This is a genomic window from Cryobacterium sp. TMT3-29-2, assembly GCF_004564305.1.
GTDB lineage: Bacteria > Actinomycetota > Actinomycetes > Actinomycetales > Microbacteriaceae > Cryobacterium > Cryobacterium sinapicolor.
Genome location: NZ_SOGK01000014.1, coordinates 1 through 42254, shown reverse-complemented (window position 1 = coordinate 42254; position 42254 = coordinate 1). Strand labels below are relative to the sequence as shown.

At 69.3% G+C, this 42254-nt stretch carries 35 protein-coding genes and 2 tRNA genes; 10 read left to right on the top strand and 27 right to left on the bottom strand.

From position 1 onward, the window contains the following. Positions 1–281: 281 nt before the first annotated feature. The 3 genes from E3O67_RS02180 to E3O67_RS02170 are packed head-to-tail and all read left to right on the top strand — an operon-like array spanning position 282 to position 3919. Positions 282–1622 (top strand): MFS transporter, encoded by a 1341-nt coding sequence (locus E3O67_RS02180; RefSeq protein ID WP_135101708.1) that lies wholly within the window; start codon positions 282–284, stop codon positions 1620–1622. Positions 1623–1637: 15 nt separating this feature from the next. After that, entirely contained in the window at positions 1638–3167 is a 1530-nt protein-coding gene (locus E3O67_RS02175) for a fumarylacetoacetate hydrolase family protein (protein ID WP_135101706.1), read from the top strand. Further along, positions 3164–3919, top strand: a complete 756-nt coding sequence (locus E3O67_RS02170; protein WP_134429498.1) for a GntR family transcriptional regulator — start codon at positions 3164–3166, stop codon at positions 3917–3919. The genes E3O67_RS02175 and E3O67_RS02170 overlap by 4 nt, the downstream gene beginning before the upstream one ends. 125 nt (positions 3920–4044) lie before the next feature. Here the strand turns inward: E3O67_RS02170 and E3O67_RS02165 are convergent, their stop codons facing one another. The 18 genes from E3O67_RS02165 to topA all read right to left on the bottom strand — a co-directional run bounded on the left by E3O67_RS02165 (position 4045) and on the right by topA (position 26262). Then, positions 4045–4914, bottom strand: coding sequence for an anti-sigma factor domain-containing protein (locus E3O67_RS02165; RefSeq protein WP_135101704.1), 870 nt, complete (start codon positions 4912–4914; stop codon positions 4045–4047). Further along, a complete protein-coding gene (locus E3O67_RS02160; protein ID WP_241981937.1) occupies positions 4901–5557 on the bottom strand; it encodes an RNA polymerase sigma factor in 657 nt (218 codons plus the stop codon). Before E3O67_RS02160 ends, E3O67_RS02165 begins: the two co-directional genes overlap by 14 nt. A gap of 29 nt (positions 5558–5586) precedes the next feature. Then, the gene (locus E3O67_RS02155; RefSeq protein WP_135101702.1) at positions 5587–6246 is read right to left on the bottom strand and encodes a class F sortase; all 660 of its coding nucleotides are present in this window, start codon (positions 6244–6246) and stop codon (positions 5587–5589) included. A gap of 18 nt (positions 6247–6264) precedes the next feature. After that, positions 6265–7101 carry a DUF4397 domain-containing protein gene (locus E3O67_RS02150; protein WP_134429502.1) on the bottom strand — a complete coding sequence of 279 codons (837 nt, stop codon included), beginning with the start codon at positions 7099–7101 and terminating at the stop codon, positions 6265–6267. 155 nt (positions 7102–7256) lie between these two features. Further along, positions 7257–8624: an MFS transporter gene (locus E3O67_RS02145; RefSeq protein ID WP_135101700.1), complete on the bottom strand. Its 1368-nt coding sequence runs from the start codon at positions 8622–8624 to the stop codon at positions 7257–7259. 226 nt (positions 8625–8850) lie between these two features. Continuing rightward, the gene (locus E3O67_RS02140; protein WP_241981935.1) at positions 8851–9702 is read right to left on the bottom strand and encodes an alpha/beta fold hydrolase; all 852 of its coding nucleotides are present in this window, start codon (positions 9700–9702) and stop codon (positions 8851–8853) included. Positions 9703–9704: 2 nt separating this feature from the next. After that, positions 9705–10295 carry an isochorismatase family protein gene (locus E3O67_RS02135; protein ID WP_135101698.1) on the bottom strand — a complete coding sequence of 197 codons (591 nt, stop codon included), beginning with the start codon at positions 10293–10295 and terminating at the stop codon, positions 9705–9707. A gap of 28 nt (positions 10296–10323) precedes the next feature. Next, positions 10324–11742, bottom strand: a complete 1419-nt coding sequence (locus tag E3O67_RS02130; RefSeq protein ID WP_241981933.1) for a D-alanyl-D-alanine carboxypeptidase/D-alanyl-D-alanine-endopeptidase — start codon at positions 11740–11742, stop codon at positions 10324–10326. 124 nt (positions 11743–11866) lie between these two features. Then, complete coding sequence (locus E3O67_RS02125; protein WP_167726423.1) at positions 11867–14158, bottom strand: bifunctional diguanylate cyclase/phosphodiesterase; 2292 nt, start codon at positions 14156–14158, stop codon at positions 11867–11869. An 88-nt stretch (positions 14159–14246) separates the two neighbouring features. Further along, a complete protein-coding gene (locus tag E3O67_RS02120; RefSeq protein ID WP_135101694.1) occupies positions 14247–16562 on the bottom strand; it encodes a bifunctional diguanylate cyclase/phosphodiesterase in 2316 nt (771 codons plus the stop codon). A gap of 141 nt (positions 16563–16703) precedes the next feature. Then, positions 16704–17702, bottom strand: a complete 999-nt coding sequence (locus tag E3O67_RS02115; RefSeq protein WP_135101692.1) for a Gfo/Idh/MocA family protein — start codon at positions 17700–17702, stop codon at positions 16704–16706. A 51-nt stretch (positions 17703–17753) separates the two neighbouring features. Next, entirely contained in the window at positions 17754–18347 is a 594-nt protein-coding gene (locus E3O67_RS02110) for an ArsR family transcriptional regulator (RefSeq protein ID WP_134429509.1), read from the bottom strand. 347 nt (positions 18348–18694) lie between these two features. After that, positions 18695–18770, bottom strand: a tRNA-Thr gene (locus tag E3O67_RS02105). A 47-nt stretch (positions 18771–18817) separates the two neighbouring features. After that, positions 18818–19456, bottom strand: a complete 639-nt coding sequence (locus tag E3O67_RS02100; protein WP_135101690.1) for a TetR/AcrR family transcriptional regulator — start codon at positions 19454–19456, stop codon at positions 18818–18820. A gap of 90 nt (positions 19457–19546) precedes the next feature. After that, on the bottom strand, positions 19547–21100 hold the full coding sequence (locus E3O67_RS02095; RefSeq protein ID WP_134429511.1) for an alpha/beta hydrolase: 1554 nt from the start codon (positions 21098–21100) through the stop codon (positions 19547–19549). Between the two features lie 61 nt (positions 21101–21161). Then, positions 21162–22325 carry a DNA polymerase III subunit delta' gene (locus E3O67_RS02090; RefSeq protein WP_134429512.1) on the bottom strand — a complete coding sequence of 388 codons (1164 nt, stop codon included), beginning with the start codon at positions 22323–22325 and terminating at the stop codon, positions 21162–21164. A 164-nt stretch (positions 22326–22489) separates the two neighbouring features. Then, complete coding sequence (gene tmk / locus E3O67_RS02085) at positions 22490–23107, bottom strand: dTMP kinase (protein WP_241979235.1); 618 nt, start codon at positions 23105–23107, stop codon at positions 22490–22492. A 125-nt stretch (positions 23108–23232) separates the two neighbouring features. Then, on the bottom strand, positions 23233–26262 hold the full coding sequence (gene topA, locus E3O67_RS02080; protein WP_135101688.1) for a type I DNA topoisomerase: 3030 nt from the start codon (positions 26260–26262) through the stop codon (positions 23233–23235). A gap of 138 nt (positions 26263–26400) precedes the next feature. Here topA and E3O67_RS02075 point away from each other — a divergent pair, with 138 nt between their 5' ends. After that, positions 26401–26640, top strand: coding sequence for a hypothetical protein (locus E3O67_RS02075; RefSeq protein ID WP_134429517.1), 240 nt, complete (start codon positions 26401–26403; stop codon positions 26638–26640). 72 nt (positions 26641–26712) lie between these two features. Here the strand turns inward: E3O67_RS02075 and E3O67_RS02070 are convergent, their stop codons facing one another. The 5 genes from E3O67_RS02070 to E3O67_RS02050 form a co-directional block, all read right to left on the bottom strand. Continuing rightward, positions 26713–27084 carry an Rv3654c family TadE-like protein gene (locus E3O67_RS02070; protein WP_241981931.1) on the bottom strand — a complete coding sequence of 124 codons (372 nt, stop codon included), beginning with the start codon at positions 27082–27084 and terminating at the stop codon, positions 26713–26715. Beyond that, a complete protein-coding gene (locus E3O67_RS02065; protein WP_135101686.1) occupies positions 27081–27485 on the bottom strand; it encodes a TadE family type IV pilus minor pilin in 405 nt (134 codons plus the stop codon). Before E3O67_RS02065 ends, E3O67_RS02070 begins: the two co-directional genes overlap by 4 nt. Next, positions 27466–27654: a DUF4244 domain-containing protein gene (locus E3O67_RS02060; RefSeq protein WP_370259878.1), complete on the bottom strand. Its 189-nt coding sequence runs from the start codon at positions 27652–27654 to the stop codon at positions 27466–27468. The genes E3O67_RS02065 and E3O67_RS02060 overlap by 20 nt, the downstream gene beginning before the upstream one ends. Before the next feature lie 259 nt (positions 27655–27913). Next, positions 27914–28942 carry a type II secretion system F family protein gene (locus E3O67_RS02055; protein WP_135101684.1) on the bottom strand — a complete coding sequence of 343 codons (1029 nt, stop codon included), beginning with the start codon at positions 28940–28942 and terminating at the stop codon, positions 27914–27916. Between the two features lie 77 nt (positions 28943–29019). Further along, on the bottom strand, positions 29020–30249 hold the full coding sequence (locus tag E3O67_RS02050; protein ID WP_135101682.1) for a TadA family conjugal transfer-associated ATPase: 1230 nt from the start codon (positions 30247–30249) through the stop codon (positions 29020–29022). Positions 30250–30708: 459 nt separating this feature from the next. Between E3O67_RS02050 and acs the strand changes: the two genes are divergently transcribed. Next, complete coding sequence (acs, locus tag E3O67_RS02045; RefSeq protein ID WP_134429525.1) at positions 30709–32664, top strand: acetate--CoA ligase; 1956 nt, start codon at positions 30709–30711, stop codon at positions 32662–32664. A 217-nt stretch (positions 32665–32881) separates the two neighbouring features. On the opposite strand, the gene E3O67_RS02040 is transcribed toward acs, so the two are convergent. Further along, positions 32882–33352 (bottom strand): RidA family protein, encoded by a 471-nt coding sequence (locus tag E3O67_RS02040; protein ID WP_134429527.1) that lies wholly within the window; start codon positions 33350–33352, stop codon positions 32882–32884. Positions 33353–33355: 3 nt separating this feature from the next. Then, positions 33356–33520 carry a DUF4177 domain-containing protein gene (locus E3O67_RS02035; protein WP_134429529.1) on the bottom strand — a complete coding sequence of 55 codons (165 nt, stop codon included), beginning with the start codon at positions 33518–33520 and terminating at the stop codon, positions 33356–33358. A gap of 50 nt (positions 33521–33570) precedes the next feature. On the opposite strand from E3O67_RS02035, the gene E3O67_RS02030 reads away from it, so the two are divergent. The 5 genes from E3O67_RS02030 to E3O67_RS02010 all read left to right on the top strand — a co-directional run bounded on the left by E3O67_RS02030 (position 33571) and on the right by E3O67_RS02010 (position 39519). Continuing rightward, positions 33571–36165, top strand: a complete 2595-nt coding sequence (locus E3O67_RS02030) for a transglycosylase domain-containing protein (protein ID WP_135101680.1) — start codon at positions 33571–33573, stop codon at positions 36163–36165. Continuing rightward, positions 36162–37145: a metallophosphoesterase gene (locus tag E3O67_RS02025; RefSeq protein ID WP_135101678.1), complete on the top strand. Its 984-nt coding sequence runs from the start codon at positions 36162–36164 to the stop codon at positions 37143–37145. The genes E3O67_RS02030 and E3O67_RS02025 overlap by 4 nt, the downstream gene beginning before the upstream one ends. 75 nt (positions 37146–37220) lie before the next feature. Beyond that, positions 37221–37294: transfer RNA gene (locus tag E3O67_RS02020), tRNA-Pro, on the top strand. 90 nt (positions 37295–37384) lie between these two features. Then, entirely contained in the window at positions 37385–38854 is a 1470-nt protein-coding gene (locus E3O67_RS02015; RefSeq protein ID WP_134429534.1) for a DHA2 family efflux MFS transporter permease subunit, read from the top strand. 278 nt (positions 38855–39132) lie between these two features. Beyond that, positions 39133–39519: a VanZ family protein gene (locus tag E3O67_RS02010; RefSeq protein ID WP_167726421.1), complete on the top strand. Its 387-nt coding sequence runs from the start codon at positions 39133–39135 to the stop codon at positions 39517–39519. Positions 39520–39874: 355 nt separating this feature from the next. On the opposite strand, the gene E3O67_RS02005 is transcribed toward E3O67_RS02010, so the two are convergent. Both E3O67_RS02005 and E3O67_RS02000 read right to left on the bottom strand, forming a co-directional pair. Continuing rightward, positions 39875–41017 (bottom strand): LCP family protein, encoded by a 1143-nt coding sequence (locus E3O67_RS02005; RefSeq protein ID WP_135101674.1) that lies wholly within the window; start codon positions 41015–41017, stop codon positions 39875–39877. 136 nt (positions 41018–41153) lie between these two features. Then, positions 41154–41933: an HAD-IIB family hydrolase gene (locus E3O67_RS02000; protein WP_134429540.1), complete on the bottom strand. Its 780-nt coding sequence runs from the start codon at positions 41931–41933 to the stop codon at positions 41154–41156. Positions 41934–42254 lie beyond the last annotated feature (321 nt).

Sequence of the window (42254 nt, the reverse complement as noted above, 5' to 3'; positions counted from 1 at the left end):
CCGCCGGCATCCGCAGCGCCTCGGCGCGGTCGCGGGGGCAGCCCCAGGTGACCCGCCGGCATCCGCAGCGCCCGGGCCCCGGGCGCGGGGGCAGCTCCATGCCGCCGGCGGCATCCGCAGCACCCTGGCCTGGTCGCGGGGGCAGCCCTAGGTGACCCGACGGCATTCGCAGCACCCAGGCACACCTCACCTGGCCTGTTGATAATATACGATCTGTGATACTGTTTCGGAATCGCGTGACATCGCGCGGCAACTCACCGGGAAATACAAAGGGGTATTCCATGGCAATCACGACAACCCAAGCGGACGCCGCGAAGCGACACGAAGAACGCCGGGTCCTCGCCGGAACCATGGTGGGTACCACCATCGAGTGGTACGACTTCTTCATCTACGCGCAGGCCGCCGGCCTCGTGCTGGCCGGGCTGTATTTCGCCCCGCTCGCCAACGACAACGCCGGGCTGGCTCAGCTCGTCGCCTGGGCCTCTCTCGGCATCAGCTTCCTGTTCCGGCCGTTGGGCGCGATCGTGGCCGGCCACCTCGGTGACCGTCTCGGCCGCAAGGCCATGCTCGTGCTGACCCTCGTCATCATGGGCGCGGCCACCGCACTGATCGGACTCCTGCCGACTTTCGAGCAGATCGGCATCTGGGCACCCATCCTGCTCATCGTGCTGCGCATCCTGCAGGGTTTCTCGGCCGGCGGGGAATGGGGCGGGGCCGCCCTGATGTCCGTCGAACACGCCCCCGTGAACAAACGCGGATTCTTCGGTGCCTACCCGCAGATCGGCGTGCCGACCGGGCTCATCCTGGCCACCGGCGTCATGCTCCTCGTCACCAGCACGATGAGCGAGGAGGCCTTCCTCGCCTGGGGCTGGCGCGTCCCGTTCCTCTTCTCGGTGCTGCTCATCGTGGTCGGCTTCATCATTCGCCGCTCGGTCGACGAGAGCCCCGTCTTCAAGGAGATGCAGGACCGCAAGAAGGAATCGGCCGCCCCGCTCCGCCAGCTCTTCAGCGGCCACTGGCGCCAGGTCATCCTGACCGCCCTGATCTTCATCGCCAACAACGCCGCCGGCTACCTGCTGATCGCATTCTTCTCCTCCTACGCCACGAAGCCGGTCGAGGCCGGCGGCCTGGGCATGGAACGCTCCCCCGTGCTGCTCGCCAGCACCATCGCCGCCGTGTTCTGGCTCGCGTCGACGATGATCGGCGGCATCCTCTCCGACCGAATCGGGCGCATCCGCACCTTCCAGTTCGGCTATGCCTGGCTCTTTCTCTGGGCGATCCCGATGTTCCTGCTGATCGACACTGGTGAGATCCTCTGGTTCACGGTGGCGCTCGTCGTGCTGGCGAGCGGACTGGGCTTCTCGTACGGCCCGCAGGCGGCGCTCTACGCGGAGATGTTCCCGGCTCAGGTACGCTACTCGGGCGTGTCCATCGGCTACGCGATGGGCGCCATCCTCGGCGGTGCGTTCGCTCCGCTGATCGCACAACTGCTCCTGGACGAGACCGCCTGGTCCCCGTCGATCGGCATCTATATCATGGTGCTGGCCACGATCTCCTTCATCGCGGTCTCCGTGGTGAAGGAAACCCGCGGAGTCCCGCTCGGGATCTCCCAGCACGACTAGAAAGCCGTAAAAAACATGCCGACCACGACCTCTGGTGGTGCCGCCGACGCCGGCACCACCCCTGCGCTCGCAACGCCGGGCAAGATCATCGCCGTGCACCTCAACTACCCGAGCCGGGCCGCCCAGCGCGGCCGCACGCCCGAGCAGCCGTCGTACTTCCTCAAGCCGGCGTCGTCGCTGAGTTCCAGCGGAACGCCGGTCGACCGGCCCGACGGATGCGAGTTGCTGGTCTTCGAGGGAGAGATCGCCCTGGTGATCGGGCGCCGCACCCGGGGCGTCTCGCCCGCGGACGGCTGGGCGGCTGTCTCGCACGTGACCTGCGCCAACGACTTCGGTGTCTACGACCTGCGCTACGCCGACAAGGGCTCGAACCTGCGCTCGAAGGGGGCCGACGGCTTCACCCCGGTCGGGCCGACACTGCTTCCGACTGCCGGTCTCGACCCGGCGGCCCTGCGCATCCGCACCTGGGTGAACGGCACGCTGGCGCAGGAGGACACGACCGCCGACTTGCTCTTCGGCTTCGGCCGGCTCGTGGCTGACCTCTCCCAGCTGATCACGCTCGAGCCCGGCGACCTGATCCTCACCGGCACGCCGGCTGGATCGTCGGTCGTCGGGCCGGGCGACACCGTCGAGGTCGAAGTGGATGCCCCGGGCGCCCCCGGCGCGCCCCGCACCGGCCGCCTCGTCAGCCCGATTCGGCAGGGCACGGTGCCGTTCGGCGCGTTCGGGGCCGGCCCGCGGGTCGACGACCTGCAGCGCACCGAGGCCTGGGGTTCGGCGGAGGCGGCCGGACTGGCGCCGGCATCCGCCGCGACACCGGAACCCGCACCGGCAGCGGCGCCCTTCGACCTCACCTCCGAACTGAAGGCGCAGATCAACGGCGTCGGCACCGCCACCCTCAGCGCCCAGCTGCGGAAGCGCGGACTCAACGCCGTGTCGATCGACGGCCTCGGCTCGACCCGCCCCGGCGCCCGCCTCGTCGGCCGGGCGCGCACCCTGCGCTACATCCCGGCCCGGGAGGACCTGTTCGAGTCGCACGGCGGCGGCTACAACGCCCAGAAACGCGCCTTCGACTCGCTCGGGCCGGGCGACGTGCTCGTGATCGAGGCCCGCGGCGAGCGCGGCACGGGCACGGTCGGCGACATCCTCGCCCTGCGCGCCCAGGTGCGCGGCGCGGCGGGCATCGTGACGGATGGCGGTGTGCGCGACCTCGCGGCCGTCGCCGCCCTGGATATCCCTACCTACCACGCCGGCCCGCACCCTGCCGTGCTGGGACGCCGCCACGTCCCGTGGGACACGGACCTGACCGTCGCCTGCGGCGGGGCATCCGTGCAGCCCGGCGACGTGATCGTCGGGGACGCCGACGGGCTTATCGTGATCCCGTCGCACCTGGTCGAGGAGGTGGTCGCCTCCGCCATCGTGCAGGAGCGCGAGGAAACCTTCATAGCCGCCATGGTTGCGGCCGGGCACGGCGTCGACGGGCTCTACCCGATGAACGCCGAGTGGAGAGCCAGCTACCGGGTCTGGCAGGAGGAGCAGGCATGACGGTCCCGACCGGGGTGTCGACAGGAGGCTCGACCACCGGCGGCTCGATCACCGGGGGCTCGACCACCGGCGATTCGATCACCGGGGGCGCGGACGCGTCGCTGAGCAAGGCGCAGCTCGCCCACCAGTGGATCCGGGCTCGCATCTCCGACGGCAGCTTCAGCCCGGGCTACCGCCTGGTGCTCGGGCAGATCGCCCGGGAGATCGGTGTCAGCACCGTGCCGGTGCGGGAGGCCATCCGTCTGCTGGAGGCGGAGGGTCTGGTCACGTTCGAGCGCAACATCGGCGCCCAGGTGGCCATGCTCGACGCCACTGAGTACACCCACACGATGCAGACGCTGGCCCTCGTCGAGGGTTACGCCACGGCCCTGTCGGCGCCGCGGCTCGACCCGGATATTCTGCTGCGCGCGCGGGCGATCAACGCGGAGATGGCCGACTGCCTGCACCACTTCGACCCGGTGCGCTTCACCAGCCTGAACCGGGACTTCCACTCGGCCCTGTTCGAGGCCTGCACCAATGCGCACATCCTCGACCTCGTGCAGCGGGGCTGGAGCCGGCTCGGCACTCTGCGGGAGTCCACGTTCAGTTTCGTGCCCGGGCGGGCGCACGAGTCCGTCGCCGAGCACACCGCACTGCTCGACCTGATCGAGGACGGCGCCGATCCCCTTCAGATCGAACTGGCCGCGCGCGACCACCGGCTCGGCACCCTCGACGCCTTCCTCGCCCAGCAGCACGCCACCCCCTCCGCCTAACCTCCGTTCCCGTCGAGAGTGCCTGTTCCGCCGGTCACTCTCGACCGGAACGGGCGCTCTGACCGGGGCCGGTGCCCGCGGAGGCCAGAGCCCGCGGGGCCGGAGCCTGAGGGGGCCGGCCGAGATCAGACCGTGCGGAGTTCGCCGCGCAGGATCGAGTCGCCGGAGTGCTGCGGGTCGCCGTCGCCGGGTTCCGCGGACACGTCCACGAGCGGGTACTGCGACAGGTCGACGCCGTCGGGGATGACGTAACGCCCGGACTCGCCGTCGAGCAGTCCGATGCTGATCAGCCCGGATGCATCCGCCTTGATCAACCAGACCTCGCGCAGATCGGAGTCGGCGGCGACCCCGGTGACGTCGAGCACGACTTCCCGGTGGCCGTCGGCCGTCTTCGCCACGTAGGCACTGCCTTCGGCCTCCCAGCCAGGGAACGGGTCGAGCCGCGCCTGGGCGAGCAGCACCGGCGCGGGTTCCTGCTGCTGGACGGACTGCCACCAGATGCCGCCGCCCAGGCCGCCGAGCAACCCGGCGATGCCTGCGGCCACGGCAACCGGCATCCAGTTGCGGGGCCGACGGCGGGGGCGCAGGCCGGGGCCGATGTCGGTGATGGTGGCGGACGGGGTTGAGGACGAGGGCAAGGACGAGGTCGGGGTCAAAGTCGAGGACGAGTCAGGCTCGACCGCCGGGTCAGACTCGGGCACCAAAACGGGGGTCGGGGCAGGCTCGGTCGCCGCTGCCATGAAGTCATTCCGACGGGGAGTCTCCGCAACGGCGCCGGACAGGCCGAGGGCGGCGCGGACGCCGGCCCAGACCCGATCTCCGGGCTCCACGAGCTCGACGCTGCGCGCGGACCGGCCGACGGCGACGGTGTGCTGCAGGGCGATGAGCTCCAGGGAGCACTCGGGGCACTCCGACAGGTGTTGCCGTTCAGGGTCGGTGAGGTCGAACTCTGCCATGGCTATGAGAGCGAGATTTTCCCGGTCAATGTGTGTCATCGTTCGCCTCCAATCTGGTGCGCAGTCTCGAAAGACTTCGACGGATGTGACTCTTCACGGTGCCGAGCGGCAGTCCGAGGCTATCGGCGATTTGAGAGTGGGTGAGATCGTCGTAGAAGGCCAACTGCATCACCTGCTGCGCAACAGGTCCGAGCCGGCGGAGTTCGTCGCTCATCAGCACCCGATCCGCGATGTCGGCGGATTCGTCGGCCTGGCTGAGCTCGGTGTCGACGATGACGGCCTCTTCGACGCGACGCCGACGCGTGCGGGCCTCGTGGGCATCCGCCACGGTGTGCCGGGTGATCCCGACGAGCCAGGCCGGCAGTCGCGACCGCGAGGCATCGAAGCCGTCCCGTCCGCGCCAGGCGGAGATGAAGACCTTCTGCGTGACGTCTTCGGCTTCGCCCGGATCGCCGAGCGAGCGAACGGCGATCGTGTAGACGAGGGAAGACCAACGGGCGTAGGCCTCGGCCAGCGCACGTTCGTCGCCGGCCCGGAACGCGAGACCGAGTTGGGCATGGTCCTCTTCGTCGGTGAGTGCCGTCACGTCGTATCGGTGTCCCCCGGTTGGTGAGCGCATCGGGAGGTCGTACACGTCAGCGCCCGCCGGAGTGCGGGTCTCGACCACCGTGATGCCCAGCATAGTCACCCCTCTGTCTCTTCATGCCTGGGTCAGGCCATCGGAGTCGCAGAGACGATGACGTTCGACAGGTAGGTCTTGGCGTCATAGTCGAATTCGCCGCCGCAGGTCACAAGGGTGAGCCGGTTGGGACCGGACCGGTCGAAGATCGATCCCCAAGGCACGTCCTGTTTGGTCACGGTTTGAACGGATTCCACGGCGTAGCGACGCTCCTGACCGTCTGCGGTGGTCACTACGATCTCGGTGCCCACTGTGGCCGTGGCCAGCTGGGCGAACGGCCCGATGTCGTAGACCAGGGAGTCGACATGGGCGGCGATGACGGTGGCCCCTGCCGCGCTGGCCGGTGACGGTCCGAAGCGGTACCAGGCGGCGAGCGACGGGTCTTGAGGAAGTTCCATCGCCCCGTCCTCGGCCAGGCCGACGGATTCGATCGCCATGTCGATTCCGAGGGAGTCGACCCGGATGCTCTGGGGCGGCAGGGCCGCCGGGACCTGGTTCTGGTCCAGCGAAGAACTGGTGGTCGGCACCTCGACCTCGGCGGTGGGCGGCGAGGCCGCCGGCGTCGTGGTCGGCGCCGCGTTCGTCGGGGGAACGTAAGCCGTGGAAGAGGCTGTGCTCGGGGCGCTGCTGCAGCCCGTGAGCAGGGCGAGAGCCACAGCGAGCGCTGTGAAAGTGCCCGCTGTGGCTCTCATCGTGAATTCCTCTTCCTGCTAGCGGCGAGCCGCGGACAAGCGACGCATGCCGACGACGGCAGCGGCGACCAGACCCATCAGCACGGCGGCGCCACCGACCAGAAGGCCCGTGGAGTCGTTCGCCTGGTTGGTGGCGACGAGACCGGCCTCACCGGCGGGGATGCTGTCCGGGTTGGAGTGGAGCCCCTCGATGGTCTGAACGGCCAGAGCGAGGTTCTTGTCGGTCAGGCTGCCCCACGCGTAGACGATCGTGTTCGTGCCCTCTGCGACGTTCACGTCTGCCGGGCCGATGACCGGGTCAGTCGTTCCGGTCGCGGCGACGGCGGCCGAGATGGTGCCGGCCGGCAACGTGAGAACGGACTCGTTCGGGTTGGTCAGGGCGGTGATCGCGACGGCTCCGTTGGCGAGGACATCGACCGCCGGGGCGGCTGCCACGTGGCGGACCGTCAGACGGCCCTCGCCGGCGGCGAGCTGCGAGATGTCGTTGGTGAACAGCGTCGCCGTGGGCTTGCCGTCCGCGTCGAGGTTGGCGGTGGCGGTGTAGTTCTTGCCGGCCTCGAGCGGTAGGTCGACCGGACCGATGGCGGGTGCGCTGGCATCCGTTGCGTCCGACGCGGTGATGGCCACCTTGTAGGTGCCGGGTGCGAGTTCGAGCGGGCCAGCGAGGTCGCCCGGCTTGAAGTCGTCCAGGGTCAGCTTGTCGTTCACGTAGACGTCGACGGTGAGGCCCGGAACTGCGTGAAGCACAGACAGCTTCGCGACGTCTTCGGCCGCCTGCGCCGGGGCGAGGCCGCCGAGGGCGACGAGAGCGCCGAGAGCGCTGGCCGTCATTCCGATCTTGAGGGACTTGTGCATCGTTTCCTCCTGTTTAATGGCTCTGTGAGTGGGTCACTCTGAAGAGGGACTTACTGCCTCTCTTACACTTACTTCTCCCAGAAGCCGGAAAACGGATGCACCTGCATGGAAATCTTGGGGAACTTTTTTTGCGGGGTGCGCGGCCGATCACCGCGTCATCGGCTCGCGGCGGCGCGATGCAGGGAGATGTCCCGGCGGAAGACCAGCATCACCACCACCAGCGACACGGCCGAGAACGCCGCCCCGCCCGCGAACATCGCCGGGTAGCCGAGCCACGGCTCGAGCAGGGACAGCGCCAGTGGCACGAAGAACCCCAGGTAGGTGATGCCGTAGTAGATCGCGGTCAGCCGGGCAAGGTGGTCGGGCGGCGCGATCCGCTGCACCTCCTGCAGCCCCGATACCATCAGCAGGCCGTAGGCGGCGCCGAGCAGGGCGGCCGCCGGCAGGATCAGCCAGAGCACAGGCGGGCTCACGGCGACGGATGCGAGCAGCAGCGACCCGACGGTCAGCATCAGCGCGAACATGATTCCTCGAGCATTGTGCCCGGCGGTGATGCGGTGGCTGAAAAGTTGCAGCGACGCCCCGGCGACGAGTGCCACCACGCAGAGCAGGGCCGCGAACGCCACCGGCGCGGACGGGATCTCGGACGCGGCGAGCGCAGGCAGGATGGCGTAGGCGGTCGTGGCCGTGCCGAAGACCCACGGCGCCACCGGCACGATCAGGAGCAGGAACCGCGGGTACGGGGAGGTGGCGGGATGGGCGGCCGGCAGGGCCCCGGCCGCAATGTTGCGGCCCTGGGACTCCGGGGTGCGCAGCAGCAGCAGGCCGAACACCACGGCGATGACCGTGTGCGCCGCGTAGGGCAGCACGCCGGGGAAGGGTGCCCACTGAGCCAGCGCTCCGGAGCTCGCCGCACCGAGGGCGAACCCGAGGGACAGGGCGATGGTCGCCCTCCGTGCCCCCGAGGCCCGGTCTGCCCTGAAATCGAACGGCTTTGCGGAGAGTTCCTTCACCCAGCTGGTGCCTACGGCCATGGCCAGGCCGAGGGCCACGCCGGAGAGGATGCGACCGCCAAGCAGCATCGGCACATTCCCCGCGGACAGGGCCAGCAGCACGCTCCCCGCTATCGCGACCCAGGGGGCCGGCAGCATCAGTGGCCGGCGACCGAACCGGTCCGACAGCGGGCCGGCGATCAGCAGCGCCGGGATGATGCCGAGCACGTAGGCGCCGAGCAGCAGGTTCGCCAGTTGGTTCGAGAACCCGTCGGCCTGCCGGTACATCACCAGCAGCGGGGTGAATTCGTTGCCGCCCCAGGCGACGGCGAAGATCGCGCCGGCCGGCGCCAGCCAGTGCTTCCTGCCCCGGGCGCCGGTGGTCGAGACTGTCCCGGTGCTCGAGCCCGTCGAAACCGAGCCTGTCGAGACCGGACCGGTGGTCGAGCCTGTCGAGACCGAGCCGGTGGTCGAGCCTGTCGAGCCCGGACCGGTACCCGCACCAGTCGCATCCTGGATGTCGGTTGTCATGACGGTCCCCCCGGTCGACATTCGGCGGCCTCGCCAGTGAGGCTCGCTCTTGTTCAGCCTACGGGAGGCGGCACGCCTCACTCCCCCGGCCGACGGCGAACGAATTCGACGGAGATTTTGAGAGAAATGCGTCTTTCCGGAGGGGTTGAGGGCGTTACGGGCAAAATCTCCGTCGAATTCGTCAGGGGCCAGGCGACACCGGGGCGGAACGTCGGGGGCGGGGCGCTCAGGCCAGGAAGCGCAGTGCGGCGCGCTTGAACTCGCGGGAGGTAAGCGTGTTGACGTGGTCCCGGCCCGCCAGCTCGAGGTACTCGGAACCGCGGGCGCGGGCGAGGTCGGCGACCCCGGCCGGGATGGAGTCGGCGCCACCCGCGACGTAGAGCACGGGGATCTCGGCCGGCACGTCCAACGAGGAGCCGGCCACTCCGCCGACGCAGGCCACGAGGGCCTCCCGGTCGGCGCCGGCGGTGATCGCGGCGCCCAGCACCGCCATGATGGACGGGTCAGCGGAGACGGTGCCGTCGGTCACGAAGCGGCGCACGGCATCCGGATGCCAGGTCTCGAACAGTTCGTCCGGCCCGGCTCCGCCGAGAACCAGCCGCCGCACCCGCTCCGGTGCCAGCCGCGCGAACGCCGCCGCCACCCGCGATCCCATCGAATAGGCGACCACGTCGACCTGTTCCAGCCCGAGGGTGTCGAGCACGACCACGAGGTCGGCGGCGAGCTGCCGGGGCAGATAGTCGATGCTGCGGTGCGGCTTGTCGCTGCGGCCGTGACCGCGGAGGTCGACGGTGATCACGCCCCGCCCGGCGTCCTGCAGGGCTCGCACCCAGCCGGTGCCGACCCAGGTGACGTGGCCCGTCGAGGCGAACCCGTGCACGAGCAGGATCGGGCGATCCCCGGGCACGACGTCGTAGGCGATCCGCACACCGTCGAGACGCCGCGCGAAGAGCATCTCGCCCGCAGAGACCGCTGAGCCCGCCGAGACCGCCGAGCCCGCCGAGCCCGCGGCGTCGGTCGCGCGAGCGGACCCGGCCGAAGGCGGACCGGTCGGATCGGTCAGATCGGTCGCACCCACGCTCAGTCGACCACGTCGGAGGTGACGAGCAGGGCGCCGGCGTAGGCCAGTTCACCCAGGGCCGCGTCGCTCGTGTCCGGGGCGACGCCGGCGACCAGGTCGGTCAGCACCCGCACGTGCTGGCCGTGCTCGAGGGCGTCGAGCCCCGACGCGCGCACGCAGTGGTCGGTGGCGAGGCCGACCAGGTCAATGTCGGTGACGCCGTTGGCGATAAGCAGTTCGCCGGTCTTCTCCCCGCCCTCCGAGACGCCGTCGAAGATGGAGTAGCCGGCTGCGCCCTGCCCCTTGCGAATGTGGATGGCCGTGTCCGGCAGCAGAAGCGACGAGTGGTACTCGGCGCCGGGAGTGCCCGCCACGCCGTGCACGGGCCAGGAGTCCTTCGAGTCGGGTTCCCCGGCCGTGGCGAAGTGGCCGCCGTTGTCACTGTCGGGATCGTGCCAGTCGCGGGACGCGAAAATCACGTCATAGGCATCCGGATGCGCCAGCAGCAGAGCGCTCACCCCCGCGGCCACCGCAGACCCACCCTTGACGGCGAGGGCCCCGCCCTCGGTGAAGTCGTTCTGAACGTCGATGATGAACAGGGCCCTGGTCACGGATTACTCCTTCTGTCGCCGAGTGAAGTCAGGAGTTCGACAGGTTGTCTCCGCAGCGGAAGAACCCGGCGGTGATGGTGTCGAGCGCCTGCTTCGCATTATCGCTCACATCCCCGAGCGCGTAAACGGCGAAGGTGAGCGGCGTGCCGTCGGCCGCCCGGATGATGCCGGAGAGTGTGTAGCCGGTGTCGATCCAGCCGGTCTTGGCGAAGACGGCCCCGTCGGCGATGGCGTTCTCCCCCGTGAACCGGTCGCTGTAGGACAGCGAACCGGTGGGTCCGCCGGCGATCGGGAGCCCGTCGAAGATGACGCCGAGGTCGCCCTCCCGGTCGTTGATCTTGACAAACAGCCGGGTGAGGTAGGACGGCGGCACGGCGTTGTTGTCACTCAGACCCGAGCCGTCGGCGATCAGGATGCCGGTGGTGTCGATTCCGTAGGTGTCGAGTGCGGCGACGACGGACTGCTGCAGGGCGCCGAACGTGTTACCGGCGCCCGACTCCACCGCGATGAGCCGGGCGAGCATCTCGGCGAGCGCGTTGTCCGACACGATCAGAGCCTGCCCGATCAGCACGGACACCGGCTGGGACCGGGCGACCGCGAGCTGCTCGGCCCCGGCCGGCGCGGCGCCGAGGCTGACGCTCACACCGCCGCCGAGCGCGGCGGCGAAGGCCGCCCCGGCTCGGCCGATTGGGTCGATGCCGCGGGCGGAGGTGTGACGGGTCGGGTCGTCACGGTCGCCGTCGACCTGCAGGGCGGTCACGTCCGGCATCGACCCGGCGTTGCGTTCCAATTCGTCCCAGCTCGGTTCCCAGCCGGGTCCGCCGAAGAACGAGGCGTCCAGCACGAGGGAGGTGATCGGCGGGTTCGCCGGGTTCGCCTGCCAGGCGGCGAGGGTCTGACGGGCCAGTTCGTCGATGTGCGCGGCCCCGGAGTAGACGGATTCCATTCCGGTGGGCAGGCGCGTCAGGGTGAGGTCTCCTCCGCCGACTAGCACGACCGACCCCGGTGTGCTGCCGGCCACGACGGTGGTCGTGGCCCGGTAGTCCGGTCCGAGCACCTCGAGGGCGGCGGCGCTGGTCAGCACCTTGAGCACGCTGGCGGTGCGCGAGGAGGTGTCGCCGCCGCGGTCGAAGAGCACCTCGCCGGTGCGGGCGTTGACCACCTGGGCCTGGAAATCGGCCAGCCGCGGGTCGGCGGCGAGCGCGGCGACCGAGCAGGTGCGCAGGGTTCTGGCGTCGGCGGCGGTGGCGGGAACCGGGCGGGCTGGAACGGGTGCCGCCGTCGGCAGGTTCAGGCTCGCATCGGCGGTCGCGGCGGAGAGGGAGGCGGTGGCCGCGGCATCCGGGGTCCGGGTCGACGCCCCGACCAACACGGCTCCCGCGCCGAGAATCGTCACCACGGCGATGGAGACGGCCGCGAGGCGTTTGCGAGGCTTTAGTTCTTCCACCCGTGAACCCTACCCGCCGGGCATGTGAGTCGCCCTCGGCTTCGCGCCCGCTCAGCCCCCGCGGAGCGACGACGGAGCGACGACGGAGCGACGATGAAGGGACGTCGGCGCGACGACGGCAGGACTACGGCGTTGCCGCGAGCTCCCGCCGGGCGGTGAGCCAGGCATCCAGTGCCGCAGCCGGCAGCGGGCGGGACATGTGGAAGCCCTGAGCCTCGTCGCAGCCGTACCGGATCAGCGCGGCATACGCGACGGCGTCCTCGACGCCCTCCGCCACCATGCGCACGCCGAGGCTGTGGGCGAGCTCGATGATCGAGGCCACCAGCGCCGCGGCCCGGGCGTCGTCGGCCATCGGGAACACGAAGGACTTGTCGAGTTTGAGTTCGTCGATCGGCAGGTCCCGGAGATAGGCGAGGGAGCTGTAGCCGGTGCCGAAATCGTCCACGGCGATCCGGATGCCGCTCTCCCGCAGGCGCATCAGGATGTCCCGGGCCCGGGCCCGGTCCTCCATCAAAAAGTCCTCGGTGATCTCCAGCATCAGGTCCGCGGCCGACAGCCCGCGGACCTGGATCATGGTGGCGAGGCGTTCGGGCAGGTCGGCCTCGATCAGGGTGCTGGGCGACATGTTGACGGCGACGGTCAGGGGCGTGCCCTGAGCCTGCCAGAGCGCGGCCTGGTCGAGAGCCTTCCCCAGCACGATCCAGGTCAGGTCGCGCATGAGCCCGACGTCTTCGGCCAGGGTCAGGAACGCGTCCGGCGGAAGCAGTCCCCGGCTCGGATGCTGCCAGCGCACCAGCGCCTCCACGCCGTGCACGAGGCCGGTGCCCAGTTCGATCTTGGGCTGGTAATGCAGCACGAGTTCGTCGCCGGCGAGGGCGCCGCGCAGGTCTTCCATCATCCGGAGCCGGGAGTCGCCGTGGTCGTCGTCGGCGCCGACGAAGACGTGGTGCCCGCTGCGGGAGGTTTTCGCCTTGTACATGGCCATGTCGGCCTTCCGCAGCAGCGCCTTGAGGGTGTCACCCTGGTCGGGGAAGAGGGCGATGCCGATGCTGACGTCGGTCTCGATCGCGATACCCTCCAGCGTGAACGGCCGGGCCAGAACCGCCTGCAGCGCCGCCGCCGCCGTCACGGCTTCGTCGTGCCCTGCGTCCTGGATCAGGAGGGCGAACTCGTCGCCGCCCAACCGGGCGAGCAGGTCGCCGGGGCGTCGCTCGCCGAACAGACGCGAACCGACCTGCACCAGCAGCAGATCGCCGACGTCGTGGCCGAGACTGTCGTTCACCTCTTTGAACCGGTCGAGATCCAGCAGCAGCAGGGCTCCCCGGCGACCGTCCCCCGGCATGAGATGAGCGGATGCCTCGGCGTAGAGGGCGCGCCGGTTCGGCAGCCCGGTCAGGTCGTCGGTGCTCGCCTGGCGGCGCAGGTCGGCCATCCGCCCGATCTGCCGGGAGGCGAGCTGGGTGCGCACGGTTCCGAGCACCAGGGTCACGCCCGCGAGGACCACGGCGGGGGTGGAGATCGTCACCTGCGTGCCCAGGCCGAGCACCGCCATCCCGGCCACCGTGGCCACCCCGGGCACCGCGAGGGTCCACACGCCGCTGAGCGGGTGGCGGGCGGTGGCGCCGGGCGTGGTGAGGTCCCAGGCCCAGACCGCGACGAGGGTCAGGCCCAGCGCCCAGCCCGCATCCAGAGGCTGCCCGAAGGCGTAGGTTCCGGCGGCCACCTGGAAGGCATAGGCGGCGTCGGTCGCCGCGAAGATCAGAAGTCCGAGCACCAGCAGGACCCACCGCCGGCCCACGTCGAGCCCGCGGGCGGCGGCGATCCCCGTGATGACCGATACGAGCAACAGGTCGAGCAGAGGGTACGCGGCCGACACGAAAGCGGCCGGGGAGGGTGGCCAGGCCCCCGCCGAGGCGATCACCGGGCTGAGCAGCACGGCCAGCACGGATGCCGCGCCGAGCGACCCGATGGCGCCGTCCACCAGCACGGTCCGGGGCACCTGCCGGTGCTGACGGCGGGCCAGAACGGCCAGTCCCCCCAGGATCAGCGGGTAGAAGAGCGTGTAGCCGATGTCGGCCAGCGACGGGAATGGAAGCGCTCCGGCACCCGCCAGCACGAAGTAGGTGTTGCCGAGCGCGAAAGTCGTCATCGCGGCGGACACCAGGATCAGCTCAGGGCGCCCACGCTCCGCGCAGAGTACGGCAGCCCAGCAGAGCAGGGCGGGAAGCCCCGCGGTGACCAGCGACAGGGAACCGATGACAACCGGGCCGGAGCCGACGAGCAGGCCGATCACGTAACCGGCGAGCAGAACCCACATCAGCAAGAGGAACCAGCGGCCGATCCGGGTGTGGCGATTGAAGCGGGTAGGGCGGATGAAGCGGGTGCCTGGGTGACCCGCGTGCGCGTCGGCGTGCATCGGAACCCCCGCTTCCCTTGCATCCACGCTAGCCGACAAGCCGACGGGCCGGCGACCCGGAGCAGGGCCACCCCGGAACGTGGTGGCGTCATCCGGCGGGCGGAACGACCTCGAGCGGCTCGCCGTGGTGCCGCCAGAGCGCCATCGCCTCCGGGTGGCGGCGGGCGAGCCAGACGTCGAAGTCGGCCGCCGGGACCGGCCTCGACATGTAGTAGCCCTGGCCCTGATCGCAGCCGTAGCGCGCCAGTGCCGCATAGGACTCACCGTCTTCGATGCCCTCGGCGACCATCGTCAGGCCGAGGCTGTGCGCCAGGATCACGGTCGAGGAGACCAGCGCGGCGGCTCGCGCATCGCTCGTCATCGGCACCACGAACGACCGGTCCAGCTTGAGCTGGTCGATGGGCAGGTCCCTCAGGTAGGCGAGCGAGCTGTACCCGGTGCCGAAATCGTCCACCGCGATGCGCACGCCTCGGGCGCGCAGCCGGCTCAGGATGTCGTGGGCTCGGGCCCGATCGGCCATCAGGAAGTCCTCGGTCACCTCGACCTGCAGCGACGTGGCCGGCAGCCCGCGGGCCCCGAGCATCGCCCCGATTCGTTCGGGCAGCCCCTCGTCGACGAGGGAACTGCCGGAGAAGTTGACCGCCACCGACAACGGCTGCCCGCCCGCGTGCCATCGGGCCGCCTGGTCGAGGGCCTGGGCCAGCACCACCTGGGTGAGGTCAGGCATGAGGCCGGATTCCTCGGCCAGGGCGAGGAAGGCATCCGGAAACAGCAGGCCCCGCACCGGGTGCTGCCAGCGCACGAGCGCCTCCACCCCGTGCACGGCACCACTGGCCAGCTCGATCTTGGGCTGGTAGTGCAGCACCAGCTCGTGGCCGGTGAGCGCGTTGCGCAGTTCCTCCAGGGTGCGCAGGCGAGTGTCGCCGTGGCTGTCGTCGGAGGTGCGGTACACGTGGTGGCCGCTGCGGGCCGCTTTGGCCTTGTACATGGCCATATCCGATTTGCGCAGCAGCACCCTGAGGTCGCCGCCCTGGGCCGGGTAGAGCGCGATCCCGACGCTGGCCGTGGTCGTCAGGGCGATCCCGGCCAGGGTGAACGGCACCGCCAGCGCGTCCAGCAGCGTGACCGCCGCGGCCTCGGCCTCCACCGCGCCCGCCTCGGCGAGGAGGATCGCGAACTCGTCGCCGCCGAGCCGGGCCAGGAGGTCGTCGGGCCCCAACTGGGCGGCGAGCCGCTCGCCGACCTGCACGAGGAGGCGGTCCCCGGCGTCATGGCCGAGGCTGTCGTTGACCTCCTTGAAGCGGTCCAGGTCCAGCACCAGCAGTGCCCGGCGGTGTCCGCCGGAGAGCAGGCCGGGCACGTCGGCGTAGAGCGCCCGCCGGTTGGGCAGACCCGTCAGGTCGTCGGTGCGGGTCTGGGTGCGCAGATTGACCATACGGCCCAGTTCCCGGAACGCGAGGATGGTGCGAATCGTCGCCCCGACGAGGGCCAGGCTGGCGAGGAAGACGGCGGTGACCGGCACCGGAATCTGGCTGGCCGTGACCAGCACCACCAGCCCGCAGACCATGGCGATCGACGGCACCACCATGGCCCAGGCTCCGCGCACCGGTCGAGTCGGCGTTCCCGGCTGGAGGGTGGAGCTGCGCAGCCAGACGGCCATGAGCGCCAAGCCGACCGTCCAGCCCAGGTCCAGTGGGGTGCCGATCGTGTAGCCCGGGCCGGTCACCTGGAAAGCGAATACGGTGTCGGTGACGGTGAAGCTCAGCAGGCCCAGGATCAGCAGGTTCCAGTTGCGGCCGACGCTGAGCCCGCGGGCGGCGGCGATTCCGGCGACGACGGCCATCATGGTGAGATCCCAGGACGAATAGGCCACGGCGACCAGGGAGCCCACCGACGGCAGGCCGCCGTCCGTTTCCAGCACCGGGCCGAGCACCACCGACAGCACGGCGGCGGCGCCGAACACCCCCACGGCGCTGTCCAGCGTCACCGCCCAGGACAGGGTGCGCAGCTGCCGGTAGACCAGCACGAACAACGCGGCCAGGATCAGCGGGTTGAACAGGAGGTGTCCCGCATCCGCCACCGACGGGAACGGGAGCGCCGGGCCCGCCAGGGTCACGAGGTAGGCGGTGTAGCCGGCCGCGAACGCGGTGACCGCGGCGGCCACGAGTAGTTCCAGGTAGCGTCCTAAACCCACCCGCCGCACTTCCACCCAGCACAGCAGCACCGTGACCCACTGGGCCAGCACGTTGGTGCCGGCGCTCACCGCGAGGGGCACGCCGAGACCGGTCAGGAGCGATGCGGCGACGGAGCACGCGACCAGGGCGCCAAGGAGCCACAGCAGCCAAGTGTGGGCGCGGAGCGACCGGTTCGTGCGGGACTGACCGCGGGCTGCACGCAGCTCCATCGAGCCCCCTCCCACTCCTACTGGTCAGATTATCGGTGCACGCCCCGAGCCAACGCACTGTGAACCCGTGTCACAGCGCCGTCAGCCCCCCACAACGAGGTACAGCATCTGCTCCCCGAGGTGCCGGTCACCGGGTCGTGCTCACTCCCCGGGGTACCGCAGCCCGATCTGCGCGCGCACCAGGTCGAGCGTTTCCATGATCGCCACCAACTCCTCGACAGGCAGGATCTCGCTCGAGATCTTGCCGGCCCGGACCAGCTGTTCCGCCTCGGCCGCCTGGTAGTGCATGCCGCGTCCGTTGATCTCGGCGGTGAAGGTCTCGATGACCTCGTTGGCGCTGTTCCGCACCCTGAACTCCGTCGGCGAATACCAGACCCGGTCGATATCGATTCGGCCCAGCGTGCCGAGGATGGTAGCCGTGTTCGGGCCGGTCGTGTCACTGGCCGACAGGGTCTGGGCGATCTGGCCGCCCGCGTAGCGGAAGGTCGTGGCGACCTGAGCGTCGGCGCCGGTGGCCTTGAAGGTCGCGCTCGCGTGGATCGTCTCGGGGCGCCCGAACAATTCGGAGGCGAAGGTGAGCGGGTAGATCCCGAGGTCGAGGAGCGCCCCGCCGCCCAGGTGCATGGCGTTCAGCCGGTGCGCCGGGTCATCCGGCAGATCCTGGGTGTGATCGGCGATCAGGGAGCGCACGTCACCGAGGGTTCCCTCGGCGAGGATCTCACGGATACGCACCATGTGCGGCAGGAACCGGGTCCACATGCCCTCGAGCACCAGCAGTCCGAGGTCCCGGCCGAGGTCGACGATCTCGCGGGCCTCGGCGCCGTTCAGGGTGATCGGCTTCTCGATCAGCACATGCTTGCCGGCATTCAGGGCGAGCCGGGCGTTCTCGGCGTGGAACGGATGCGGGGTCGAGATGTAGATGATGTCGACATCCGGGTCCGCGGCCAGGGCCTCGTAGCTCGCATGAGCCGTGGGGATGTCGAACTCGGCCGCGAAGGCATCCGCCGAGGCCTGCGAGCGGGATCCGACCGCCTGCACGTGGAAACCGTTCAGAACCAGGTCATTGGTGAATGCGTGGGCGATGCCGCCCGTGGCCAGGATTCCCCAGCGAATGGCGTCGGTGCGGGTTGCGTCGGTCATGGGATCAGCCTACTGAGTGCATCTCGGCTCGGCCACGATCCCAACGATCGATCATGCGGGCGCCCCCGTCACATCCAGGTGCACGAGGGGACGTTCGCGGAGGGTGCGGAGGAATTGATCGGTGTCCGCGGCCTCCCACGCGGCGGCGCTGACGATGCGCGGGTTCACTTCGCGCACGAGGACCAGGCCGGCGGTGCGGGCCGCCTCGTGGACCTCCCCCCGTGGCGGGTTGCCCACGATGAGGAGGTCGATGTCGCGGGGGGTGTCGCCGGGCTCGCCTTCGCGTCGTGCGGCCCACGAACCGTAGATGTACGCCGCGTCGATTCCGGCGATTCCGGCGAGGTGCTTGGGGATCACGACGGCGGGTCCGTAGGTGAGGCCGAGCAGCTCGGCCAGCGGACGAAAAGCCGGCGTATCGCACCGGACGCGCACCTCGACGGCTTGACCGCGCTTACGGGTGGTCGCCAGGCCCATTTGCGCGATCCGGGTCACTTCGCGGTGTGCGCTCGCGTACGGTGTGTGGGCGGCGCGGGCCAGGTCAGAGATCGTGAACGAACGGTCCGGGTTCAGGAAGAGCCGGGCGAGGATCTCGCCCTGGGTGTCTGACCGGAAGAGCGGCGCGAGAGTCGGTGCTTTTGTATTCACATACGCAATAATACTATCGCTTATCTGGATAGACACGAGTGGATCGGGCGACGGTGCCGCACCGTTCCTCGCCGTGGCCACTCCGGTCCGGTCGCACTGGCACCGCCCCGTCATGCTCTCCGCCCCGTAACGCGTGCCGCCCCGTAACGCGTGCCGCCCCGTAACGCGTGCCGCCCCGTAACGCGTGCCGCCCCGTAACGCGTGCCGCCCCGTGACGCGCGCGGCCCCGTGTCCTGGCTCGGGACATCCGTGGTGCAGCGCACGGCGAACGAGGGGTGACCGACGTCGAGCCCGGGCCAGATGACGGATGTCCGCAGCCACCGACGATCTCGGCTGCCTGCGTTAGATGGAGCCGCCTATCAGAATCGAACTGATGACCTTCTCATTACGAGTGAGACGCTCTACCGACTGAGCTAAGGCGGCGTCACGATTCTTCCTCGCGGAAAACCTCGGTGACACAGCAACAAAGCTTAGCGGGTCTTGAGGGTCATCTCGTACAGGTCCGCAAAGGACGCCGCGACGTGCTCGGCCAGGGGGCGGGCCGCGTCGGAGTCGGCCCAGCACCGCCAGGCGTGGCGCAGAGAAGCCACGGCCACCAGGGTGAACAGGAGCGCCCGCTGCTGCAACTGCACCGAGTCGGGGCCCAGCTCGGGGTGGTCGGCGACGAAGCGCCGGGTAATGATCTCCTGCAACCGGCCCTCGAAGGTGCGCAGCGTGGCCATCCGCATCCCGAACAGGTACGGGTTCTCCTTCATCACCTGCCGCCGCAGCTGGTGGATCTCCCGGTCGCCCTCGGTGTTCCTGAGGCTCTCGGAGAGCAGCGCGGCCAGCTGGGCCAGGATGTCCCCGTCGGGTCCGCCATGCACAAAGCCCTCAATCTGCTCCTCGGACGCGAGGTCGAGTTCGTCGCCGACCAGCGCGGCATCCTTCGAGGGAAAGTAGTTGAAGAAGGTGCGCGGCGACACGTCGGCGTGCCGGCTGATGTCCTCGACGGTGACCTTCTCGATCCCCCGGTCACAGGTGAGCGTCAGCACGGCCCGCTGGAGGGCACGCCTCGTCGCGAGCCGTTTGCGTTCGCGCAGGCCCGGTTCCTCGTGTTGCGGCGACATGCCTCAATTCTTACACGGCGCGCAAATCTGCAACCAGACGGATGCTCAGCACACCGGTTCTCAGCACACCGGTTCTCAGCACACCGGTTCTCAGCACATTGGGTCTTCGGCCGGCACCGTGCCCTTCAGCAGGTAGTCGTCGACGGCGGAGTTCACGCAGGCGTTCGACTTGTTGTAGGCGGTGTGCCCCTCCCCGGTGAAGGTGACGAGGTGGCCGCTCTCGAGCTGCTCCGACAGGTTCTCGGCCCAGACATAGGGCGTGGCCGGGTCGTTGGTAGTGCCGACGACCAGGATCGGGTCGGCCCCCTCGGCGGCGATCTCGGACCGTTCCCCGTCGAACTGGTGCGGCCAGTTGGCGCAGCCGATGTCACCGAACGCCATGTACTTGCCGATCGTCGGGGCGGCCTGTTCGATCTCGGCGGCCTGCGCGCGCATCGAGGCGGGATCGTCGTTGTAGGAGTAATCGATGCAGTTGATGGCCAGGAACGCCTCGGTCGCGTTGTCGCGGTAGGTGCCGTCGTCGGACCGGCCGTTGTAGCCATCCGCGAACTGGAAGGCCAGGTCGGCGTCGCCGCGCAGGACACTGGCGAACATCTCGCTCAGGTTCGGCCACGCGGTGGCCTGATAGAGCGGGTAGATGATGGCGGTCAGCAGCGTGTTCGCACCAAGTTGACGGCCGTCGGCGGCCGTGATCGGGCTGACGTCGACCGACGCGAGCAGCGCGCCGATGGTGGCCATGGCCTCGTCGACGGTGCCATTGAACGGGCACTCCTCGCCGGCCAGGCAGTCGGCCAGGTAGGAGCGCAACGCGTTCTCGAACCCGGTGGCCTGCACCCGGGTCACCTCGGCGTTGCTGGTGGACGGGTCGAGGGCGCCGTCGAGGGCGAGGCGGCCGACCCGCTCCGGGTAGAGGTCCGCGTAGGTCGCGCCCAGGAACGTGCCATAGGAGTACCCGAGGAAGTTGAGCTTCTCGTCGCCGAGCGCGGCGCGCAGCAGGTCGAGGTCGCGGGCGGCGCTCAGACTGTCGACGTGTTCGAGCAGGGCTCCGGTGTTCTCCTGGCAGGCGGCGCCGAAGTCGACGGCCGCCGCCGACAGCTCCTGGATCCAGGCGTCGCTCCCCCGCGGCGCGGTGGCGAGACCGTAGAGGTACTCGTCCATCTCGGCCGGTTCGTAACAGCTCACCGCGGAGGAACGGCCGACCCCGCGCGGGTCGAAGCCGACGACGTCGAAACCGGCCTGCAGCTTCGCATCCGTCGCGTAGTCGAGGGAATCCTTCACGAACTCGTAGCCGGAGCCGCCGGGACCGCCGGGGTTGACGAGCAGGGAGCCCACCCGGGTTCCCGTGGCCGGATGCCGCACCAGCGCCAGGTCGACCGTCTCGCCGCTGCCCGGGTCGGCCCAGTCGAGCGGCGCCGAGGCCGTGGTGCACTGCAGGCCGTCGTCGCAGTCGGACCATTTCAACACCTGGTTGTAGAACGGTTCAAGGTCGGCGTCGACCTTCTCCCCGGTCGGGACCGACGTGGTGGGCGCCTGCTCCGGCAGGAACAGCGGCACGCAGCCGCTGAGTCCCAGGGTGAGCACCAGGGCCAGAGCGGTGGCCCTGGCGCGCACCGACAGGGTGCGCACGCGAGTTCGTCTGGTCAACGGATTCCCCTTTTCTGGGACACTGATTGCTGGGACATCGATTTCTGGGACCTCGTCTCGGTCATCGGCGGATCGCCGACACGAGCATGGCTTCGAGGGCCAGCGCCGGCGCCACGTTCGATTCGATCCGCTGCCGGGCCTGCGCGATCGCGTCCAGGGTGAACAGCGTCGCCGCGGGCGCACAGGCGGATCCCGCCGCCCGCACCTCGGTCAGGAGTGCCCGGTTGATGACGCTGGTCTCCCGACCGAGCTGCACCATGATCACGTCGCGGTACAGCGAGGTGAGGTCGACCAGGATGCGGTCGATCCCGTCGCGGAGGCTGCGCGTGGCCCGCCGCTTCTGGTCGTCTTCGAGCGCCTTGATCTGGCTGCGCAGGCCGGGCGGCACCGACTGTCCCGGTTCGACGCCCAGGGAGCGCAGCACGCCCTCGCGCTCGGCGGCGTCGCGTTCGAGGGTGATCGCCTTCGCGTCGTCGCCGGCGATGGCGAGCAGCCGGGCGGCCGCGTTCACGGCCGCCGACACCCCACGGATGCCAAGGGCCGCCCGCAGGGTCTCCTCGCGCCGCGCCCGCGCCTCGGGGTTCGTCGCCAGGCGGCGGGCCATGCCGATGTGGCTCTGCGCCTCCCGCGCCGCCCGTTCGGCGGTGGCCCGGTCGACGCCGTCCCGGGTCACGAGCAGCTCGGCGACGTCGTCGACGCTCGGCACGCGCAGCCGCACCGACCGCACCCGGGACCGGATCGTGGGCAGCAGGTCGGCCTCGCTGGGGGCGCAGAGGATCCACACGGTGCGCTCCGGCGGTTCCTCCAGGGCCTTGAGCAGAACGTTCGAGGTGCGCTCGACCATGCGGTCGGCGTCTTCGACGACGACCACCCGGTAGCGGCCCACCGACGGCGAGTATTGCGAGCGCTTCACGGCCTCTTTGACCGCGTCCATCTTGATGATGACGCCCTCGGTGGAGAGCACGGTCAGGTCGGGATGCGTGCGGGCGTCGACCAGGCGGCGGGCGTTCTCGTCGCCGGCTCCGGTGCCGGGGCTGAGCAGGGCGGTCGCGAAGGCGAACGCGAGGTTGGAACGGCCCGAGCCGGGCGGCCCGGTGATCAACCAGGCGTGCGTCATGGCCGACCCGGCGCGCGCCTCGGCGTCTCCCCCACCCGGACGTTCGGCCGCGGCGCGGAAGATCGCGATCGCATCCGCCTGACCCGTCAGGCCATCCCATACAGTCATCGGACCAGAGTACCTTTCGTCGGTGACAGCGGGCTTAGAGCCCGTGCATCTCCGCCGGCGGAGCGCCGTGCCCGGGATTAGAACCAATTCGACGGAGATTTTGCCGAAATCGTCCGGTTTAGAGCCGAAAACGGGATCGAAGGGCAAAATCTCCGTCGAATTCGTTAGGGACGCCGTCTCTCGAGCAGTGCGGCGACCCGGTCCCGGATGACGGCGGCGATCTCCGCCACCGGCCGTGCGGCGTCCACGACCAGGAACCGCTCCGGCTCGGCGGCGGCCAGGGCGAGGAACGCGGCGCGCACCCGGCGGTGGAAGTCGTTCTTCTCCGCCTCGAGCCGGTCGAAGGGTTTGTTCTCGGCGTCGAGCCGACCGCGCGCCACGGCCTCGTCGAGGTCGAGCAACACGGTCAGCGCGGGCAGCAGCCCCTCCGCCGCCCAGAGCGACAGATCGCGCACCTCGGTGGCGTCGAGCACCCGCCCGGCGCCCTGGTAGGCGACGGATGAGTCCAGGTAGCGGTCCTGGATCACCACGTCGCCGCGGGCGAGCGCCGGCCGCACCGCGGTGGCGATGTGCTGGGCCCGATCGGCGGCGTAGAGGAGCGCCTCGGCGCGAGGCGCGATCTCACCGCGGTGGTGCAGCACGATCTCCCGGATGGCGACGCCGACCTCCGTGCCGCCGGGCTCGCGGGTGCGCAGCACCCTGCGCCCGCGCTGCTCGAGCCAATCGGAGAGGAGCTGCGACTGGGTCGTCTTGCCGCACCCGTCACCGCCCTCGAGGGTGATGAAGACCCCGGCCGGAACGTCTCCGCCGACCGCCTCGGGGACGTCGGCGGACGTGGGTTCACCGGGCGTTGGTTGTGCGGTCACTACTTGTGCATTCACTGGTTCGGCGGGCACTGGTTCTGCGGTCACGACTGCGAGGAGCGCTGTGCAGCCGCCTTCGCGGCCGCGGTGGCAGCCCGGGTCGCCGCAGCCTTGGCCGCGGTCGCGGCCTTCTGGGCCGGGGTGCGCTGGGCCCGCACCGTCGTGGTGGCGCCCGACGGGGTCGGCTTCTTGGCGGCCGTCTTCCGGGCCGGGGCCTTCTTCACCGCCGCCTTCTTCACGGGCGCCTTCTTCACCGCCGCCTTCTTCGCCGGGGCCTTCTTCGCGGGGCCCTTCTTCACGGCCGGACCCTTGGCGCGCTTGTCGGCGAGCAGCTGCACGGCACGGTCGTAGTCGACCTCCTCCACCGTCTCGGCCTTCGGGATGGTGGCGTTGGTCTCGCCGTCGGTGACGTAGGCGCCGAACCGGCCGTCCTTGATCTTGATCGCCTTGCCGCTCTCGGGGTCGGGCGTCTCGAACTCCTTGAGCGCGCTCGACGCCCGCCGGGCGCCGTACTTGGGCTGGGCATACAGCTCGATCGCGCCGGGCAGGTCGATCTCGAAGATCTGGTCTTCGCTGGTCAGCGACCGGGTGTCGACGCCCTTCTTGAGGTACGGGCCGAACTTGCCGTTCTGGGCCGTGATCTCCGCGCCAGTCTCCGGGTCGATGCCGACCACGCGCGGTAGGGCGAGCAGGTGCAGCGCGGTGTCGAGGTCGATCGTGGCCAGGTCCATCGTCTTGAACAGCGAAGCCGTGCGGGGTTTCACCGCGGCGACCTTCTTCGCCGGGGCCTTGCGCTTGGGCTTCGCGGCCACGGCCGTGGCCGTCGCCTTCGTCGTGGAGGCGGCCTCGGCGGCGGCCGAATCGGCGAGCAGGGTGACCTCGCCGGTGACCGGGTCGATGGTCTCGCCGGGTTCGACGACCTCGGGCTCGGGCTCCAGCTCGGTGACGTAGGGGCCGAACCGGCCGTCCTTGGCCACGATGCGCTTGCCGTTCTCCGGGTTCTCGCCGATGACGCGGTCGGTGATGACCGGCGCGTCGATGAGTTCGCGGGCCTTCGCCGGGGTCAGTTCGTCGGGGGCCAGGTCCGGCGGGATGTTCACCCGGCGCGGCGGGGCATCCGGTGCCGCATCAGGGTCCTGGACCTCGAGGTAGGGGCCGTACTTGCCGATGCGCAGGGTGATGTCGTCGCCGATGGGCATCGAGTTGACCTGGCGGGCGTCGATCTCACCGAGGTTGTCGATGACCTGCCGCAGGCCGCGGTGCTTGTCGGAGCCGAAGTAGAAGCTGGTCAGCCAGTCCACCCGGTCGGCCTTGCCGTCGGCGATGCGGTCGAGGTCGTCTTCCATCTCGGCCGTGAAGTCGTACTCGACCAGGTCGGAGAAGTATTCCTCGAGCAGGCGAACGACGGAGAAGGCGATCCAGTTGGGCACCAGCGACTGGCCGCGCGGGGTGACGTAGCCGCGCTCGGTGATCGTGGAGATGATCGACGCGTAGGTCGAGGGGCGGCCGATGCCGAGCTCCTCGAGCTTCTTGACCAGGCTCGCCTCGGTGTAGCGGGCGGCCGGAGTGGTCTCGTGGCCCTTGGCCTCCACCTCGAGCAGGGTCAGCTTCTGACCCTCCTCGAGCGGCGGCAGCTTGGATTCGGTGGCGTCGGTGGGCGCGTTGCGCTCCTCGTCACGGGACTCCTCGTAGGCCAGCATGAAGCCGCGGAACGTGATCACGGTGCCGCTGGCGGCGAACTCGGCGAGCGCCCCGGATGCGGCGGGGTGCGTCGACGCGCCGGTCGGTCCGGCCGCGATGGTGACCGACGCCGTCGAACCGGTCGCGTCCGCCATCTGCGAGGCGACGGTGCGCTTCCAGATCAGGTCGTACAGCTTGAAGTCGTTGCCGCGCAGAGTGGAGGCGAGCGACGGAGGGGTGCGGAACGTGTCGCCGGACGGGCGGATGGCCTCGTGCGCCTCCTGCGCGTTCTTACTCTTGCCCTTGTACAGGCGGGGCTTGTCGGGCACGGTCTCAGGGCCGTAGAGCGCCGACGCCTGGGTGCGTGCGGCCGTGATCGCCTGCTGCGACAGCGACGGCGAGTCGGTTCGCATATAGGTGATGTACCCGTTTTCGTAGAGCGACTGGGCCACGCTCATGGTCTGGCGGGCGGTAAAGCGTAGCTTGCGGGCGGCTTCCTGCTGCAGGGTCGAGGTGGTGAAGGGCGCGGCTGGGCTGCGACGGTAGGGCTTGGCGGCCACCTTGGTCACGGTCAGGGCGACCGACGGTTCCTTCAGGGCGGTCGCCAAGGCGAGGGCGGATGCCTCGTCGAGCGTGACCGCCGTCACCTTCGGCTTGAGCCGGCCGAGGTCGTCGAAGTCGCCGCCGGAGGCGATGCGCTCGCCGTTCAGGCGCACGAGCTTGGACTGGAACGCGGCATCGGTCGTCGAGGTGCCGGGGGCGAGCTGTGCGATCAAGTCCCAGTAGCCGGCGGACACGAACGCGAGGCGCTCGCGTTCGCGCTCGACGACGAGGCGGGTCGCCGCGGACTGGACGCGTCCGGCGGACAGTCCGGGGCCGACCTTGCGCCAGAGCACCGGGGAGATCTCGTAGCCATAGATTCGGTCGAGGATGCGCCGGGTCTCCTGCGCGTCGACGAGGGCGGTGTCGAGGTCGCGGGTGTTGTCCTTCGCCCGAAGGATCGCTTCCTTGGTGATCTCGTGGAAGACCATGCGCTTGACCGGGACCTTGGGCTGCAGGACCTGCAGCAGATGCCAGGCGATGGCCTCGCCTTCGCGGTCCTCATCAGTTGCGAGCAGGAGTTCGTCGGCGTTCTTCATGGCCCGTTTGAGTTCGGCCACGGTCTTCTTCTTTGCGTCGGACACGACGTAGTACGGCTCGAAGCCGTTCTCCACGTCGACCGAGAACTTGCCGAGCGGGCCCTTTTTCAATTCGGGCGGCAGGTTCTTGGGCTCGATCAAGTCGCGAATGTGGCCGACCGAGGACAAGACCTCGTAGCCGTCGCCCAGATAGGCGGCGATCGACTTCATCTTCGTCGGCGATTCGACAATGACCAGCTTCTTAGTGCCTGGCACCAGACTCCTCTTTATAGGTACGGGTCCAAGTGGGCCATGGCACACCATACACACTGCAATATGGTGCCTGCCTAATCGAGCGCGCCGGGCGGGTCCATGGGGGGTTGCCACGCCTGCGCTGGTGGAGACAATTGGAGCATGGCTAATTCAGCGACGGGCACGTACACCGCGAAGCTCACGGACGGCCCCCTTCAAGGCAAGACAGTCACCACAGAATTCCTGGAATCCGGCGATCCGCGGCCGCGACTCGAGATCCCCGCCGACGGCAACAAGCGCTACCTTTACCTGCGCGGCTCCGGCCTCGAATTCGACTCTACCGAATCCCCGGAGCGGCCCACTGCCGTCGACTACCGGTATGTTGAGGCCCTCTTCGGCTGAGCCGCCTCTCCCCACCTTCCCGACGAGACCTCCCGTCGGTGCTGTCAGTCTCCCCGCCCGGCTGAAACGTGGTCAGCCGGCGGGGCCGCCGGGCGAGTCGGGCGGCCCCGCCCGCGCCTGGGCGACCAGTTCGAACCCGAGGTAGCCGCGCATCGCCGTCACGGACGAGATCAGCCCCTCCACCGTGCAGACGGTGACGGATGCCCCGTTCAACTTTGCGGCCTCGGCCGCTGCCGCGCACGGCACCCCGGCCACGGCGCCCGAGGCGGTGTCGGCGGCGGCGAGCGCAGCGGCATCCGCTGCCCCCTGCACCATCTGGCCGACCACCAGGGCGGCGAACAGCGGCAGCAGCACCGCCGTCAGGAGCACGACCGCACCCAGCACGCCGAGCATGAGCACCGTGCCCGAGCCGCGCTCGGGTGTTGACGCGCGCCGGGGCCTCACAGGCCGCCGCCCAGCGCGCAGGACCCGGCCCGGAGCGTGAGGCCGAAGGCCGCGAACGCGGCGAACGAGCTCGGTGCGCTCAGGTTCACGCAGACGAACTCGCCTCGGCGCTCGGGGGTCATCGAGGCCCCCTGCACCGCCTGCTGCACCAGCCCCGCGGCCCGGCCGACGCTGTCGCCGCGGGCGAGGGACCGGGCGGCGTCGGCCGCGGCATCCGTGAGGCGCACCTGCTGGCCGACCACCTGCAGGGCACCCAGGCAGATGGCGAGTACCAGCAGCACGGCGGGAACGACCGTCGCGAACTCGGCGGTGACGCTGCCGCGGTCGCAGTGGCCCGGGTCAGGGTCAGGGCCGGGGCCGGGGCCGGGGTCAGGCCGACGGCTACCCCACGGAGAGCGCACTGCGCACCAGCTCGGTGAGGATGCCGCGCACCTCGTCGCCGCGCAGGATGACGATCAGCAGGCCGGCGAATCCGACAGCGGCCATGGTGGCGACGGCGTATTCGGCGGTGGCCGCGCCCGTCTCGGCCCGCAGGCCGCACGGGAGCCTGAACCGGCCGGGACGAGGCAGCCGGGGTGCCGGCACCGCCCCGTGCAGGAAGTCGTGGCCGAACCCGGGAGAGTGGGCCGGTTGGGCGATCGGGTCGGCGGCAGAATCGGCGATCGGGTGGGTGGTCGGTTCCGGGGCGGAATCGGTGGTCGGTTCGATAGCGGGCATTCGTTCGTCTCCTTCTGGCGTCGAGCGACGCGGTGTGTGGGCGGCACGAGTGGTCTCAGACTGGCGCGGGCGAGGGCCGGATCACCGGGGCCCGGCGCACCGGCGCACAACTTCAGAAAACGAGCACTGTGGACGAGAGGACGGTCATCAGCAGAGGCAGGACTCCGATCAGCATGAACGCCGGCAGCACGCACACCCCGAGCGGGATCATCAGCGTGACCGCGAGGGTGGCGGCCCGGTGCTGGCCGTCGCTCCGGGCCTGCCGGCGCAGCTGGTCGGCCTCACTGCGCAACAGCTCCGCGGCGGGAACGCCGGCCCGCACCGACAGCGCGAGCACCCGGTCGATGGTGGCCGCCGAGTCCGCTCGGTGCAGGGCGAACCGCTGAGCCGCCGTATCGACCAGGGCCCGGGCGCGGTCGACCGAGCCGCCGCCGGTCATGGCGATGGCGGTGAGGTCCAGTTCGAGCCCGGGGGTCGGATCCCGCGCCCGGGCGGAGTGCACGAGCCGCCGGTTCCACTGGTCCGCCGCGAGCATCAGGGCGGTGCCGACGGCCAGGCAGGCCCAGCCGGGCGCGGTGAGGAACAGCGTCTGCAGCGTGTTGAAACCCAGCAGGCTGCCGAACAGCACCCCGACCACCGGCAGGAACGCGACCATCCGTGCCGTGGCACTCGGCCCGGCGAGCGCCACGGCAAGGTCGGCGTGTAGCTCGCCGAGTTGCCGGAAGGAGGACGCCAGTTGCCGCAGACAGCCGGCCAGCGGCGCCCCGGCCTGCGTCGCCACCTGCCAGGCTGCGGCGAGGCCCAGCCAGGCCGCGCCGATCTGGCCGCCGAGCGCGCGCGCCTCGACAGCCACGGCGTCGGCGATGTTGTCGCCGCGGCGGCCGGCGTCGGCCGCTGCCCGGATGATCCGCGACGCCGGGGAGGGCTGAGGCGGCGGGGTTGACCACGACTTCGACTTCGACTTCGACTTCGACGCGCGATTCGACGCGAGATTCGACAGGAGATTCGACGCGAACGCCAACCCCGACGTCGGTGGTCGCGACTCCTCGCCGCCGGGGTACGGGTCACCGGGTTCGAGGTAGGCCCACGCGGACGCCGGGGAGACGCCGGCGGCGAGAAGAACAGCGATGCGCTGCGTCACCTGCGCCACCTCCTCGATCGCCGGACTGGCCGGACCGTGCCCCCGCCCCCGCCTCACGCCGAGCCATCTGCCGCGTCTCAACCCGGACCTCCGGGCTCTCCGGTCTCGGCGGGCGCTGCGGCCCGCCGCCCACGGGCGCGGACCGGCGCGCCGGAGTCTTCCGGGGACGAGTTCCCCGCGCCGGAGTCTTCCCGCCCCGAGTCCTCCGGGGCCGCGGGTACCACCAGCAGCCGGTCCCGGGCGTCCAGCGCGAACCGGCCGAGCGGGGCGAGCCGGCGGCGGCCGTCGCGGCGCTCGAGGTGCAGCACCAGCCCGATCGCGCTGACCGCCTGTCGGGCCACGGCTTCCGGGCTCAGGCCGGCGAGGGCGCCGAGGGCCTCGAGCCGGGCAGGAACGTCCTGCAGGGAGTTCGCGTGCAGGGTACCGGCACCGCCGTCGTGGCCGGTGTTGAGGGCGGACAGCAGCTCCCGGATCTCGGCCCCCCGGCATTCGCCGAGCACGAGCCGGTCGGGGCGCATCCGTAGCGCCTCGCGCAGCAGGCTCTCCAGGCCGATCCGGCCGGCACCCTCGAGGTTGGGTTGCCGAGCCTCGAGCGCCACGACGTGGGGGTGGTCGATGCGCAGTTCGGCGACGTCCTCGATGGCCACGATGCGCTCGCCCGGCGGCGCTTCGCCCAGCAGCGCCGCGAGAAGGGTGGTCTTGCCGCTGCCGGCGGCGCCGGTGATGAGCAGGTTCTCACGCCGGTGCACGGCCGCGCGCAGTCGGTCGGCGACGGCGACGGATGCCTCCCCCACCCCGAACAGACCCGCGGCGTCGAGCGCGGCGAGGCTCAGTCGCTCGGCGCGAGGCAGCCGGATGGACAGCAGCGTGCCCGTGCTCGACGCCGGCGGCAGCACCGCATGCACCCGGATGCCGTCGGACAGTCGCACATCGACGCAGGGACTGGCCTCGTCGATGTGGCGCCCGCCGAGGGCGATCAGGCGCACCGCCAGCTCCCGCACGGCCGGTTCGGGGCAACTCCACCCCTGCTCGGGCAGCAGACCACGGCCGGCATCCACCCACAGCCCGGCGGCCCCGTTGACGAACAGGTCGGTGACCTCGCCGTCGGCGGCGAACGCGGCGAGCGGGCCCAGCCCGGACACGTCGAGAGGCCGGGCCGGCGGGGCACCCGGCGGGAGGACGCCGGGCGGGAGGGCACCCGGCGGGAGGACGCCCGGCGGAGGGGCATCCGTTCGGGTGGACGCAGACGCGCGATAGGTGGACGCAGGCGCGCGATAGGAGGGGACGGCGACGAACGGCTCGGGCATGCGCCGACGTTAGACCGGTGGTGTGGGCGGAAACCGCGGCGCGCGAGAGCCGAACGGAGTCCGGGCCACCGCTCGGCTGGGGAGGAGAGGCACAACACCCAACGACCGCCGGGCGAACCACCGGGACGAACCACCGGTTAAAAAAAGGGGGGCGGCACCTATTGGGGGGAACAGGTGCCGCCTCGGCAGTGCGCTGATTGGGGGGAACCAAACACACCGCAGGTCAAAACTTTCGTTCGGACGAGAGTCAATCTACAAGGGGAATTACAGATGCGCAAGTCCCCTATGTCCTCATAAATGAGGACACAGAACCGTCGGGCCTGATGAGACCACAATTGGGGGTGTGAACGCGCCGCAATTTCGCGCAACCTGAGCGGCGCATGCCGCCCTGTAGGGTTCAAGAGGGGGCTGGGTTAACGCGCCCGATACACGCAGCGATCGCAAAGGAGCGACATACGTATGAGCGTCAAGATCGATAACCTTCTCCACGAATCCCGCAGATTCCCGCCGACGCCGGAGTTTGCCGCACAGTCCATCGCCAAGCCACAGATCTATCAGGATGCCGCGGACGACCGCCTGAAATTCTGGGCTGATCAGGCTCGCGAGCTGCTGCACTGGCACAAGCCGTTCACCAAAACGCTGGACTGGACGAACCCGCCGTTCGCGAAATGGTTCGAAGACGGCGAACTCAACGTGGCCTGGAACTGCCTCGACCGGCACGTGCTCGCCGGCAACGGCGACCGCGTCGCGCTGCACTTCGAGGGCGAGCCCGGCGACTCCCGCGACATCACGTATGCCGAACTCACTGCCGAAGTGAAGCGTGCTGCGAATGTGCTGATAAAGCTCGGCGTCAACGCCGGAGACCGGGTCGCGATCTACCTGCCGATGATCCCGGAAGCGGTCATCTCGATGCTCGCCGTGGCCCGCATCGGCGCCGTGCACTCGGTCATCTTCGGCGGATTCAGCGCCGAGAGCCTCCGGTCGCGCATCGACGACGCCAGCGCCGTGCTCGTGATCACCGCCGACGGCGGCTACCGCAAGGGCAAGGCCTCCGCGTTGAAGCCGGCCGTCGACGCGGCCCTGGAGAGCGGCGAGACGACCGTGCGCAACGTGCTCGTGGTCAAGCGCACCGAGGGTTTCGTGGAGTGGTTCGACCGCGACCTGTGGTGGCATGACGAGCTCGCGTCGGTCGAAGCCGAGCACGAGGCGCTGGGCTTCCCGGCCGAGAACCCGCTGTTCATCCTCTACACGTCCGGCACCACCGGCAAGCCCAAGGGCATCCTGCACACCACCGGCGGCTACCTCACCCAGGCGGCCTTCACCCACAAGAACGTGTTCGACCTGCACCCCGAGACGGATGTCTACTGGTGCACCGCCGACGTCGGCTGGATCACCGGCCACAGCTACGTGGTCTACGGCCCGCTCGCCAACGGCGCCACCCAGGTGCTCTTCGAGGGCACCCCGGATTCCCCGCACCCCGGCCGGTGGTGGGAAATCGTCGAGAAGTACAAGGTGAGCATCCTGTACACGGCGCCCACGGCCATCCGTACCTTCATGAAGCTGGGACGCCAGATTCCGCAGGGCTTCGACCTGACCAGCCTGCGCCTGCTCGGTTCGGTGGGCGAGCCCATCAACCCGGAGGCGTGGATGTGGTACCGCGAGGTCATCGGCGGCAACGTCGCGCCCGTGGTCGACACCTGGTGGCAGACCGAGACCGGGGCGATCATGATCTCCGCCCTGCCCGGTGTGACCACAACCAAGCCCGGGTCGGCGCAGAGCCCGATCCCCGGCGTCGTGATCGACGTGCTCGACGACGAGGGCAACCACGTGGGCCGCGACAACGGTGGCCTCCTCGTAGTGACCGAACCGTGGCCGTCGATGCTGCGCGGCATCTGGGGTGACCCGGAGCGCTTCAAGGAGACGTACTGGGAGAAGTTCGGTTCGGAGAACCCGCGCTACTTCGCCGGCGATGGCGCCCGCCTCGACCGTGACGGCGAGATCTGGCTGCTCGGCCGGGTCGACGACGTGATGAACGTGTCAGGACACCGCCTGTCGACGGCCGAGATCGAGTCGTCGCTCGTGGCGCACCCGATGACCGCCGAGGCGGCCGTCGTCGGGGCGCACGACGACATGACCGGCCAGGCCGTGGTGGCGTTCGTCATCATCAAGTACAGCCACCTGGAGGAGTCCTCGCACGAGGACATCCAGACCGTGCTGCGGGCGCACGTGTCCCAGCAGATCGGTGCCATCGCCCGGCCCCGGCAGATCTACATCGTGAGCGAGCTGCCGAAGACGCGCTCGGGCAAGATCATCCGGCGTCTGCTGCAGGATGTCGCGGAGGGCCGCGAGGTCGGCGACACCACCACCCTGGCCGACACCTCGGTGATGACGGCGATCGTCTCCACCCTGAAGTAGCCCTCTCCTCACCAACTCGACGGAGATTTTCGCAAAAACCGGCCCACAACATCCGTTTGGGCCCGTTTGAGTGAAAATCTCCGTCGAATTCGTTCGCGCGTCAGGAGATCAGGCGCGGCAACGCGTCAGGCGATCAGGCGGTCAGTGTCAGGCGATCAGCGTCAGGCGATCAGCGTCAGGCGGTCAGTGTCAGGCGATCAGCGTCAGGCGATCAGCGTCAGGCGAAGGAGACGATGAGCTCCAGCTCGACCGGGGAATCCAGCGGCAGAACGGCGACGCCGACGGCCGAGCGGGCGTGCACGCCCCGGTCCCCGAAGATCTCACCGAGCACCTGTGAGGCACCGTTGACGACACCGGGCTGGCCGGTGAACGACGGGTCGGATGCGACGAAACCGGTGACCTTGACGACCTGCGTGACGCGGTCGAGGGACCCGATCACGGCCTGGATGGCGGCGAGCGCATTGAGCGCGCACTGCCGGGCGTAGTCGTGGGCGTCGGCGGCCGGCACGAGGCCGTGTCCGTCGCCGACCTTGCCGGTGGCCGGCAGGGCCCCCGAGACCATCGGCAGCTGGCCGCTGGTGAACACCAGCGAGCCGGACACGACGGCCGGCACGTACGTCGCCACGGGCGGCACGACGCTCGGCAGCTCGATGCCGAGTTCAGCCAGACGGGCGTCGATCTGCGACACGGCTCAGGCTCTTTCGGTGGCGACGGGACGCTTGAGGTAGGCGACGAGCCCACCCTCCGGTCCGGGAACGACCTGCACGAGTTCCCATCCCTCCGAGCCCCAATTGTTCAGAATGGCAGCTGTGTTGTGAATCATCAGCGGCGTCGTGAGGTACTCCCAGGCAGGCATATGGCTCCGATTCAGGCGGTTATTCAGATTTGTCAATTAGTCTCAAGTGTATGTCTGCCAAAAATCGTACGGTTAGTGGAGCGCTCGGCGGGCTCCTGGGTTTCGTTGGGATGAGCGCCGTCGCCGGCATCCTCGTCGCCGCTGCTGTAACTCCCGCTTTGGCCCTCTCCGGCATGACGGCCACGAACACGATCAACATGTTCGAGAGCCTGCCCGACTACCTTGCGATCGACCAGCTGGCGCAGAAGAGCAACATCTACGCCACCAACAGTGACGGCAGCACCATGCTCTTGGCCTCGTTCTATGACCAGAACCGCGTCGAAGTCGAGTGGGATGCGATCAGCCCGTTCGTCAAGGATGCCGCGATCGCCGGCGAGGACCCCCGTTTCTACGAGCACGGCGGCATCGACCTCGAGGGAACCGTCAAGGGTGTCGTGAGCACCGTGGCCACCGGCGACGCGCGCGGTGGATCCTCGATCACCCAGCAGTACGTCAAGAACGTGCAGGTGCAGAAGTGCGAGGCCCTGGCCGACGAAGAGAAGCGCATGAGCTGCTACGACCTCGCCACGGAAACCACTCCCGACCGCAAGCTCAAGGAGATGCGCCTCGCCATCGGCGTGGAGAAGCAGTACGCGAAAGATGACATCCTTCGCCAATACCTGAACATTACCGGCTTCGGCGGCACGGTCTACGGCATCGAGTCGGCCGCCAACTACTACTACAACACCAGCGCCGCGGGCCTGACTCTGGCACAGGCAGCAAGCCTGGTCGCGATCGTGAACAACCCGGTCAAGTTCCAGCTCGACAACCCGGAGAGCGAAACCAACGGCGTCGCCAACGGGTATGCCGCCAACAAGGAGCGCCGCGACTACATCCTGGGCGAGATGCTCAAGTACCAGAAGATCACCCAGGAAGACTATGACGCCGCCATAGCCACCGTGATCGAACCGACCATCACGGAGCCGAGCACCGGCTGCGCCACGGCCGGCGGCAGCGCATACTTCTGCGACCTGGTCGTCAACACCCTCCAGAACGACCCGACCTTCGGCGAGGACGCAGTCACCCGCATGGCCAACTTCCGGCGCGGTGGCTACGAGATCTACACCACGCTCGATATCGACCTGCAGATCGCCGCCGAGGGCACCATGAAGAAGCACGTGCCGAAGCAGTATGGGGATTGGGACGTGGGTGGCGTGATCACCAGCGTCGAGGTGGGCACCGGCCGGGTGTTGGCCATGACCCAGAACAAGGATTACAGCCAGGATCCGGCGGTCACCGAGAACAACGCGGATTACACCGGAATCAACTACAACACCAACTACAACGAGGGTGGCTCGCTGGGGTTCCAGCCCGGCTCGACCTACAAGGTCTTCACCCTGGCCGAGTGGCTGACCCAGGGGCACACGCTCAACGAGCGGGTCGACTCCCGCGTCAAGAGCAACTGGGGCGTCTTCAAGAACAGCTGTGAGGGCAACCAGAGCTACGCCTTCGCCCCCAAAAACGACGCGAACGAGTCCGGCAGCAACTACAGCGCGCTGCAGTCGACGATCACCTCGATCAACACCGGATTCATCGGGATGGCGAAGAAGCTGGATCAATGCGGCATCGCCAAGACGGCCGAAGCCTTCGGTGTGGGCCGCGCCGACCTTGAGCCGCTGGACCAGGGGCCGTCGGCTGTGCTCGGGACCAACGAGGTCGCCCCGCTGAGCATGGCCATCGCCTTCGCCGGAATCGCCAACAACGGCCTCAGCTGCAGCCCGATCGTGATCGACCGGATCGTCGGCGGCGACGGCACCGATATGACTCCACCGAAGACAAAGTGCACCCAGGCGGTCACCCCGGAGGTCGACGCCGGCATGACCTACGCCATGCAGAAGGTCATGACCGAGGGAACCGCACGCGCGTCAAATGCCGCAACGTCCCCGAAAGTGCCGATGATCGGCAAGACCGGAACCACCGACGGCAATAAGGACACCTGGATGAGCGGCGCGAGTAGCAAGGTCGCCACCGTGGTCGGCGTCGTCAGCGTCACCGGGGACATCAACCAGCGGCTGGTGGACGATTGGGCGGGCGGCACGGCCGCCACTGCTCGTCACCGCATGTGGCCGGAGGTGATGAGTGTCGCGAACGCGAAGTACGGCGGAGACGCCTTCGCCGAGGCATCCAACAAGGTTCTTCAGACCGTTCAGATTCAGGTCCCCGACCTGCGCGGCAAGTCGATGAGCGAGGCCACCTCCACCCTGACCGGGGCCGGCTTCGACGTGGTCGACGGCGGCGCGACCGACTCCGAGATGCCCACCGGTACCGTGGCGCGCACCGACCCGGCCGGCGGCTCCAGCGCCAGCCGCGGCTCGACCGTGACCGTCTACTCCAGCAACGGCGCCCTCAAGATCGTGCCCGACGTCGTGGGCAAGACCGAAGCCGAAGCCAATTCCACACTGCAGGGCTTCAGCGTCGCCAAGCAGGAGCAGGACGTCACCGATCCGAAGCAGGTCGGCACGGTGCTCGCGATGACGCCGACCGCCGGCAGCGGCGCCGCCGCGGGCAGCGCCGTCACGATCGTGGTCGGCAAGCTCGCCGCCGGCGTCGCACCGGGCGCCCAACCGAACAATAACGGCAACGGCAACGGCGGGGGCAACGGATGACCCGCGCCAGCGTCGCGGGCTCCGCCCTGGCCGTTAGCGTCGGGGCGGTAGCCGCTGCCGGCGTCGCCGCGTTCGCCTGGGGCTCCCTCGTGGAGCGCCGCATGTTCACCCTCCGCGAGGTTGCCGTTCCGGTGCTCGCGCCGGGATCCGCCCCGATCAAGGTACTGCACCTCTCCGACCTGCACATGGCCCCGTGGCAGCGGGACAAGCAGGAGTGGGTGCGCGGCCTGGCCGATCTCGAGCCTGACCTCGTCGTGAACACCGGCGACAACCTCGGCCACGCCGACGGCATCTCCGGAATCGAGTACGCCCTGGAGCCCTTCCGCGGTATCCCGGGAATCTTCGTCAACGGATCCAATGACTACTACGGTCCGATGCTGAAGAATCCGCTGGCGTATTTCGGCGCCCCGTCGCTGCTGCGCACGGCACTGCACGAGAAGCTCGACATCGACCACCTGCACCGCGTGTTCGCCGACCTCGGCTGGCTCGACCTCGACAATGCGGCCGCCGCACTCGACATCAACGGCACCCACCTGGAACTGTTCGGAGTGGACGACCCGCACGTCGGGTTTGACCGCCTCGACTTGATCACCCGGGCCATCGACGACCTGCGCGCGAGCGACCCGCTGTCGGAGGAGCACTGGCCTGACCCGGAAGTGGCTTCCCCGCCGCGATCGACGCTCACCGTGGGTGTCGCCCACGCTCCCTACCAACGCGTGCTGAACTCCTTCGTCAACCACGGCGCCCAGCTGATCCTGGCCGGGCACACGCACGGCGGGCAGGTGTGCGTGCCCCGGTACGGCGCCCTCGTCACCAACTGCGACATCCCGCGCAAGCAGGTGAAGGGGCTCAGCCTCTGGGACTCCGGCCTGCACACGTCCTATCTGAACGTGTCCGCGGGGCTCGGCACGTCGATCTACGCGCCGGTGCGGTTCGCCTGCGCGCCGGAGGCGACTCTGCTGACGCTGACGGCGGCGTAGGTCTCGGATGGCTCGGCGCCGGATGGTCGAGGTAGCGCATCCGGGGGGTTATACTTGACAAGGCTTACGGGCCATCGGGGTATGGCGCAGCTTGGTAGCGCGCGTCGTTCGGGACGACGAGGTCGCAGGTTCAAATCCTGTTACCCCGACAGATTCACAAAACCCTCACTCTTCGGCGTGGGGGTTTTGTAGTTGGCACGGCCAGCCTGGCGGGGCCGGAAGCGCGAGAGGATCTTGTCATGACCGATTCCAGCCCGGACGCCCCCGCACCCGCCGCCATCCCGCGGCACGCCTGGCAGGCCCTGATCGTGCTGCTGGCCGGCATGTTCATGGCGCTGCTCGACACCACGATCGTGAACGTGGCGCTTCCGACCATCCGTACCAGCCTGGACGCCTCGGAGGCCACGCTCTCCTGGATCATCTCCGGCTACGCGCTCGCCTTCGGGATAGCGCTGATCCCCGCCGGACGGCTGGGCGACCGCATCGGCCACAAGTGGGTCTTCTTCACCGGTCTGCTACTGTTCACCCTGGCCAGCCTCGCCTGCGGGCTCGCGCAGAACGACCTGCAGCTGATCATCGCGCGGGTCGTGCAGGGGCTCGCCGGCGGCATGTTCGTGCCGGCCGTGACCGCGGTGATCCAGCTCCTGTTTCCACCCATCGCCCGCGGCAAGGCGTTCGCGATCATGGGCACGGTCATCGGCGTCTCCACGGCGCTCGGCCCGATCGTCGGCGGCCTGATCATCGAGGCCTTCGGCGACGAGAACGGATGGCGCCTGGTCTTCTGGGTCAACCTGCCGATCGGTATCGTCGCCCTCGTCGCGGCGGCGATCCTGCTCCCGGCCGGCTCCGAACGCGCTCCGGGCACCACGAGCGGCGGCATCGACTGGGTGGGCCTGGTGCTGATCTCCACGGGGCTCGTGGCGCTGCTCGTTCCACTAATCGAGGGTGAAGACCGGGGCTGGCCGCTCTGGACCTACCTGACCCTCGCCGCGGGCGCACTTTTGATCGTGGCGTTCGGCTTCTGGGAGGTCGCCTACACCCGGTGGGGCAAGAGCCCGCTGGTGCCACCGAAGCTCTTCCGGCATCCGGCGTTCACCGGCGGCATTGTGCTCGCACTGGTCTATTTCGCGGCGTTCACCAGCATCTTCTTCACCATTTCGATTCTCTGGCAGGCTGGGCTCGGGCACACCGCCCTCGAGTCGGGGCTGGTGTCGATCCCGTTCGCGATCGGCACCATCATCGGCGCCTCGCAGAGCAACCGGCTGGCGCAGCGACTTGGCCGCACCGTTCTGGTGATCGGCGTATCCCTGGTCACCGTAGGCCTGCTCTGGATCTGGCTCGCCCTGCTCCTGATCGGCCCTGAGATCACCAACTGGGTTTTGCTGCCGCCGCTGTTGATCGCAGGCCTCGGCAGCGGGTTTTTCATCGCGCCGAACGCCCAGTTCATCGTGGCGACCGTGGACCGCTCCGAGGCAGGCGCGGCCAGCGGCGTGGTCGGCGTCATGCAGCGGATCGGCAGCGCCGTGGGCATCGCCGTGATCGGCAGCGTCTTCTTCGGCACCCTGGTCGTGGCCGGCCCCGGCGCGGAGGCCGTCGCCGCCGGCTTCACCGACAGCGCCACCGCGGCCATGGGCGTGAGCGCCGCGTTCAGCGTGCTGGCGCTGCTGCTCGTGTTCGTTCTGCCGAAGCGGGTGTCGGCCGGGCCGTAGGGCCCGGTGCGCGGGTCACTCTCGACCGGAATGGGAACTGTCGGCGGTGGACATCCTTCGGCTCAGAGCGTATTTGCGAGCCCCCGCGCGCGGACGCGTCTACGGTGGATAGATCGACAGTGTTGCGGTCAGGTCCCGGCGCCGTCGGTTTGCCGACCGTGACGTACCGGGGGCGAGACATGACAGACTCGAGCCGCACTCCCCCGCAAGCATCATCGGGCCCTGCCGCGGCGGGCGGAGCCGCACACCCCCGGATTCGTCGATCGGCGCCCTGGCTCATGCTGGTCTATCTGATCGCACTGGCCTTTATCGCGTTCTGGCCGGTCCCGGTCGACCGGGACGCCCACGACTCCCTGCTGGCCGTCCTCGACTGGCTGCAGGTTCACGGCGCTCCGGCCTGGGTGGGGTACCGCCTGGTCGAATTCGTCGCCAACATCGCATTGTTCGTTCCGGTCGGCCTGTTCGTCACGATCATGACCGGGGCGCGCGGGTGGTGGCTGGCCGTGATGGTCGGGTTCGCGGCGAGCTGCACGATCGAGCTCGGACAGCTCATCTTCAATCCGGACCGGTTCGCCACGGTGTCCGACGTGATCGCGAACACGGTCGGCACCGCTGTCGGAGCTGCGCTCGGGCTGGTTCTGCTGCGCGGCGGCCGCGCGCGCTGACGGGGGCGCCCGTCGGGCTGCCGGGCTGGCTGGCTGCCGGGCTGCCGGGCTACTGGACCGGCTGCCGGCCCGGCTTTCCCGAGTCAGCCACCCGCTGGCGTGCACGACTCCCGCAAACTCCGGCGGGTGAGCCCAATTCACAACCGGCCCTGCAGCAGCAAATGGCAGGAGTTACGCACGCTGCTGCACTGGCCGCCGCCCTCGTGCGGGGCTAATTCAGGAGATCTAGGCTGGATGCCCGGCACAGCCCCGAAATGCAGGGGAAACGGATGACGGTGGCCAGGTTTCTCCTGAGTTCGCACCGGAGCTGGGCGAGAGTAAGGAGCCGGCCAACGATGAAGAGCCCGGGACGGCGCTATCCGAGGGTCTGGGGTTCCGGCCGGTAGGCGCTCAGGGTGTCGGTCTGGAACCCCTGCTTCACGGCGGCGAGCCCTGCCCAGTCCACGTTCACGATCGACTGGCCGTCGTCTGATGTTCCCGTTCCGTCGGTCGGCATCGTGAAGAATGTGACCTGCGGCTCCCTCACCTCGCGCAGCCCCCAGGCCAGTGCGGTCAGGTAGGCGGAATCGAAGCCCTCATCCACGGCGAGGAAAGGCGTGACCGTCTCCAGCAGACCCGACGTCCTCACCGGATCGGCGAGCACGGACTTGTGCATCATCGCCGAGAGCAGACTCTTGATGATGAGTTGCTGGTTTCGCACCCGCTGAAAGTCGCCATCCTGGAACGCATACCGCTCCCGCGCGAACGCGATGGCCTCCGCGCCGGTCAGGTGTTGCAAACCCTCATCGAAGAAGCGCCCCTTGAGGTGATAGGAGTCGAAACCGATCGGGTTGTTGATGTCGACGCCGCCGAGGGCATCCGTCACCTGTTCGAACCCGGAGAAATCAACCACGGCCACGTGATCAATGCGAGTGCCGAGCAGGTTCTCCACGGTCTGCACGGCCAGCGGCACGCCGCCCCAGGAGAGCGCGGCGTTGATCTTCGCCTGCCCGTGCCCGGGAACCTCGACCCAGCTGTCGCGCAGGATCGACATGACGAAGAGGTTCTTGCGATCGGCCGGCACGTGCACCACCATCATGGTGTCCGACCGCTCGCCACGGATGTCGGCGAGGTCCTTCCCCGTGGCGCCGCGGGTGTCCGATCCGAGCAGCAGGATATTCTGCGCCTGCCCGGCGGGCACCGCGTCCAGGGCCGCGGACGGGTCGACGGGGGCCGGGGCATCCGTTGCGGCAGCATCCGTTGCTATAGCGCCCGGTGCGGTAGTGCCCGGTGCGGCCCGCGGGCGGGTAGCCTCGTCGGGGAAAGCGTTCGAGATCTTCTCGGTGCCACTGTCGAAGGCGCGGGTCAAGGTGAACGCGTAAATGCCGACCGCTGCGATCGTGACCAGCGCAACCGTGACGAACACAACCAGGGCAATGCGCCAGGGGTGACGTTTGGTCGGCGCTTCATACGCCGGGTCGGGGGTTTTGTGGCGCAGGCCGTTGGTTCCGTTCGGCATTCGGGTTGCCTCCTGTGACCGCTCGCGAGAACGGTGTCGACAACATAGCCCGGTCGTTCCTCACGGGATATGAGAGTTCCACGCCGGGCTCGTGTGCGCGGGGAGTCAGGAGCGCTGCCGGGGAGGTCAGGCGCGTTCAGGGGCGCGCGGCGGCATCCGTCAGCTGGGGAATCAGCGTTTCGAGGAACGCGGCCGTGTCCTCCCAGCCCTCCACGGCCACGCACTCGACGCCGAGGGCCTTGACCGGGTAGTCGTTGCCGTTCTCGTCGAGACGGTCGCCGACGAACAGCATGTCGTCGAGGGGCACACCGGTGAGGGCGGCAAGCTTGAGCATGCCGTAGGCCTTGTCGATGCCGCGGCGGGTGATATCGACCGACGTGGACCCGCCCGAGCGCACCTCGAGCTCGGGCAGCAGCACCTGAACGGCTTCGCGCAGGGTGTTCTTCTTCTCCCCCGTCGGGTCCCATGCTGCTTTGGCCGCCACCGGAGCAGCCTGGCCGAGGGCGGAGAAGGTGATCTGCGAGCCGCGGTCTTCGAGGATCGGACCCCAGGTGTCACTCTCCCAATAACCCAGCGAACGCGCGGAAGCCTCGACGGCGGCGAGGGCATCCGTCTTCTCGTCGTCGGTCAGGTATTCGGCGTAGATTTGAGTCCAGGATCCCTCGGCGTGCCGGTAGTACTGGGTGCCGCAGGTGGGCATGAGGTGCAGGCGCGAGAGGATGTCCTCACTCACGGTGTCGAGGTTGTCGATCAGCTGCATGTGGAACTGGGAGATCTGCCCGCCGGAGATCACGCACACGTCGACGACGCCGAGCAGGCTGACCATGAGTTCCGCCATGCGCGGGTCCAGCGGCGACTTGGATGCGGCGAGCGTGTCATCGAGATCGAAGGCAACCAGGCGGGGAAGTGTCGTCATGTGGGGTGTGTTTCCTTTGTGTCGACTCGGGGCCGTAGTCGTGGCCCGGAGCTTGACGTCACCCATGCGCGACGCCCTCGAAAAGTGTACAGCGGGGGCTCGGCGGCGAGCAGGGGCGGAGTGTGGGGCGGGTTTCGGGGCAACGGATGCCGCAGCGGAGGGCGTGGGGCACGCGGGGCGGGCGCGCGGGGCGGACGTGGCGGCGGGCGTGGGGGTGGCCCTGACCCCGTCGAGTGGACACCTCACAAGAGAGAATGTTCACTATGGCAAGATCACGTCGGGACTTCACCCCTGAGTACAAAGACGAGGCCGTGAAGCTGG

What these genes read in the sequence shown, in the direction of transcription:
- E3O67_RS02025 (WP_135101678.1), top strand. Translation starts at nt 36,162, where the DNA reads ATGACCCGCGCCAGCGTCGCGGGCTCCGCCCTGGCCGTTAGCGTCGGG.
- E3O67_RS02100 (WP_135101690.1), bottom strand. Translation starts at nt 19,456, where the DNA reads ATGTCGCCGCAACACGAGGAACCGGGCCTGCGCGAACGCAAACGGCTC.
- E3O67_RS02075 (WP_134429517.1), top strand. Translation starts at nt 26,401, where the DNA reads ATGGCTAATTCAGCGACGGGCACGTACACCGCGAAGCTCACGGACGGC.
- E3O67_RS02175 (WP_135101706.1), top strand. Translation starts at nt 1,638, where the DNA reads ATGCCGACCACGACCTCTGGTGGTGCCGCCGACGCCGGCACCACCCCT.
- E3O67_RS02090 (WP_134429512.1), bottom strand. Translation starts at nt 22,325, where the DNA reads ATGACTGTATGGGATGGCCTGACGGGTCAGGCGGATGCGATCGCGATC.
- E3O67_RS02125 (WP_167726423.1), bottom strand. Translation starts at nt 14,158, where the DNA reads ATGCACGCCGACGCGCACGCGGGTCACCCAGGCACCCGCTTCATCCGC.
- E3O67_RS02050 (WP_135101682.1), bottom strand. Translation starts at nt 30,249, where the DNA reads ATGCCCGAGCCGTTCGTCGCCGTCCCCTCCTATCGCGCGCCTGCGTCC.
- E3O67_RS02005 (WP_135101674.1), bottom strand. Translation starts at nt 41,017, where the DNA reads ATGCCGAACGGAACCAACGGCCTGCGCCACAAAACCCCCGACCCGGCG.
- E3O67_RS02015 (WP_134429534.1), top strand. Translation starts at nt 37,385, where the DNA reads ATGACCGATTCCAGCCCGGACGCCCCCGCACCCGCCGCCATCCCGCGG.
- E3O67_RS02150 (WP_134429502.1), bottom strand. Translation starts at nt 7,101, where the DNA reads ATGCACAAGTCCCTCAAGATCGGAATGACGGCCAGCGCTCTCGGCGCT.
- E3O67_RS02165 (WP_135101704.1), bottom strand. Translation starts at nt 4,914, where the DNA reads ATGACACACATTGACCGGGAAAATCTCGCTCTCATAGCCATGGCAGAG.
- E3O67_RS02010 (WP_167726421.1), top strand. Translation starts at nt 39,133, where the DNA reads ATGCTGGTCTATCTGATCGCACTGGCCTTTATCGCGTTCTGGCCGGTC.
- E3O67_RS02120 (WP_135101694.1), bottom strand. Translation starts at nt 16,562, where the DNA reads ATGGAGCTGCGTGCAGCCCGCGGTCAGTCCCGCACGAACCGGTCGCTC.
- E3O67_RS02170 (WP_134429498.1), top strand. Translation starts at nt 3,164, where the DNA reads ATGACGGTCCCGACCGGGGTGTCGACAGGAGGCTCGACCACCGGCGGC.
- E3O67_RS02035 (WP_134429529.1), bottom strand. Translation starts at nt 33,520, where the DNA reads ATGCCTGCCTGGGAGTACCTCACGACGCCGCTGATGATTCACAACACA.
- E3O67_RS02030 (WP_135101680.1), top strand. Translation starts at nt 33,571, where the DNA reads ATGTCTGCCAAAAATCGTACGGTTAGTGGAGCGCTCGGCGGGCTCCTG.
- E3O67_RS02155 (WP_135101702.1), bottom strand. Translation starts at nt 6,246, where the DNA reads ATGAGAGCCACAGCGGGCACTTTCACAGCGCTCGCTGTGGCTCTCGCC.
- E3O67_RS02115 (WP_135101692.1), bottom strand. Translation starts at nt 17,702, where the DNA reads ATGACCGACGCAACCCGCACCGACGCCATTCGCTGGGGAATCCTGGCC.
- E3O67_RS02160 (WP_241981937.1), bottom strand. Translation starts at nt 5,557, where the DNA reads ATGCTGGGCATCACGGTGGTCGAGACCCGCACTCCGGCGGGCGCTGAC.
- E3O67_RS02180 (WP_135101708.1), top strand. Translation starts at nt 282, where the DNA reads ATGGCAATCACGACAACCCAAGCGGACGCCGCGAAGCGACACGAAGAA.
- acs (WP_134429525.1), top strand. Translation starts at nt 30,709, where the DNA reads ATGAGCGTCAAGATCGATAACCTTCTCCACGAATCCCGCAGATTCCCG.
- E3O67_RS02000 (WP_134429540.1), bottom strand. Translation starts at nt 41,933, where the DNA reads ATGACGACACTTCCCCGCCTGGTTGCCTTCGATCTCGATGACACGCTC.
- E3O67_RS02145 (WP_135101700.1), bottom strand. Translation starts at nt 8,624, where the DNA reads ATGACAACCGACATCCAGGATGCGACTGGTGCGGGTACCGGTCCGGGC.